The organism is Ruegeria sp. CDSB013 (assembly GCF_059611165.1).
Genome location: NZ_JBXWPA010000005.1, coordinates 113,098 through 170,045 on the forward strand (window position 1 = coordinate 113,098; position 56,948 = coordinate 170,045).

Genomic DNA, 56,948 nt, shown 5'->3' on the forward strand with positions numbered 1-56,948 from the left:
TCGCGTGCTCGGTTGTTCATTCCACTCAGATTGGCGGCTGTGTTGAACCTGGGGTTTAGATGGGGTTAACATTGGTTTAGCCAGGTGCCGCGCAATTCGATCAATCCGGTTTCCTGCGCCTTTGGAATGGCCTATGGTCCTGCCCACAACAGACAGGCGGAAGAGGGTTCATGTCGCGTTTTGATGGTTACTTCCTGCGGCAGCTGCTGATTCTGTTCGGCTTTTTTACCCTGGTTCTGGTGGGTGTGTTCTGGATTACCCGTTCCGTCAGCCTATTTGACCGGGTGATCAGCGGCGGCCAACCCGCGATGGTGTTTCTGGAATTCACCGCACTGACGTTGCCGACCCTTATCCGCACCGTGATGCCAATGGCGGTTTTTGCCGCCGCTGTCTATGCCACCAACCGCCTGAGCCGCGAAAGCGAGATGACGGTGATGCTGGCCACAGGGACCAGCCCTTGGAGATTGGCGCGCCCAGTGTTCGTATTCGGCATCCTGACCGGTCTGATGATGGCCGCGATCAGTGTCTTTCTGCGCCCTGCATCGGTGGAGCAGCTAGAGCAGCGCCAGGCCGAGGTTGCCGGAGACGTCACTGCCCAGCTTTTAAATGAGGGTGAATTTCTGCACCCCGCGCAAGGCGTTACGGTCTACATTGGGAAAATTGATTTGGATGGCACGCTGTCCGAGGTTTTCGTGTCGGATCGTCGGAATGAAGAGGACCCGGTAAGCTATTCCAGCAAGACGGCTTATCTGGTCAACAATGGCACTGGCATTCATCTGGTGATGGTGGACGGGATCGCATTGCGCCTGAATCCAGAAGGCAGGACGCTGTCTTCGACACTTTTTGCGGATGCCTCTTATGACATCTCGGAACTCACAAATTCAGACACCAACGCCATGCGCAGTCTTGAGGCGATCCCAACGCTCGAGTTGTTGCAGGGCCGGGAAAGTATTCTTGCGACCGAGCAGTTCTCGGAAGGGGAACTGATCGAAGAGCTGCATCAGCGTTTTTCATGGATCGCCATTTGTATCGCGGTGGCGATGGCTGGTTTTTCAACGCTGATGCTGGGCAGTTTTTCGCGCTTTGGGCTGTGGCCACAGATATTCGGAGCTTTCACGATTTTGGTCCTGTTGGAGGGTGTCCGGGGCTTTGTGGCGCCGGTTGTGATCGATGATCCGAACCTGTGGATATTGCTATACCTGCCAGCGATTATCGGCGTCCTTATTTCGTGCGTGTTCCTGTTGATCGCCGGGCGACCATTGCTGCGCACCCGATCGCGGGGGGCGAATGGAACCTTGTCGCAGGCTTAATTCGCCGCGCGCAGTTCAGTCAGGCAGGCCACCACGTAGTCAAACGCCTCGCTATCCCGTCTGGTCACCAAGTAAAGCGGCAACATCAGATCCATCGCTTCGGTAACCGATACCAAAGTGCCGTCGCTCAACTGATCTCGAATTACATATTCGGGAAAGTAACCCGTACCGCCGCGCCGTAAAACATAGCGCAGACCCATCATGCAATTGCCCAAAAAAAGTGTCTGACCTGCCGCTTTGCGCGCTGCTGACCGCACGTGGTCCTGATAGACTTCGCCCAATTCGAGATTGACGAAAACCGGGTCTTTGCCGGCGTCGGGGGTTTCGACCAACAACAAACGTTCAGGCGCCAGTTCGTGATATAGAACGCGCCGATCAGATGGTTTTTCGTGGGTCAGTGCCGCATCCAATACATGCGTCGCCACGGCCTCGACCATGTTGAGGTCATGATCGTAGTTCAGGGTTAGCAACAGCTGGCCATGGCGCTGTTCGTAACGAACGGCCAGATCGACCAGCAATGGATCCCAAACGCTGAGCTGTGCACCAAGGCGCAGGGCAATCCGGTGCGGTGTCTGCCCCGGTAGGTCACGAGAGGCAAAGGACCACAATGACAACATCTGCTCGGCATAGGGTCGAAACTGCCGTCCGAATTCTGTCAGGTTGGTGCCGCCTGCGCCCCGAGTGAACAAGGGCTTTCCGGTTTCCTCTTCGATCAGTTTGATACGGGCGCTGACCGCTGTCTGTGTGATGTTGAGGTGTCGTGCAGCGGCATGGAAGCCACCGGTGTCTGCAACGCACAGAAATGTCTCAAGGGCTTTGATTTGCATGCTGAAAGTATTTTTTGATCGAAGTGATAAAATCAATTCATTTTTTTCAGCTGCTGTCTTCGGATATGCTGGCCATAGCAGATCAGCCAGAGGAAATATCATGCTGGACAAAAGCCACAAACCCACCTGGACCAGTTTTGAGGAGGCGACCAAAGCCGATTGGGACGCCGTCATGGAGTATGAAGAGGCGTTCAACGCCGCCCTTCCAGACCGAATCCTGGACGCGATCCGTTCCCTGGACGAGGCGTGGACGCCATACCCGGTCAATCGTTACCAGCACAGCCTTCAGGCCGCGACGCGTGCCTATGAGGATGGTGCAGATGAAGAACTGGTGGTCGCGGCACTGATCCATGACACCGGAGATATTCTGTCACCGTATAACCACGGTGAGCTGTCGGCAGCGATGATGAAACCTTATGTCAGCGAGAAAACCCACTGGATATTAAAACACCACTGCGTATTCCAAGGCTATTACTACAATCACCACCTGGGAGGCGATCGTAACGCCCGCGACAAGTACCGCGACAGCCCCTATTGGGAGGACTGCCGTTACTTCTGCCATGAATACGATCAGAAGGCGTTTGATCCCGAGTATCCGACCAAACCGCTTGAGTTCTTTGAACCCATGCTGCGCCGCGTCCTGAACAAGGGCGAAGGCCATATGGAACTGAACGAAACGTCCGAGGGTTAACAGGCAGCCATCAGGCGATAAACGATCTGCGCAGCGGTGAAGTCCCAGGCGGCATTGCCGTTCGGGGCCAGTTCCACCACGTCGAAGCCTACGCATTTGCGGCCTTTCAGGGTGTGTTCTACCAGCCGTAGCGCCTGATAATATCCAAGGCCACCGGGCACCGGAGTTCCTGTGGCGGGCATGATCGCAGGGTCCAGCCCGTCGACATCGAAACTGACATAGACCAGCTCGGGAAAATCCTCTGGCAGGTCGACAGCGTGGATATTGCCTGTGACCAGATCTTCTGCATCCACGTGGAAGATGTGGTTTTTCAGGCGGCTCTGTGCCTCTTCAGTCGAAAAGGCACGGACACCGAACTGAGCCAATCGAACGCCTTCTTCGGCCAGCAGGTGCATGACCGAAGCATGGGAGTGTTTTTCCCCCTGATAGGCGTTGCGCAGGTCGGCATGGGCGTCGATCTGAACTATGCCGATGGGTTGACCTAGCGCGCGGGTCACGCCCATGACGGCGCCGTAACTGAGGGAATGCTCTCCGCCCAAAGTCACTGGAACCCTGCCAGCACGAACAGCGGCTTCGGTGCGCTGGGCAAGGCGCTCCATGATCTCGGACAGGGCGGCGTCGCAATCCACTGGTTCTTCTGTGAAAATCCCCTCGACGCATGGCTCGGCATGTCCGGTAATGCGTTCCAGCTCATTGCTGGCCTCGATGATGGCATCAGGGCCTTTGGCCGTGCCCGAGCCGTAAGAGACCGTGCGCTCCAGCGGCACCGGGATCACGCGAAAACGGGCATCTTCGGTGCGCTCAAACGCGGTCAGTTCACTGTCGAGGAAAATGCTCATGAGAGTCTGTCCTTAAAGTCGTCATAGCCGAACTGCTTGATGATCTTCAGCTCGTCCGTTTCGCTATTCCACAGGGCAATGGTGGGCAGCGGTACGCCATTGAATGTGTTGGTCTTGACCATCGAATAGTGGGCCTGATCCAGGAAGGCAAAGCGTTGGCCGAATTCCAGTGGCTGATCCCACGTATAATCCCCGATCACGTCACCGGCCAGACAGGAGGGGCCGCCCAGACGGTAAGTATGGCCTGCTTCGGCCTCATCCATCAGGGCGGGACGATAGGGGGCTTCGATCACGTCAGGCATGTGGCAGGTGGCCGAGATATCGGTGATTGCAAGGTTCATGTTATTGGTTGGCAGGTCGAGGATTTCGCCGACCAAGATACCTGCGTCCAGCGCGACCGCCTCACCGGGTTCGAGATAGACTTCGATGCCGTATGTCTCGCGGATGTCCCTGATGAACGCCACCAGCCCGTCGCGGTCATAGTCGTCGCGCGTGATATGATGGCCGCCTCCAAAGTTCAGCCATTTGAGTTGGCCGAGGAAGGGCTTGAGTCTTGGCAGGACGGCTTCCCAAGTGCGTTGCAATGGCGCGAACCCTTGTTCGCAGAGCGTGTGCATGTGCAGGCCATCAACCCCGGTCAGTTCGTCGGTCGTCAACTGACTGATTGGGGTGCCAAGGCGAGAGCAGGGCGCACAGGGGTCATATTTTGGGATCTCGCCTTCGGAATGCTCCGGGTTGATGCGCAGACCGACCTGAACGCCAGCGTTCCGAGCTTTGGCAAGAAACCGTTCTTTTTGCGCTGGTGAGTTGAATATGATGTGATCGGATAACGACAGAATTTCATCGACGTCCGCGTCCTTGTACCCGGCGCAGAAGGTCGCGACCTCGCCACCATATTCTTCGCGACCCAACCGTGCTTCGAAAATGCCGGACGCGCATGTGCCGCCTAGATGTTGGCGGACAAGTGGGGCGAGCGAGAACATCGAGAATGCCTTGAGCGCGCTCAGCACATGTGCGCCGGATCGGGTTCCAATATCGGCGAGAATGGTCAGGTTCCGCTCGACGGCTTTTTCATCAACCACGAAGCATGGGCTTGGCACGCGGCTCAGGTCAAAGCTGCGAAAGGCTCCGGCGTCTCCGGCCTGTGTGGTCATCATGTCGGACATGTCCGGCAACTCCCAATTGTGGAGAGGTCGGGGGCTCTGCCCCCGGACCCCCGGAGTATTTTGGAAACGATAAAATTAGAACTCGACCGGACCGTCGAGTTCGTGGACCTGCCACGGCAGGCCGTGCTCGTTCAGCATGTCCATGAAGTCATCCGGGTCGAGCTGTTCCATGTTCCACACGCCGGGCTCGGACCAGTTGCCTTTCAGCACCTGCGCCGCACCGATCATGGCGGGGACGCCGGTGGTGTAGCTGACGGCCTGGCTGCCAACTTCTGCATAGCATTCCTCGTGATCGCAGATGTTGTAGATGTAGTAGGTCTTCTCGCCTGAGCCGTCCTTGGCCTGACCCGTGGCGATATCGCCGATGCAGGCTTTGCCCTTGGTTTCGGCACCCAGATCGCCGGGGTCGGGCAGCAGGGTTTTCAGGAACTGGATCGGGATGATTTCCTTGCCGTCATGCATCACCGGGTCGATGCGAGTCATGCCGACATTTTCCAGCACCTTGGCATGGGTGATGTAGGCGTCGCCGAATGTCATCCAGAAGCGGGCACGCTCAATCTCGGGGAAGTGGGTTGTAAGCGACTCCAATTCCTCGTGATACATCTGGTACATGTTTTTTTGGCCGATGGCGGGGAAATCGTATTCGACCTTTGTGGTCATCGCCGGGCTGGTATGCCATGCGCCGTTTTCCCAGTGGCGCACTTCGGCCAGCACTTCGCGCAGGTTGATTTCCGGGTTGAAGTTGGTGGCGAATTCCTGATCGTTCGAACCGCCATTGGCATCCAGAACGTCGATCTGGCGAATGGTGTCCAGCTTGTGTTTCTTCAGCCATTTGGCGAACACGCTGGTTACACCCGGATCGAAGCCCGAGCCGAGGATGGCGGTCAGGCCTGCCTCTTTGAACCGGTCCTGATAAGCCCATTGCCAGTGGTATTCGAACTTGGCCACATCTTCGGGTTCATAGTTCGCAGTGTCGAGATAATGAATGCCCGCCTCAAGACACGCATCCATCAGCACCAGATCCTGATAGGGCAGGGCGAGGTTCACCAGCAGTTCGGCCCCGGTTTCCTTGATCAGCTTGACCGTGTCTTCGACCTTGTAGGCATCAAGTTCGGCGGTGGCGATGTCAACGCCCACGCGATCTTTCACTGCCTTCGCGATGGCATCGCATTTTGATCTCGTGCGGCTGGCCAGAGTGATTTCGGTGAAGATATCCGAATTCATTGCCATCTTGTGCACAGCCGCGTGCGATACGCCGCCTGCGCCGACAACCAGTGTTTTGCCACTCAAAGTTCCCATGGGGGTCATCTCCTCTCTGGAGTTATTCGTAATAGGTGTAGCCGTTGATGGAGTCGCGATAGGCGCTCATCAGGGTTTTGCGGTCCTTGGCCATCAGAGTACCGGTCGAGATCGCCTCGTCCACCATTTTGCGGAACGCGGCGACACAATCGTTGGGGTCGAACTCGACATACGACAGAACCTGGCTGATCGTGTCGCCCTCTTGCTCGTGCAGTAGGTCAAAGCCGCCGTCCGCGCGCAGGTCGATGGTAACGACGTTCGTGTCGCCGAACAGGTTGTGCAAATCGCCCAGCGTTTCCTGATAGGCACCGACAAAGAAAACACCCATAAGGTATTCCCGATCTTCGGGCAGGGAGTGCACAGGCAGGCTGGGCGAGACACCGTCGGCCAGTATGAACCGATCAATCTTGCCATCGCTGTCGCAAGTGATGTCGGACAGTACCGCGCGACGATCAGGCGTTTGGTTCAGGCCCTGCAGGGGCACAATTGGGTGTAGCTGGTCGATCGCCCAGACATCAGGCAGCGACTGGAACAGTGAGAAGTTGCAGTGGTAGATATCGGCCACTTTCTCAAGCTGATCATCCACATCCGTGTCCAGATCGTCGCTTGCGGCCAGCGCCTTGAGACGGGCCATCAGCGACAGGTAGATCCGTTCGGCGCGGGCCATCTGGCGCAGGTCCACATAGCCGCGGCGGAACAGCGCGCGCAGTTCGTTGCGGTAGAAATTCGCGTCGTTCCAGCATTCCTGCAGTCGGTCGCTGCTGAGATAGCCGTTGATCGCCGCAAGATCTGAGACCAGATGGTGATCGTCCGCTTCGACCTCTGGGCCGTTGGGCGCATCGTAAAGCGTGCTTTCCAGCACGTTGAACACCAGCATCGACGATGTTGCCACCACGGCGCGGCCGCTTTCGGTGACCAGTGTAGGGTGATCCACCTCGGCCTCGTCCATGGCATAGGCCACAGTTTCGACCACGTTGGCACAGTATTCCTCGACCGTGTAGTTGATCGAGTTCTCGGCAGCCTTCTTCTCACCCGTATAGTCCACGCCCATACCGCCGCCGAGGTCCAGATGGGTTAGCGGCACGCCTTCGCGTGTCAGTTCAGTGTAATACCGGCAGGCCTCGCCCACTGCGCGGCGCACATCATTGACGTCCTGCACCTGCGAGCCAAGGTGTGAGTGCTGTAGCTTCAGGCAATGCAGCAGGCCCGCCGCCTTCAGCTTGTCCACCGTGGCGACCAACTGATCGGTATTCATGCCAAAGGCTGATCGATCACCCGAGCTTTCTTCCCACTTGCCGCTGATCTGGTTGGTCAGTTTGACCCGCACGCCGATCAGGGGTTCGATGCCCAGCTCGTTGTAGACTTCGATCACCGTGTCAGCCTCTTTCGGGCTTTCCAACACAATGACCGTGTTGAATCCAATCTTGCGGCTGAGGATGGCCAACTGAATGAATTCGGCATCCTTGACGCCATTGCAGACAATCAACGCCTCGGGGGCTAGGCGGTGCGCCAGCGCCACCACCAGTTCGGGTTTGGATCCGGCCTCGAGCCCGTAGTTGTATTTCTTGCCGAACTCGACGATCCGGTCGACCACTTGCGCCTGCTGGTTCACCTTGATCGGGAACACGCCGCGATAGCTGCCCTTGTAACCGGTGCGCGCAATCGCATCGCAAAAGCTCTCGTTAATGTGGACAATCTCGTGTTCCAGATAGGAACTGACGCGCAGGATCATCGGCGCTTTGATGCCGCGTTCATCCAGATCACTGAGAATACCCGGTAGGCTGATTGCTTTAGCCTCGGGTGCCATGGGATTGCGCAGACCGATTTCGCCCTGCTCCGTCACCTCAATGAGATCTTTGCCCCATTTCTCAACTCCGTAGATGGAATGCGGTGCGTCGGGCGTGTGTTTCAATCAAGTCAGTCCTTGTAAGCCGGGGTGCCAGTTTCGCGCCCGCCAATACGGCAGCTATATGATTCTTCCAAGTGTAATCTATGGGGCGGAGTTTTCCGAATTTATGCGGTAGCACGAATTGGGATCAGATGATTGTCCCATTGGCATTCAGACCGGTTGGATATTTGGGCTTTGTTTGTGGACAATTGCCCGATCACACCAGTCCCGGTTGTGAACACAAACCCGTTTGATGCGGTGCCAAGGCCGCAAACATCCTCGTGCAGGAAGACGCCATCAAGCTGTCCATCCGTGACCCGAAAACGGTGCAGGGCATTGCCGCGGGGACAGGTGATAGCGACTGTTTCGCCTGCACCGGAAAAGGCGATGCTGCCCGCATATCCCTGCAACGTACTTTGGTCAGCGTCGGGCGCGCTGAGTAGTAGGGGTTTTTCGCCACGGCGATGCAAACCCAAGAGGGGAGGGTGTTGCGATGAGTCGCCCTGCCATTGCATCGCGAAACCGATCAAACCGTCAGGTCGCACCGCCAGATGGCGGATCGAGTTTTTGTGCAGCTTTTGTGGCAGTTCCACCTGCTCAAGAACCCCGCCATTTTGATCCAGATAGGTCAGGCGCGGTTGCATCACAGGCAGGTTGAGTTTGGTTCTTCCTGTTTCTGGATGGGTTTCGATCCCGCCATTTGCCACAACCAATGTGCGACCATCTGGCATCAGACGCATATCATGGGGACCGACACCGCCCGAAGCGAACTCCCCAATTCGTGTGTAGTCATCCATGTTCCAGACACCAATCACACCCTGACCGGTCTCAAAATCGTTTTCGGTGGTGAACAGCCGCGTTCCATCGGTTGAGAACACGCCATGCCCATAGAAATGGCGGCCTTTCGGGGCTTCTAACACAGCGGTCTGTGTGCCGGTCGCGCAGTCGATGATGATTGCAAATGTTCCCGGACGGCGTGCAAAGGCCACCGCCTGCGCGTGGTGGGGATGCGCCGCCGCCGCGTGCCCGCGCGCGGGCAACGGCAGAGAAAACAGGATGTCGCCGCCCGTATCCAACCCGGCCAGCCGAAAAGTCCCATCCGGGAACAGTGCGGCGGCCAGATAATCCGGTGCGCCGACAGCTGACCATCCACGCAAGGGCGCAAGGCTGGCAGCAGCCAACCCAGCAAGAAAACTTCGTCGGCTCGTCACGGTTCAATCCCCGTCCAATGAGTTGAACCCGGCATTGATGCCCAGCGTGGGGCTAAGCTCGGTCGAGGCAATGGCGCGGATATCGTTGATGGATTGTTGTAGCGCCTCAACGCGGAATCTTCCCTGTGGGGTTGCCACCCCGGCAAATGCCGGATCGTCCAGCGACTGCGCCCGATCGATGGCGGCGGCGAATGCGTCATCCAGATCGGCGGCGATTTCCGGGTGATCTGCCGACAGACGCGCGGCCAGGTCACGCAAAGCGATCAATGACAACTCCACATGGCGCAACGAACGTTCGGAACGCCGCGCCTCGGCGCGTTTGGGGCGGGGACGGTCGAAACTTCCCAATGGGCGACCAAGGCGGGTTTCGGCGGTGAATTCCAGACCGGTCGTCAGGGCCTTGTAAAGCTCTTGCATGGCTTCGTCTTCAGACCGGTACGGACTGTTCTCACCCGGGTTTGCCAATGCGCGTGCGTAGTCCGCCCAATCTGCATCAATTGCCCCGGCATTGCAGTTGATGTCTGCGGTTATGGCCTGCATCAGCACGCAGCGATACTCGGCTCTGCCCAGATCGGTGAAGCGCGGATCGTAGAGCATCAGTTCCAGCGCGAAAAAACCGCGGCCGGCCACGGAGGTTTCCGCAAAGGCATCCGGGGATTGAATGGCTGTATCCTCAGCAGAAATCAGGCTGGACAGTGCTTTAGGGGTGAATCCCTTGGTATCGGGCCAAAACGCTAATGCAAAGGCGCGGTCCTCGACTTCGGATGGGCCAAAGCGCAGATGACTAACCGAAATCCAATCGTCAAACGCGTCGTTGTATGCATTGCGAAGCTGGGTCGAGTTCGGGTCACAATCCGCCTGCGCAGCATCGGCCAAAGCGTTGGTGGATTCTGACAGGGCGGAATAGCCGGGTAGGATATGAGCCTCGATGGCGTCGGACAGGATCGGCCCGCGATCTTGTGCGTTGGCGCCCAGAGGCAATGTCAGGGAAAGAGCAAGTGCTAAGGCGCGCATGGGTCAAAGGCTTTCCAAAAAACGGATAAGGGCATCGCGGTCAGGCTTAGGCATCCCGACGACCGTGTCACGCGCTGTCTGCGCCTCACCGCCGTGCCACAGGATCGCCTCGAGCAACGATTGCGCCCGCCCATCATGCAGAAACTGCGTATGGCCCGATACCTGTTGGGTCAGTCCGATCCCCCAAAGTGGCGGTGTGCGCCATTCACGACCCGTGGCGCGGGCCTCGGGCCGGTTATCGGCAAGCGCTTCGCCCATATCGTGCAGCAGCAGGTCCGAATAGGGCCAGATCAGCTGAAAGCTATGCTCTGGACGGTCTTCCATACGATGCGTCACGAATGAGGGCGTGTGGCACGATGCACACCCGGTGTCGTGGAACACCTGCTTTCCGCGCAACACCTGAGGATCGTCCATATTCCGACGGGCCGGTACACCCAGATTGCGGCTATAGAAGGCGACCAGATCCATGCCAACCTGATCAATTTCAAAGGTCCGGTCGTCGCCATCACCATGCGGCGCGTTCACGCAATCGACCTGCGAAGTGGTGCAATCGCCGTGCGCTGCCGGATAGAGGGGGCTGGAAATACCGATATCACCGGCAAAGGCTGCAGCGGATTGCTCCATGATCGTGGGCATGCCCGCCTTATGACCAAACCGGCCCATCATCGGCGCGCCATATTCAATTGCCCATACGATGTTAGGCCGGCCGGATATTCCGTCGCCATCCTCATCTTCCGGGTCCGCATTCGCCAGCAGGTCTTCTACCGGGATCGCCTCGAGCAAGCCTAGGCCGATCATTTGCGGAGCCACGCGGGGGCTGATCATCGCGTCAGGGTGCAAAGGGCCATAACCCAGATCGGCAGCTTTGTAGGTAGGACGCCGCAAAGTGACGGTTTCCCCATCCGACAAAGTGACGGGAACGTCTTCGTAAGTGATATCAAGCCGGTACTCTGCCGGGTGGCCGGGAAGGGCCAGATCCTGCATTTGCCTGCCGTAATTCGGTTCGGGACGGGTGGCGAAGTAGTCTTCGATCTCTGCGTATCCGTCCTCGGGAGTTCCAGGGATAGACACGCGCAGGAACATCGAAATTGCGTTGTCATCGGGGCCGTTGGGAGTATGCCCACGCCCGTCTTTGATGTGACAGCGTTGACAGGATCGTGCGTTATATAGCGGCCCCAACCCATCTGAGGCCAACGTGGAAGACGGGGAAGACACCCAGATCTTCTTGAACAGGCCGTTGCCGACTTTGAAGTCCAGCTCCTGCTCGAAACTCAGGTTGCCTGAGGGCTGCGAGAACGCATCTGCGTCGATGCGCGCGCGGACAGTTGCGGCCCCACCTGGCAGCTCTTCAAAGCGCTGAGGCGCGCTGAATTCGACAGGCGCGGCGGTAACCCGCGCAATCCTTGCTTGTTCGTCTTCAGTTCTGGGAAGGTAGTTGAGGTGAAGATCCCGCAGCTCTGCCGACAGGGATTGGGTAGCCGCAAGCGCGGCCACCGGCAAAAGGGCAAGCTTACTCGCCTTCGTCCATTTTCGATGCGTTGAGTCGCACATAATTGGCTTCGCCAATCCTTTCGTACAGGTCCAGCTGCGTTTCGAGGAAATCGATATGGCCTTCCTCATCCGCCAGCAATCCTTCAAACAGAGACATAGTGACGTAGTCGCCAGCGCTCTGACAGTATTCGCGCGCTTCCTTGTACAAGGCCCGGGCGTCGACCTCTGCGGCCAGATCACATTCCAACGTCTCTTTTGGGGTCTGGCCGATGCGCAACGGGTCAAGTTGTTGCAAATTCGGGTGACCGCCCAGGAAAATAATTCGCTCGATCAGTTTGTCCGCGTGCTCCATTTCTTCGATGGATTCTTCGCGGCTTTTCTTGGCCATGTGACCGAGGCCCCAATCCTCTTGCAGGCGGTAATGCAGCCAATACTGGCTGACCGCCGTCAGTTCATGCCGCAGAGATTTGTTGAGATATTCTATGACCTTGGGGTCGCCCTTCATCTGCATTGTCCTGTGTTACCTCGCTGCGAAGTGCGCGAAGCTGCATCGGGACCTCCAACTTATCGCTGGAGCGCATCGAGTCTAGAAAAAGCGGCATGCACCCGCCACAATCTGCTGATTTTCCAAGGGCATGGTAGATTTTACCAGTTGTAATGACCGCGTAAGGATCAGACGTGCGCATCCAGTCGATAGCTGCGCGGATATCGTGATCCGAGATGTTTGTGCAGTGGCATACGATCATAGCAATCAGGGCTCTGAGTTGTATTTCTTACTGTATTAGTAAGTTAATTTAGAAACGTCCAGAGGCAACAGATCAAAGGTACCTCACAAGATTTGGAGGCGGTGTGAAACTGCCGCCTCCGTTTGGCGCGAACCTTGTATTTTACTGGAAGACCGCGTCTGGGTTGTCCAGGCTGTCCGAACCTTCGAACACGATCTGGTCAAGTTCCAACGTGGTCACAATGCGCTCGATCGTCTTTGTCTGATCGACCAGGCCGTTAACGCCGCCCATGATCAGCACTTCGCCGCCTTCGTTGCCGCGTTCCAGCATCTGGTCATAGGCAAATCCGGCTTCCGCGGTTGATTTCAGACGTCCCAGAGCCTGCATGGTGTTGGCCAGTTTCACCTTCATCTCCGCGTCCAGAGATGGGTCGCTGGCGATCACCAGATCCGACAGCGATGCGCCTGAAACCGGAGTGCCGTCGATGCGGGTGTAGCTGCCCAGATAGACGTTCTGAACGCCGAGACCATCGTAGTAATGGCTGTTATGTGTGTTGTCCGAGAAGCAATCATGTTCTTCCTCGGGGTCGTTCAGCATCAGGCCAAGGCGCATGCGTTCACCGGCCTGCTCACCATAAGACAGTGAACCCATGCCGGTCAGAATGGCGCTGACGCCTGCGATTTCGTCGGCAGTCAGGACTGCGCGTGCTTCGCCACCTTCGGCCCATTGCGCCGCCATCCATTCCAGATCGCTGACCAGCAGGTCAGTCGCAGCGCTCAGGTATTGTGCACGGCGGTCGCAATTGCTGTTTGTGCAGTCGTCACCCTGAACGTAATCGGTGTACGGACGGTCGCCTGCGCCCGCGCCATGGCCGTTCAGATCCTGGCCCCACAACAGGAACTCGATCGCGTGGTAGCCTGTGGCAACATTCGCTTCGATTCCGTCGGCTTCGTGCAGGGGCTCGCCCAGCAGTTCCGGGGTGATTTCGCTGGCGTCGATGGTTTTGCCTGACAGCTCGAACGTCGGGTTGGCGATGACGTTCAGTGCGGCGAATTCGTTCTCGTCAGTTGGACCACCATAGGCTGCGTCCACATAGTCGATTAGCCCTTCGTCCAGCGGCCATGCGTTTACCTTGCCTTCCCAGTCGTCGACGATCGCGTTGCCAAAACGGTAAACCTCGGTCTGCTGGTACGGAACACGTGCAGCAATCCATGCAGCGCGTGCTGCGTTTAGTGTGGCGTCTGACGGATCAGCGATCAGCGCGTTTACTGCGGCCTGCAGCGACTTTGCCGTGATCAGGCTGTCGTCATATTTGGCTTCGGCGATGTTCGCGTAGGTGGTCAGAACGTCGATCTTCGCGGGGGTTTCGGCAAATGCTGCTGTCGCGATCCCAAGGGTCAATACGCTGGTGGCGGCAAAAAATTTGGTCATGGAGGTGACACTTTCCTGTCAGAAAAAACTCACTAGCGCCGCTTCAGCGACGCGCACGCGCCAAAAACTGAGTGAATTAGTAAGGTAAGTCAACCTGAGTCTTATTGTCGGAAATATATGTCGCACCCTTTCCCCATAATTAGCGGGGTAGGTGAGCCGAAGCCGCGATTGCACGGGGTTTTAATCACATTAGAATGGACTGTGTGATTCCTTGTTGGGTGGTACTTTGTTTATGAAATGTGCAGCCATTGCTTTGATGCTGACACCGGCGATTGTTCTATCGCAAGTGCAAGGCCCTGCCCATAAACATGGTACGGGATATGTGAATATCGCCTTTTCTGATCAGGCATTTTCTTTATCCCTCAATGTGCCTTCTGCAGACATTATCGGTTTTGAAGGCCCGGCCGAAACCGATGACGATCGCGCGCAGGTGGCGGTTGCGGTATCAGACCTGTCCAAACCTTTGGGCTTGTTTGTGCTGCCGGAAGAGGCCGGATGCGTTACCGCGTCGGCCAATGTCACACTTACGGGTGAAGGATTGGGGCAGGACAATACCAACGAGTCTGCTGATCAAGATCAACATAGCGACTTTCTGGCCGACTACCTTATTCAGTGCCAGGATATTACAGCGCTGGCTAATATCCGGTTTGCGTATTTCGAACGGTTCGAAAATGCCCAGAAGTTGATCTTGCAGGTGACCCGATCCGGTCAAACCAGAACGTATGAGATAACTCGGAACCAACCGGATCTGGCAATGTGAAATACCAAAACGCGGGCCATACGGTCGGCCCGCGTCCATATACGATGCGAAGGGCGTAATCACACGGGCGCGACGAAAGCGCCATGGACAGCACCCATCGTGCCGTCAGTGTACGAAATGCAGTTCCGAAAAACTCTGCCGCCACTCTGCAACCTCGGCAGCGATATCCGCTCCTGCCAATCCAGAGGTGATCAATGCCGCCAACCGATCAGCGTCCTGAGACGTCATCCCCCATCTGACCAGTTCAGGCGTCCCGAACCGAAGGCCGTTCATGTCCCCTTTCACTTCGGGTGCAGGCAGCCCAATTCCGCAAGCAAGAAACCCAGCGCGGCGCAGCGTTTTGGACGCCGCTTGCCCGCCGCCAAAAGAGTCTGCCAACACAGCAAACTGGTGCGAGTTGGTAAATCCTTCCCGACCCGCAAAGACGGGAACGCCACGAGTGTCCAATCGTTCTGCGAGCGCTTGCGCCATCGAGATCATTTCGGCCGCGTATTGTTTGCCGAAGTCGCGCCAGTCCAGCATTGTTACGGCCAATGCTGCAGACTTGGCCGCGTCGAAGTTTGCCGTCATGCCCGGAAAGGCAATCGCGTCGAGCCTTTGCGCAATCTCCGCGTCATTTGAGACGATCAAACCTCCGGCGGGGCCGCCCAGGCTTTTGTAAGTGCTCATCGTCATGAAATGCGCGCCCTCGGCCAAAGGATTGCACCACGCTTTGCCTGCGATGATCCCGCATTGATGGGCGGCGTCGAACATGACCTTGGCCCCGATCTCGTCAGCGATCTGCCGGACCTCTTTTACGGGATGTTCGAACAGATTGAGGCTGCCCCCGATAGTGATCAGCTTGGGCCGTTCTTTCAGCGCCAACGCGCGTAGCTGATCCAGATCGACCGTATAGCCGTCACCATCCGTTGGCGCCTCAATCGTGCGCAGACCAAACAACCCAGCACACCCCCCAAGGTGATGAGTCACGTGCCCACCAATCGAGGCTGGCGGTGCAATGATTGTATCGCCCGGCTTGCAGGTCGCCATAAACCCATAGAGGTTGGCAATCGCGCCTGACGGCACCCTGATTTCGGCGAATTTGGCTTCAAAGATCTCGGCGCAAAGCTCGGCGGCAATCACTTCAATCTCTTCAATAGCTTCCAGCCCCATCTCGTACTTGTCGCCGGGATAGCCCAGCGATGGTCGGGACCCGATGCCGGATGACAACAGGGCCTCGGCCCTTGGATTCATCACATTTGTTGCCGGGTTAAGGTTGAAACACTCTTGCTCGTGGATATCGCGGTTCCGCGTCGCAAGATCGCCGATCCGTTTGATCAGCTCATCAGACGCGGCCTGAGACGCCTTGGCGGCGATTTGCTGAACACGGGTTTCGCACTGATCCGGGACCCAGTTTCGGTGTGTGATTGTCATGTCTGTGACCTCCTGCTTGTCACCAGATTGAACAAATGGGGCGACATCGCAAATCAGAATTGCTATTTCTTGGCGTAGAAAAACTGAGTCTAAGACAATGGCTGTTCTACCAAGACGCCCGAAAGGGCCACCTCTCAACGCACTCCGCGCTTTTGAAGCTGCAGCAAGGCTGGGCAGTTTCGTAGCTGCTGCCGAAGAGCTGAGCGTCACTCCCGGTGCGATTTCGCAACACATCAAAACGATTGAGGCTTGGGCGGACGTGACGCTGTTCCGGCGAAACGCGCAAGGGGTTGAGCTGACCGCGCCTGGGCGCCACTTGGCCAGTGATTTCACCCTGGCCTTCGATCAGCTTGCCGCCGCAACGCAGAACCTGCGGAACCTGAGCCCGAGCGTTGAGATCCACATCGCCGCCCTGCCTTCGGTCGCGCAACTTTGGCTGCCGGCGCGTTTGGGGCGCATCCGAAACACTTGGCCGGACATGAAGTTCTCGGTAACGGCCATGGAAACACCGCCTCGCCTATCGCGTGATCTGTTTGATCTTTCGGTCTTCATTGCCGATCCTGATGGGGCGGCTGATCAAATTGTAGTCGCGAAGGATGTCATTTTCCCGGTTTGCGCGCCAGAACTGGTCGAGCGTTTCGACTTTGAAACCACCCCGCTGCTGCACGATCAGACATGGCAGGACGATTGGCGGCGGTGGTCCGAGGAGACGGGGACAATTATCAGCGATCCTACCAAAGGGCCGAAATATTCGCTTTACGGTCTTGCAGTCGAAGAGGCCAAGTCCGGGGCCGGTGCCTTGATGGCGCATGGATGCTTGATCGAGCCTGCGCTGAAGGCCGGGCATTTGGTGCGTGTATCGGCGCAGGCCTGCGAAACAGGCCGGTCGCTGATGATAACCCTTCCGCATTCATCGAGGCGACGCGCGGAACTTGATGAAATAGTTGAGCTGTTGCGGGAAGATTAGTGGCAAGGGAACCAATGATCATTGCCCGCGAAGAGTAACAGAATTTTGCGAGGACTGGTTCGGACGCCCGATTTGGATGAGAACCTCACACAATAGACCTTATAATATATAAGCCCCAATACCCTCGAGGGTTAAACGGAACGGTCAGATTTACCTGCGGTATATTGGTTTGTGGACGGTGCAAGCCCACCGTGCTCGATGTTCCAATAATCAACAACCCGACACCAACGACCGGACACTGGAACATCTGGGACACTTACTCGCCGGACAACGAAGTATCTCTCGTCGCAACCTAATGGCACTGAGCGCGGCAAGCCGCGCCAGTAGCCTACCGTCAAGAGATTTGTACGTGATAGGCAAAACTGTTGCATTGCGGCGGGCCAACAGCACTCGTTCTCGAATTCTACGTACACTCAACTCGCGTCATATATTGTGTACTTTGCAACATGCTAAAACCCATTTGGAAGGGCAGCCGAAAGTTGTTCGTTGCATTCAGAACTTACGGCGGACAGTAGACATCCGCCGCATTTGCAAAGAAGCCATCAGAAAGTGGTGCCAAAAACTTCGGTTTATGCGTTTTTTCATTCTTCAAAACGATAAAAGCGTTTTGCGGTGATATGAAACACGTCGTCATGGTCCGATTTTGAGATGTTCTGTTGGTGACAGGAAACAAGATCTTTGAAAGTTGATGTTAGGCTATCAACTGGGAAATTCGATCCGAACATGCAGCGATCGCTGCCAAATTGAGACAAGCAATTTGAAACGATAGGCGCGACACTTTCTGCGCTCCAGTTGTGATCGAACATTCCAAGGCCGGAGAGTTTGCAATAGACCTGCGGAAGGCTTGACAATGCGGTCAATTCGTCAGCCCACTTTCGCAAACCTGGCGGAGTCCGGTCATACGGTGAACCTGCGTGGCACAACGCCGTCTGGGTTTCCGGAGCTTGCGCAAGGACATCTGCAGCTTGACCCATAAGTTCAGGCAGTAGTTGAAGGTCAAAGGAAAGACCGCGGCGGCCCAGTTGCTTCAGCCCAGCCAAAAACTCTGGGTTTTTTAGCAGCGAGTTCGTTCCAGTTGAGGCATCTTCGCCCGGAGCACGGCCGATAATCTGACGAACGCCACGTACTGACGGCAGGGTTTGAAGCCGGTCGAGTTGTTTGTCCAGATCATCAGCAGTCAGATCGCAGAAGGCCACTTGCACCAAGGGCCAGTCCGGGAACTGGTCGGCAACTGATTGCACCCATTGCGCTTCGGCCCAGGGGTCAGCCGCGCCCACCTGAATATGTACCGAAGCGCCGAAACCCTCGGCTTCGGCCTCTGCGCGAAATTCCGGCAGCAAGTAGTTTCGTTGAATGGGGGAGGGGTCGCCAAAGAAACGAGCGACGCCCTTTTCCATGAGCCAGGGGTAGGTCACTGCAGACAGGTCCCACAGGTGGTGATGCGCATCTATCCTCATGGCGTTTCGACCTCTGTGGTTCGGGCCAGAATGTCGACGCCTTGCCCATTCCAGAAGTGCAGCAAGTCGATGAAGACCCAGTTTTCCGCCAGTTTGTCACCCGCGCGGCGATAGATATCGATCACCCTGAATTCGCCGGGTTTACCAGTTGCGGGCATACCCATGAACCCGCCGGACGGAGTGGCCGTGAAGTTGGGCCAGCCAAAGAACCCGCCATAATGCCCCTCGGCCATGCGGCAGACATGATTGGTTTTTGATCGGTCCGAGAAGGCGGCGCGGAACGGGCCTGAGTGCTGCTTGGCATAGCGTTCTATCGTGTAGGTCGCGCCGATCCCTTCGGGTCCCCACCAGATCATGTCTTGGTGCCAAGTTTGGGCCAATTCATCCTCAAGCGACAACCCACTGTCCCATTGGCCGAGATCCGAGATCATCGCGTTGATGACCGCCAGGGTCTTTTCGCCTTCTTCAGCAGGTTGTGTGTTCTGCAGCAGGCCGTTATGGGGTCTTGGTCCGGGTTGCACCAAATGCGTCGCGGTTTGCGGAGGGAACGGGTTTTGCCCGGCTTGCACCATCAGGTGCGGTATGTCGAAATACATCGCTGTTTCGACAATCCTGTCACCGGCGACCTTGTAGAACGCGCAATAGCGCAGGAATGCCAGCTTGCCAGTTGGGCGAATGCCCAGCCACGGGCGATCGAACAGCCCCATCAAATGCCCCATGGACACGACCCAGGCGTCGGCCTCGTCCCGCAGCGAGTTTTGCCCCGCAAACAGGATATCTACACGGTTCTGCTGGCGGGTCAGGCTGCTCTTTAGTGGTTGCCAGAACTGCCCGGCAACCTGTTCGGCGCCATTGATTTCGTTGAATGGGTGAAAGCCGCGCCACTTCAGATCCGGGGCGCAGTATTGGCTCATTACCTTCGGGATTTCTTGTTCTGTCGCGGAATCCAACGCGGTGTGAAACGCAGAGACGAGTTTTTTTTCTGTCTGAAAGGTCACGGTATTTGCCATTGTGATCAAAGTTTTACGAGAGGCACGAAGCCGGGTTGAGTCGGGTATTTGCGTCAGTTTTGCATACGTATGCAAAAAAGTCTTGCCTGAATTGACGTATGCGAATTACAGTTTTGCAAACGTATGCAAAATGATTCCTTGCAGGGGGCACCATGGCGGAAATTCAATTGCGGAACGTCGGCAAGCGATGGGGCTCATTCGTTGGGGTTCACAATTTCGACCTGACCATTGCTGATCGCGAGTTTCTGGTATTGCTCGGCCCCTCGGGCTGCGGCAAGACAACGACGATGCGGATGATCGCAGGTCTTGAGGACGTGACCGAGGGCGAAATCCTGGTCGACGGCAATGTAATCAACGATCTGGAGCCGAAGGACCGCGACGTTGCGATGGTGTTCCAGAGCTATGCGCTTTACCCGAACATGAACGTATATGAAAACATCCGCTTTCCGCTGAAAGTGCGCGGCATCGACCCGTCGACCCATGACGAGAAAGTGCGCCGCGCCAGCGCGATGGTTGAGCTGGACGATTTTCTGCATCGTAAGCCTGCCGAATTGTCAGGTGGTCAAAGGCAGCGTGTGGCACTCGCCCGTGCCATTGTGCGCGAACCCAACGTGTTCCTGATGGACGAGCCTCTTTCAAATTTGGATGCTAAACTGCGGGTTTCCACCCGGGCGCAGATCAAAAATCTAAGTCATGAGCTGGCCGTCACCACCATCTATGTAACCCATGACCAGATTGAGGCCATGACCTTGGCCGACCGCGTTGTGGTGATGAAACAAGGCGTGGTTCAGCAAGTGGGTAGCCCCACGGAAATCTACGACATGCCGGCGAACACGTTTGTGGCCAGCTTCATTGGTTCACCCGCGATGAATTTAATGGATGGCAACGTATCAGGTGGAATGTTCCGTGCCGAACACGTCGAAATCCCAGTGGATGCCCCAGACGGTCCTATGACGCTGGGCTTCCGCGCCGAGGATGCCAGCCTTGCCGAAGGGCAGGGCCAGATCACAGCGCCGATCTACACGCTGGAATTGCTGGGCGACGCGACCATGATCTCGGTCCGGGTCGGCGGTGCTCTGGTATCGGTCAAAGCCGATAAAGCCTACCGCGCCGAGATTGGCGAGGCTGTCTCGTTCTCGGTGCCGAAAGAAATCTGTCACCTCTTTGAAGCTGAAAGCGGTGCTCGGATTGGGGACCACCCCCACAAACAGCCCAAACGGGCTTAACACCGGTCCGGACGTCGACGACGGACCGATCCTGACAGGGAGAAACGCATGAAACTCAAGACGATCCTTATGGCAGGTGCCATGTCCATCGCCGCCACCGGCGCATGGGCGGAATGCGCCTTCGAAAACGACGTGCCACTGAAGTCGCTGTCCGCCGGGTTTGAAGCCTGGAAAGCGGTCACCGATGCAATGGCGGAATGCGGCAACTTCAGCGCTTCGCTGGACCAGGAATTCCGCGAAAAGCAACCTGAGGCATTTGCGGCCGATCCAGCGCTTTATCAGATCGGCGGTGTTTCGAATGCAACTCTGGTGCCTTTGCTCAACGCCGGTACGATCCGTCCGCTGGACGATCTGGTCGAGAAGTACGGACAGGATTTGCTGCCCAACCAGTTGATCAAGGTGGACGGACAAACCATGGCGATCGCGATGATGGTGAACGCTCAGCACCTGATGTATCGCGACGATGTTCTGGCTGAACTGGGCATCGAAGAGCCCAAGACTTATGGCGATGTTCTTTCCGCAGCTGCCAAGATCAAGGAAGCCGGCGTCATGGACTATCCCATTGGTGGGACGTTCAAGACCGGTTGGAACCTTGGTCAGGAGTTCGTCAACATGTATTTGGGCGAGGGCGGTTCGTTCTTTGGTGACGGCAACATGCCTGCCATCAATAACGAGCAAGGCGTAGCAGCGCTTGAGACATTGAAGGCCATGACCGAGTATATGGACCCGGAATACCTGGTCTCTGACTCGACCTATGTGCAACAGCAGTTCCAGCAGGGCAAGATTGCAATGGCGAACCTGTGGGCCAGCCGTGCCGCTGCGATGAACGATGAGGCCGAAAGCCAGGTCGTTGGCAAGGTGACCATGGCCGCGGCTCCAATGGGATCGGCGGTTCCGGCGACCACAATCTGGTGGGACGGTATTGTTCTGGCTTCGAACATGAGCGACGAAGAAGCGGATGCTGCCTTCCGCGTCGCACTTGAGGGCATGGACACCGATACGGTCAGTGCGAACAACGATGTCGCCGTATGGCTGAGCACGGCCTATTCGGCAGGGCCTTTGGCTGCAGGTGCTGCAGCGTCCGCTGAAGGCGGTGCCAAGGCTTACCCGGCTTCCGGTCCTATGGGCATCATGCACACCTCGTTGGGTAACGGACTGGCCGACTACCTGACCGGTGCCAAAGACGCGCAGACGACTCTGGCCGATATCGAGGCAGACTACGTCACTGCCGCGAAAGAAGCGGGTCTGATCAGCAACTGATCCTCCCTTGGGAGGGCTCCGGCCCTCCCATCCCTTTCCCCCGAGAACCATTAGAAAGGCAGAGCCATGAACTTCCGGACATTTGCTGCTTTTGTCGGTCCCTCTGTCTTTATGATGCTTCTCTTCATCGCGTTCCCGCTGGTCAGCGTGTTTAAGCAGAGTTTCTATGTCACTCAGCCGATCTATGAGACGGTTGAAAAAGAAACCTGTACCCCCGGTTTCCTGACCCAGACCTGTGTGACTGAAAAGGTGTCGCAGCCAAAGCTGGATGAGCATGGTGAGATAATCACGCAAACCCAGTACGTGGGGTTGCAAAGCTATCGCAATGTTCTGGAACCTGACCGTGCATGGCGCGCCATAAGTGATGGCAGCTGGCATGTGCTGTCGACGATCAATTTCTGGAAGGCCCTGCGGTTCACTCTGACGTTTACTTTGATCACTCTGCCGTTGGTGGTCGGTTGCGGGCTTGGGATTGCCATTCTGATAAACAATGCCGCGCGTTCTATCCGTGGCCCGGTGATATTCGTCTCTCTGCTACCTTTTATCATCACTCCGGTGATCGGAGTTCTGTCAATCAATTGGCTGTTTCGCGGCGACGGTATCCTGACTGCGATGATGGAATGGTGGCTGAACCGTGACATAGCCCTGTTTGCCCAGGCTTGGACGATTGAAGTCCTGATGATGATCTACCGCGTCTGGCACGTGGCGCCCTTTGCGGCCATCATCTTTTACGCCGGTCTCCAAACGGTTAATCAAGACAGTTTGGAAAGCGCGGTTATTGACGGGGCAACCCGCTGGCAACGGTTGAAATATATCGTCATCCCGCATCTGATGCCGCTGATCATCTTTGTATCGATGATCCACCTGATGGACAGCTACCGTGTATTTGAAGAGATCGTCGGTTTCTCAAGCCAAGGCTACGTTATCTCACTGCAGTGGCTGACGTTTGACTACCTGACGCCGGATCAGGCGGGCAACCGGTCGATCAGCCGGGCCTCAGCCAACTCAATGCTGACCATGATTGGTGTTGTCATCCTGCTTATCCTTCCGCTGCGCCGCACATGGCGCGATCATAAAGGAGGCCACTGACATGTCCTCGCGCGCGCTTCGCCAACCGCTCAGCCTGCGGCTAACCTCGAACATCTTTCTGGCGCTGTGGTGCCTGATCGCGGCCTTCCCGATCTTCTGGATCGTGGTGATGAGCTTTAAGTCGCCAGTGGATGCCTTCGACAGCAACGCGTTGAACGTGATCTTCGGTCCTGCCACTCTGGGCGTTGGCAAAGGTCTTTCGCTGCTGGACATCATTTTGGGCATCGCGGTGATTTGGGCGACGATTGTGATCGCCACAAAAACACTCCCGTCGATGGTGAAGTCTTACACGAAACCCGAGCAAGAATGGTTTGGCTGGGTGATTGGTGTCCTTGTTGTTCTTGTTGGCTTTCTGCTTGCGTTCTTTGTCGTCCTGCCCGCCGTTCTAAACGTGCTGAACCCTTGGTTCGGACCCTTGGGTCGGGACGTGCTTGGCCTGACCACCGAACACTACAAGACCGTTTGGATTGACCGGGGCTTTTCGAACAACTTCAAGAATTCGCTGATTGTGACAACAGGCGTGGTGACTGTCTCGCTGACCGTAGGCACGCTGGCGGGCTATGGTCTGGCGCGCTCGGGTTCGACCCTGGCGTTCTGGATCCTGATTGTCGCCTTGGTGTTCCGGGCCCTGCCGCATTCGGTACTGGTTGCCGGTTATCTGCCGGTGTTCATCAACTCAGCTGAATGGCTGGCCCCGATCCTGGGTGAAAATGCACCGACACTTTACGGCAAGCCATTTGCGGTGATTGCTGTTCTGGTTGCAATCAATCAGCCATTCACGATCTGGATGCTGCGTTCGTTCTTCCAGAATATCCCGGCTGAACTGGATGAGGCCGCCCGTGTCGATGGGTGCAGCCATTTCCAAGCCTTCCGTCGTGTCATCATGCCGGTGATGTGGCCGGGGGTGATCACCACAGGCCTGTTCAGTTTCCTGCTGGCCTATAACGACTTTCTTGTCACCGCGTTGCTGCTGGACGCGCAGAACCAGACCATGGTTCCCGCCATTGTCGGCATGTTCAACCGCGAGACGACTACAACCGACCAAGTGGTCGCGGTTGCCGCGGCCGTGTCGATCACTGCGCCGCTGATCTTCCTTGTGCTGATCTTCCAGCGCCAGATCGTCAGCGGTCTGACAGCCGGCGCGGTCAAAGGCTGATGAGCAACCATGCACGCCATAACGCCATGTCGCGCCACCCGGCGCTGAACAGGATGCCGAGGGACTTTCTGAGTATTGGGGCTGCGATCCCCAAACTCTCACTCTGGCAACCTGAAAGGACATAGACATGAAAGGTTCCCGTCCCGAACAAGCGGTCCTGACCCGCGACACGGACATGAGCAAAACCGAAGACACGCGCCGCGTGATCGAAACCATGGTGGATGGTCTGAACGATCACCGCATTGATGACATCGGAGAATTCTTCACCCAAGGCTTCCGCTGGATGGGTAATCAAGGCTGCGGCACCAAAACCGGCCTGAAAGAGTTTCAGGAAAACTGGCAGCGCCCGTTTCAGGCGGCGTTTTCGGACAAGACCTGCATCGATGAGGCCCGTCTTTACATGGGCGAATGGGCGGCAGCCTTTGGTCGTCAGGAAGCAACCCATACGGGTGAGTTTCTGGGCATCGCCCCCACCGGCAAGCGGGTCGAGATCCGCTATATGGATTTCTGGAAAGTCGTTGACGGCAAGATCGTCGACAACTGGGTGAATGTCGATTTCGCACATGTCGCGGCGCAACTGGGCGTCGACCTGTTCAACGGCGAAGGCTGGGAAGCATTTGACCGGGGTGAGAAATGTCCACCCCGGCCCGAAAACTGAGGATTGGAAACATGGCAATCGAGTATCTTAAACGCGGCAAATCCGATGCGGACCGGGCTGAAGATGATGCCAAGACCCGCGCCGTGGTTGAGGCGACGCTGAAAGACATTGAAACCCGCGGTGATGCTGCGGTGCGTGAGTTGAGTGAGAAGTTCGACAACTACTCGCCAGCCTCGTTCCGCCTGAGCCAGAAGGAAATCGATGACTTGATCGGTCAACTGACCGATAGGGAACTGGCCGACATAAAATTCGCACAGGAACAGGTGCGCAACTTTGCGCAAGCTCAGCGGGATTCAATGCTGGACATTGAGGTCGAAACCCTGCCGGGCGTGATCCTTGGCCATAAGAATATTCCTGTGCAATCGGTCGGATGCTACGTCCCCGGTGGCAAGTTTCCAATGGTGGCTTCGGCCCACATGTCCGTGGCCACGGCTTCGGTTGCGGGTGTCCCTCGTATCATCGCCTGTACGCCTCCGTTCAAAGGCAAGCCGAACCCAGCAGTGATTGCGGCGATGCATTTGGGTGGCGCTCATGAGATCTACGTTATGGGTGGCATACAGGCCATTGGTGCGATGGCTTTGGGCACCGAGACGATTGATCCCGTTCACATGCTGGTTGGTCCCGGCAACGCCTTTGTTGCCGAAGCCAAGCGCCAGTTGTTCGGGCGCGTCGGCATTGATCTGTTTGCAGGTCCCACCGAAACCATGGTGATCGCGGACGAGACCGCGGCAGATGCCGAGCTATGCGCAACCGATCTGCTGGGACAGGCCGAACACGGATACAACAGCCCCTGCGTGTTGCTGACAAACTCTGAAAAGCTTGCCAATGAGACGCTCTCCGAGGTGGACCGCCTTTTGGGCATCCTGCCGACTGCAGACACCGCGAAAGTGTCCTGGGAGGAATATGGCGAGGTGATTGTCTGCGACACGTATGACGAGATGCTGCAGGTTGCCGATGATATCGCCTCGGAACATGTGCAGGTGATGACGGATCGTGACGACTGGTTCCTTGAGAATATGACCTGCTACGGCGCGTTGTTCCTTGGTCCGCGCACCAACGTGTCAAACGGGGACAAGGTGATTGGTACGAACCACACCCTGCCAACGAAGAAGGCCGGGCGCTACACCGGTGGGCTTTGGGTCGGGAAGTACCTGAAAACGCACAGTTATCAGAAAGTTCTGACCAACGAGGCGGCGACACTAATCGGCGAATACGGCTCGCGTCTGTGCATGTTGGAAGGTTTTGTAGGCCACGCAGAACAGTGCAACGTCCGCGTGCGTCGCTATGGTGGCATCAATGTGCCCTATGGCGAACCCGCGCCGTATCGGGATGCTGCTGAATGAGTGACAAGCATACACAGCATAAGGCCCTGATCGCTCCGCTCAGGGCCGCGATGTATGATTTTTCCGAGGCCGGTGTTCGCGCGGCACTGGCCGAGGTAACGGCCTCGGACGCCGTTTTCCACCTATGCCATCCCTTTGGCGACAGCATTGGCAGCGACGCTTTCTATGACCGCGCCTATAAAGACCTGTTGACGGCCTGGCCCGATCTGGAACGCCGCGACTACATTGTCATGGCCGGCCCGGATGAACATGGTTCGGACTGGGTAGGGTGCGGCGGCTACTACACGGGCACATTCACCGGCCCATGGCTGGACATCCCACCGACTGGTAATCAGATTACTATGCGGTTCCACGAATTTTACCGTTTCGAAAATGGCAAAATCACGGAAATACAAGCCCTTTGGGATATCCCCGAGGTGATGATGCAGGCAAATGCCTGGCCGATGGCACCCAGCCTTGGACGCGAATGGCATGTGCCGGGCCCGGCCACGCAGGACGGGTTCGTTCCCGGTCCGTATGATGAGGCAAAGGGCAAAGAGACCTGTCAGCACATCATCGATATGTTGGAACATCTCAAAAAGCATCCCAAACAGGGTGGCCCCGAGGTGATGGAGATGGAACGGTTCTGGCATCCGCGCATGAACTGGTACGGGCCGTCGGGCATTGGCACCGGGCGTGGCTATGCGGGCTTTCGCAATTGGCACCAGATCCCGTTCCTGAGCGGAATGCCGGATCGTGGGCAGTTCGTGGACGACATCACCTACCACTTCTTCGGCGATGGCGAATATGCGGCCGTGACCGGCTGGCCCAATATGATCCAGACTGTCACCCATGATGGATGGTTGGGCATCGCGCCCTCGGGCAAGAAGATCACCATGCGCAGCCTCGATTTTTGGCGGCTGGAAAACGGGCGCATTCGTGAAAACTGGGTGCTGGTCGATCTTTTGGATGCTTATCGCCAGCTAGGCGTTGACGTCTTTGCCCGTCTGCGGGAATTCAACAAGGCCCGAAACATGGGGCGCATTGATATACCGGATGGAATGAGCTGATGACTGAACTGCCGCGCACCCCCTCGTTTTCCCTGACTGGAAAGACCGCCCTGGTGACAGGTGCCTCTTCAGGCATCGGGCAGGGCTGTGCCGTAGCGCTGGCCGAGGCGGGCGCGCATGTCGTCTGTGCGGCCAGAGGCGAAGATCGGTTGAATGCAACTGTCGCTGCTCTGCAGGCAGAGGGATGGTCGGCCGAGGCGCTGGTTCTGGATCAGGGCGATCTGGATGCGCTAAAGCAGCTTTTTGAAACGCGCAGCTTTGATGTCGTGGTGAATTCGGCCGGGGTTGCACGGCACAGTGCTGCTATTGAGACGACGCCTGAGGATTTCGATGTTGTCACGGGCGTCAATCTGCGTTCGGCTTACTTCCTGTCGGCCTATGCCGCTCGTGCCTTGATCGAGGCAGACAGGCCAGGTTCGATCATCCACATCTCCAGCCAAATGGGGCATGTTGGAGGGGTCGAACGGGCGCTCTATTGTGCGACCAAGCACGGGCTTGAGGGGATGGTAAAATCAATGGCCATCGAGTGGGGCAAGCAGGGCATCCGGATCAACACGGTCTGCCCGACGTTCATTCGAACGCCTCTGACCCAATCCACCTTTGACAACCCAGAACGCGCCGCGTGGATCATGGACAAGATCAAGTTGGGTCGCGTGGGCGAGGTCGAGGATATCATGGGTGCGGTACGCTACCTCGCCTCGGATGCCTCAGCGCTGGTTACAGGCACCTCGATGTTGATTGACGGAGGTTGGACAGCAGATTGATGGCCGAGAAAGTAACATCACTCCAGGTCGCCCAGCTTGCCGGTGTCAGCCAATCCGCCGTCAGCCGCGTCTTCACGCCCGGTGCCTCGGTCAGCAAGAAGACGGAAGAGAAAGTGCGCAAAGCCGCGACCGAACTTGGCTATCGCCCCAATGTGTTGGCGCGCGCGATGGTGTCGGGCAAAAGCCGCATCATTGGTTTGGTCGTCGCCTATCTGGACAACTATTTCTATCCCGAAGCGCTTGAGAAGTTGTCGAACGAGTTGCAGGAGCAGGGGTATCATGTCCTGATCTTCATGGCCTCCAGAACCGCCGGAAACATTGACGACGTTATGGAGGAAATTCTTGATTATCAAGTTGATGGCGTGATCCTGGCCTCGGTCGCGATGTCGTCCGATATCGCAACACGGTGCCAACAAGCGGGTGTGCCGGTCGTACTGTTCAACCGTAGTCAGGATATCGACGGGATCACCTCGGTGACCTCTGACAATTATTCCGGCGGCCGCAAGGTCGCTGAATTCTTTATTGCCGCAGGCCACGGTCGCATCGCTTACATTGCCGGTTGGCAGGGTGCCTCAACCCAGCGAGACCGCGAGGCCGGGTTTCGCGCCGCTCTCGGTGATGCAGGTCAGGATCTGTACGCCTATGAAATAGGAGAGTTCCTGACCGAGAATGCGCGATTGGCCGCGCGCCGCATGTTTGATGTTGAACCGCAAAAACGACCCGATGCGGTGTTCGTCGCCAATGACCATATGGCGCTTGCCGTGATGGACGTCATTCGGTTTGAACTTGGAATGCGTATACCAGAAGATGTTTCTGTCGTTGGATACGATGATGTTCCGCAGGCCGGATGGCTTGCCTATAATCTCACCACCATTCGTCAGCGCGCCAACCTGATGGTGGCGGAAACCGTTGATGCCTTGTTGGACCATATTGAAAACCCGGCAGTTGCCGCAGCCCGCAAGGTCGCGATTGATGGGCCGTTGATCGTGCGTACTTCGGCACGGCTGCCCAAAGGCTGGACCCCGCAAAGGATGAAAACATGAAAGGCTTTGATCCCAAGTTCCGGGATTTTCCCGACTATATCATCGGAATTACCAAAGAGATCTGGGAAGACCGGGGCATCGCAACCCTGCACGAATATTACAGCGAAGATATCGTCGTTCGTTCACCCGGTTCGGTGGTTGTGGGAAATCAGAATGTGATCGGCGCCACGATGGCGACCCTGGCCGAGTTTCCGAATCGGCAGTTGATGGGTGAAGATGTGATCTGGTCGGGCACGCCGGAAGAGGGCATGCTCAGCTCTCACCGCATCCTGTCTACTGCCACGCATCTGGCCGAGGGGGTTTACGGCAAGCCTACCGGTACAAAACTATGCTATCGAATTCTGGCCGACTGCCACGCCATCGACAACCAGATCAACGACGAATGGTTGATCCGCGATCAGGGCGCGATTGTGCGGCAGATGGGCTGGGACCCAAAGGAATACGCCGCTGATCTGATTGCGCGCGAGGGCGGTAAGGACAGCTGCACCAAGCCTCTGACCCCCGAAATCGACCAGCCCGGCCCCTACAAGGGTCGCGGAAATGATAATGCGTGGGGGCAGCGATATGCTGATATCCTGACCCGGATCATGAGTGCCGATATGGGCACAATCGCGGCTGAATATGACCGTGCGGTGCAGTCTGAGTATGTGGGCGGCGTCACGGGGCATGGCTGGGATGCCGTCGACCGGTTCTGGATGGGGCTGCGGGCGAGTTTCCCGAATGCTGAATTCAAGATTGAACACCAGATCGGGCGCGACGACCCGGATATGCCGCCGCGATCAGCAATTCGCTGGAGCCTTTGGGGCAAGCATGACGGCTGGGGCATGTTCGGGGCGCCGTCAGGGGCACAGGTTTATGTCCTCGGGATCAGCCATGCCGAGTTTGGCGCACTGATTGCGGGGCAACCGCAGTTGCGCCGTGAATATACTCTGTTCGATGAAACCTCGGTCTGGAAGCAGATCCTGTTGCAGAGCGGAGAGGTCTGAGTGGCCCGTCCGGTCGTATATCGTATCCTTGCAGGTGGTCTGCGTGAAACCGGAGCCCGTCGACGTTTCCATATGTTCCGTCAAAGCCTGCGGGCGCGGCGACTGAATCTGCGCCCTCCAGGGGAGTGAGCGCCTGTGCCGCCAGAGCACACGAGCTTGCATTCCAGAAAACAAAAAATCGGATCATACGTCATGACCAAATCAGCCATCACTTCCCGCATTGTCCGCTACGGCGAGCTCCAACCCTGTAAAACCGCATTTATCGATGCCCATACGCCGGGCAGCGATCAGAAAGAGAATTTCACGATCATCGGCGGTGGCGTCTCGGAATCGCCAGATCAGCATGTGCACATCACCGACAAGATCGGCTTCAACATCGGTGCCGCAGGTCAGCCGCCGAAATGCCGGAACTCATTGCACAGCCACACAACGGCCGAGGTTTTCTTTGTTGCCAAAGGACGCTGGCGCTTTTTCTGGGGCCGTTATGGCACCGCTGGTGAGTTCATCGCCGAGGAGGGCGATATTTTCAACATCCCGACCGGCATCTTCCGTGGTTTCGAAAACGTTGGCCAGGACTACGGTATGATCATGGCAATCCTGGGCGGTGACGACGCGGGCGGAGGCGTCACTTGGGCTCCTCAGGTCATCGAAGATGCGCAGGCGCATGGTCTGATGCTGGGCGACAATGGCGTTCTGTACGACACCAAGAAAGGTCAGGAGCTGCCTCATAATGTGCACCCAATGCCCTTGCTGACCGAAGAGCAGTTGAAGGGCTACCCTGAGGTTCCGGTTGAGGATGTCGTCGGCAAATATGTTGCACGGTATTGGGATCTGATGGCGTTGTCGGCCAATAAGCCTGCGCAGGTGATTGGTGAGAGCGGGTTGATCAAGGATAAGCCGGGGTTTGCGGTAGACTTCCTTGGCCGGGGGTCCTCTGTGACCGAACCGATTGCGGCGGATAAACCTGTGGTTCTGATGCCAGCCAGCGGTCACTGGCATATCTCGATCGACGAGCACGAAACCACAATTTCGACAGGTGACACGGCTCTGGTTTTGCCCGGTGAATCCTATAGCGTTCAGCCATCAATGACCGGGCAGGCGGGCCTGTACCGGATCACTGCAACCGATGAACCGGCAGGAGCGACCTGGACAGGATGAGCGCAGACCCGAACGACACCCAAGCCATATATGAACGGCAAGCCACAGAGTATGACAAGCGCCGCTCAAAAGCCCTTTTCGAGGCGCGCTGGTTGGCGCGCTTCACGGCCAGCCTCAAACCGGGTGACCACGTACTGGATCTGGGCTGTGGCACAGGCGATCCCATTGCGCGCTGGTTTATGGCCGAAGGGTTCGACGTCACGGGTGTCGATTTTTCCGCAGCCATGCTGAACATCGCCAAAGAACGCTGGCCGGACGGGGATTGGCGGAAAGCTGACATGCGGGATTTTGAGCTGGATCAGCAATTCGATGGGATCATCGCCTGGAACAGCTTTTTTCACCTGACGGCAGATGAGCAGACGGGCTGCATCACCCGCATGGCACGCCATTTACATAACGGTGGAATGCTGATGCTGACCGTAGGTCCACGCGCCGGGGAAGTCAGCGGTACGGTGGGATCAGAGCTTGTCTACCACGCCTCGTTGTCCCCGGCCGGCTATGCAGCGTGCCTTGAAGAGAACGGGCTGCAATTGACCGGTTTTTTGGCCGAAGACCCCGAAACCCAAAGCCATACTGTGCTGATGGCACGAAAACTGTAAGGAGGTCTTTATGGCCGTAAAAACCACACATGTTGGGTCTTTGCCCCGAACACAGGACGTCGTGGATCTTATCTTTGTCAGGGAAAACGGCGAACCTTATGAAGCAGCCGCGTTTGACGCGTGCATGACCGCCGCAGTCTCTGAAACGGTGCGCAAACAGGTCGAAGCCGGCGTTGATATAGTCAGCGACGGTGAGACTTCGAAGATTTCTTACGCGACCTATGTCAAGGACCGCTACACCGGGTTTTCCGGTGACAGCCCTCGAAATGCGCCTGCTGATTTGAAGATGTTCCCCGGCTTTCTGCAGCGGCTGGCCAATGACGGCGGCACGCCGCAATACGCCCGACCAATGTGCACCGGCGAGGTGCGATCAAAAGGGCAGGGTGAGTTAGAGAAGGACATCGCCAACCTCAAGGCGGCTATGGCGCAGCATGGGGTCGAGCGCGGTTTCATGAATGCCGCGTCCCCGGGCGTGATCTCGCTGTTTTTGCAGAACGATTTCTACACCACGCGTGAGGCATATCTGGCGGCGCTGGCCGATGCCATGAAAGAGGAATACGAGACCATCGTGGCCGCTGGTCTGGATCTGCAACTGGATTGTCCCGATCTGGCCTTATCGCGCCATATGCTGTTCACTGACCTTTCGGACGACGCGTTCGTCAAAATTGCCGATATGCATGTCGAGGCGCTGAACCACGCGCTTCAGAACGTCCCGCAGGATCGCGTGCGGGTGCATATCTGCTGGGGCAACTATGAGGGTCCGCATTGCTGCGACATTGCGATGGACAAGGTGTTCAACACCCTGATGGCGACCAAATCGCGCTATGTCCTCTTTGAGACCTCGAACCCGCGTCACGCCCACGAGTGGACCGTGTTCCGTGACCGAAAATCTGAGATACCAGATGACAAGGTTCTGGTCCCCGGGGTGGTCGACACCACCACCAATTTCGTCGAGCATCCCGAGCTTGTGGCCCAACGGATCGAACGTTTTACGGGAATCGTCGGCGCGGACCGGGTGATAGCAGGCAGCGATTGCGGCTTTGGCACCTTTGCGGGCTTCGGCGCGGTTGACCCTCAGATCGCCTACGCCAAGTTGGCCGCGCTATCTGAGGGGGCCAAGCTGGCCTCGGCATGATACCCGTGATTTTCTTGCCGGGCATGATGTGTGACGCCCGCCTTTTCGGCCCGCAAATCGACGCACTGTCAGGCAAGATGCCGGTGATGACATTCCCTTTGTCGCGACACGACAGCGTGCAAGCCATGGCAGATGATATTCTGAAAAATGCGCCGGCTGAATTCGCGCTGGCTGGCTTGTCGATGGGCGGTATCGTGGCAATGGAAGTATTGCGTCAGGCCCCGGAACGTGTTTCGCGCCTGGCATTGCTCGACACAAATCCACTGGCCGAAAAGCCAGAGGTCAAAGCCCGCCGCGCGCCCCAGATTGCAGCCGTTCGCGACGGCAATCTGAGGTCGGTAATGCGGGACGAGATGAAGCCCAGTTACCTGTCCGACGGGCCTAACCGGGGGGCTATCCTGGATCTGTGCATGGCAATGGCCACCGACTTGGGCCCTGACGTGTTCTTGCGCCAATCGCAGGCGCTGATGGATCGCCCGGACCAAAGCGCGACGCTGACAGCTTACACGGGAAAGGCTTTGGTCCTGTGTGGGCAAGAAGATCGGCTGTGCCCCATTGAACGCCACCAGTTGATGCACGATCTATTGCCAGACAGCGCGCTGGAGATCATCGAAGGCGCCGGGCATCTGCCGACATTGGAACAACCCCAAAAAACCACAGCGGCCTTGATCCGCTGGTTGGAGGACACATGACGCCATCCCTTTTGTCCCTGCTTCGCAAGGTCGACACCCCCACGGTCTGCAATGCCATCGAAGTGGCACAGGGCAAGCGCGGGTTCGACGATTTTACGCGCGGTACCATGCTGTGTTCAGCGCCCGAAGAGCCCGCGATCGTCGGCTATGCCCGTACGGCCAAGATCGCGGCGGTCAATCCGCCGACTGAGCCGCCTGAAGTCATCAAGGCCCGGCGCATGGCTTATTACAAATACATGGCCGAAGCCCCCAACCCGTGCGTCGCTGTGATCGAGGATATGGATTTTCCGGATTGCATCGGAGCCTATTGGGGTGAAATCAATACATCCGTCCACAAGGGTTTTGGTATGTCCGGAGTCGTAACCAATGGCGTCATGAGGGATCTGGGCGACTTACCCAAGGGGTTCCCGGTCGTGGCAGGTTCCGTCGGGCCAAGCCACGGTTTCGTCCACGTCCGCGAGATCGATACACCGGTTTCCGTTTTTGGCCTGACGGTTAATCCTGGCGAATTGGTGCACGCCGACCGTCATGGCGCGTTGGTCGTACCCGGTGATGTCGTTGATCAGCTAGAAGCCGCAATCCAAAAACTATTGGTGACAGAACGCATCGTCTTGGATGCAGCCCGCCAACCGGAGTTTGATTTTGATGCTTTTGAGACCGCTTGGGCGGCTTTCGAAAAAGCCAGGGTCTGATTGTATGAGACTGAGATTATGAATGCCGATGGGGTGGATCCGATGATTTACACCTAGGGGCAGGATGCATTGATTTTTGCTGCGCTGGATGATTCACGGTTCGGAAAACTGAGCGGTAACATGAGCTACCTTTATTGACTGACCGACGAGCAGATGGCCAAGCTCCCGCCTTTTTCCCAAAGCCGCACGGCAAGCCTCGGTTATATGACAAGCGGGTGTTGAGCGGGATTATCTTCGTCAGACGCAATGGGTTGCGCTGGCGAGACGCCTCGGAAGCCTACCGACCGCTCGGCTATTTCGTTATGGACACGTCAGTTATAGTTTGCCTGGAAAATCCCACCAAATTGTCTGAAAGCTGCCGCCGCGCTACACATAGTGCCAAATTTTTTCCGGAGTTTGGAAGGGAATTTCCGCACAAAGTATGGAACAATGATGCTAGCTAGCATCGGCTATCAAAAAAATATTTTTTTATTCAGATGGTTATTTGGGGGATTTGATAGCGGAGGAGGGACTTGAACCCCCGACACGCGGATTATGATTCCGCTTCATGCCTGTTTTCTGCTGCTTTCAGGTATGCCTGTTAAGTGCTTGGAAATATGGGGTGTGCGCAGCTATCATGCTGCTCTTTAAAGAGTTTTTAACAACGGCACTCCGTTTTTCTGTGATGTTCACCACAGAAACCAACGACCGTCTGGGACCACGTCAACATTTTTGAGGATGGTACAGAAATGGTACAGAATTTGAGGCGAACAACATGCCGACAGAAGTATGCGAAATTGATAGGCGAATTTTGGCGGATGCTGTGAGAATGGCTGAGGAGGGCGCCACCCAACTCCATACGTTCAAAGACGCTGGCGGACGAGGATTGCACCTGCGGGTTCGAGGGAAGCGCGCCGTCTGGTTGGTTAAGTTCCAACAAAAAACAAAGACAATCGGACAGCTTTATCCAGATCCTTCGGATATGTCTTTGAGAAGCATTCGGGACGCAAGGCAACTGGCAGCGGACGTTCGATCCGTAATGAAAGCTCAGCCGGAGCAGGTAGACAAATACGTAAAGTTTAGACACCAGAACTTTAGTCATTCGGACGCTCTTGAGCGTTTAGTCGAACCGAAGAAAAGCTGGACTTTGGCTGAGTGCTACGAAGTCGCTATTGACGAAAAAAGCTCATCGCATGCCAAAAGGCCTATTGCTGCGACGACCAGGAAAGACATGGAGTACATCTTTTCGTTGGATGCGTGGGGCAAGTTTATCAGGATGCCGGTAACAGAATTGGAGCAAGGTGATGTCGAATCCGTCCGTGATGTCGTGAGAAAAAACAATGGCCTTTCTACGTCCAACAAGGTTATTGCGTATACAAGATCAGTGCTGAATTGGTGCGCCAAACATCATTCAGGAGCCAGTGGCCTCTCAGGGCAAAACCTTTGGTGGCGCCTGCTGTCGACGCCAGCAATTGTAAAGCCAAAGGTGAGAAGCCCATACATCAGGGATATTGTGAGAACCTTGGTTTTGGCGGAGGAGTATTTGGACTAACCTCTTCCTGGTCGAAGTATCCGTGCCAAAGGTGTCGACTCGCTCACACTAGGTGGTCTTTGGTGGGTGGTTCTAACTTGTCAAAGGTCGGGCGCGGCACTGTCTTTGTCAAAAGATGACTTGCTAAGGGAACCTGAACCAGATGGGAGCGGGCGCGATTGGCTACTGGCATCTTGGGATGACAACCAGGTCAAAGGTAAGAAGCGCTTTGTACTACCTGTTCCGAACAAAGCTTGGGCACCGGCGACCAAAGCACGGGGCGCCGTCTCGTTACGTGGGTGATCCCAGCCTTTCCAAGCTTTTCCATGGAAAGCCAAAGCTTGTATTCCCCAGTTTTCCAAGACCCTGGCGTGCCTCGAAATGGCATCTTCCCTAGAAAGCACCGGTGCCGGATAGAATGGCTCCTTGACCAATGCGGGAGCAACCGAGCTGAAGGCAAGCTTTGTGCTGGTTGACGTCGAGGGTTCAAACGATGCGAGCCTGATCGACGCCGTGTTGGTATCAGATTTCGTGGTTGTTCCTTGCCGCGCAAGCCGGATGGACGCGCTGGGTGCGGTGCAGGTTCTCAAGCAAGTGCGTCAGAAAAGCCAAGTCCTCCGGCGCAATATTCCCGCAAGCGTTCTGCTCAATCAAACGGAGCCAGGCGCGGTTGAGTTCAGAATTACTGGGGCCGTCAAAACAATTCTTGAGGAAGCTGGCGCGCCGATCCTGAAAACACAGCTGGCGGCACGACCAATTTTCCAGGCAATGATGAGCTTGGGAGGGGACTACCTCAATCTGCCCCGCGAGTTTCAAGGGTCATCTCCGAAGACCGCACAAGCCAACGCATCGGCTTTGACGAATGAATTGCTTCTGACAGCGTTCACCAAAAATCACGAAGCGGCATGAGGGGACGCAAATGACAAATGAAGCAAAAATTCCGGCTGTAGGTAGCATTCTGGAAGATGCAACTCCGGACATGCAGTTTGAGCGTAAAACACCGGTGTCGCCGTCGCAGCTAAAGCTGGCACAGATGAGTCCCAGCCGGCGGAGGGCTGCGCTCAGGACAAAAACGTTCACAGCAGATGTGAACCCGGAGCTCTATGCGGCTTGGGATGACCTGCGCGAGGCCAAGGAGCTTACGGTCGTCCGGGCTCTGGAACTGTCCTTGATTGCGTTCTTGAAAGCGTATGGAAAAGAGTTCGAACTGTGAAATGATCCTCTGGCGCATTCCCGCGCCGGAGGAAACAGCCTTGTCTTGATTTCTCTTGGAGGCCAATTTTCTCTGCCAAGCCGACGAACAAACTCACTTCACGGTAAAGCAATCAGAATGACACCAGAGCAGAAGGTCATCTACAGCAAAATCCTCGGGCATCTGAGCAGGAATGACTATTCGGATGCCCGTCTATTTGAAGGCGCGAGTCGGATCTCACATTCTTGTACCGCAGCTGATTTCGCTGATCTGTTGATGTTCACCGCGAACAGGATGCTTGGGGATCGGTCGCCTGCCGAGGTGGCTCTTGAGCGCGGAGGAGTGTTTGTCTTGAACCGAGTTCGGCCGTGGGAGTGACTGCTAACGGTCATCGGCCGCAAGATGTGCGAAAATTCGGTGCTCCATCCAGGCGCGCTAAAACCCAGTACGGAAGCGTTCAAGAAAAAAGACAAAAAATGCTTTGATGTGAGAGTCACACAACCAGAAAGGATTCCGGTGGTCTAATCCGACATCCAAGTCGGCCCGCCGGAACGCAACAACAAACTTCTGGATCTCACAATGAATAGAACCTCGAAACAAGTCCCAGCAAAAGCCAAAATGACGAGCGCAGCCGCCGCGAGAATTCAGTCGGCAACAGCCAAGTCGCGCGACGGGACAGTGCCAGCCAAGAGTTTTGCTGCTCGCGCTCAGCGCGCATCCAGCAAACCCATCAAGACTATGAAACCGTGACAGTACTGGGCGGGCCTTTAATAGGCCCGCTTGTTCACCCGAAAAGAAGCCCAAACTGATGACACTCTACAGCAAAGACAAGATGATCAACGCCCTCGCCAGAGATCTTCGGCGATTGGGATGGCGTTACAGAAGAGGAAAGAAGCATGGTGTACTGACTGCCCCCAATGGGCGGAGGGTAACCGTGTCGACAACTCCAAGTGACTTTCGATCTTACCAGAACTTTCGGCGAGATATTCGCCTGGCCTGTTCGGAAAGGGTTCAATATGCATCCCCTTCTGTGCAGAACGCCGGTAAGTGCAGCAGTGATGAGAAATGAACATGAAAAATGACAATCCAACTGCCAGCTCGATTCGTGCCCGCGTCATTCAATCGCTGACAAATGTCGGTCTTTGGCCTGAGGACGACGCGACAAGAAAGTCATTCATTGAATCGGTCAGAAGTCCAGTAGACAAGAACAAGGACCTTTTTCCGAACCGTGTACCGATGAATGTTTTTGAAAACATCGCGATCCTTAAAATTGCCTTTGGCTTCAATAATACGGGCGTTAAAGACGTTGCCTCCGGAAACACGTCGGTAGTTGAAGGGAAATTGAAAGCGCGGGAGGCAGAAATCACATTTCTGGCCAACGCGTATCAACACGCCAAGTCTCAGTTCCCCAAACTAAGGCAAGCGCTGCAATCCGGTAAGGCTTTTCATGAGATGAGCCTGAAACAAATGATGTCATCGCCGCATACCCGGCAGGCGTCAAATACAAGCGCACCTGCGGCCCCACTTCATATCGTTCGGGCACTCGAAAAGGTTCGATGGAGCGAGGAGTACCAAGAAGGGAACCCCGATGCCATTTGTCTTGCGGCCGAGCACTACCTGGCGGCTGGTGCGATGGAAATTGCTGAACCTTTAATCCAGGAAGTCTTGGACGTGCATTCCGAACATCCAGGTGGCTGGTTTCAGAAGAGCCGGCTCCTACTTGAGAAATCCAAGCAGGCCGCACGAAAAGCGACGCGCTACAAGGTTATGAGCGAAGATGCGGATGTCCTTAGCGCAGCAGAACGGCATTACGAAGAATTGGCCTATGATGAAGCCGATGCTTCAAGGAGTCTGGAGGATCAGGCATTTGAAACCTGTATCAGGGCTTACAAGCTGTTGCCAGACAACAAGACTTATGAACAATCGGCCATCAAATGGTCGCGAGACTATGGAACGCTTCGTGAACTCCGCCACAGGATGTTGCTCTTTATCGTATCCATGGCAGCAAAAAGATGTGATCCCAATGCGTATAGCAGTCCGGTTTTTGAACGCGTCCGGGCTCGGTTAGGGCGTCTTAAAAAATACGATCCCAAAACTGGAGAATTCACACCCGACTTGGACAAAATTGCAGAATTGTCTGCATTGGCGCTGTTTTCTGCGGACACGGATGCACTTGTACTTTCTGCCTACGACGAACTCATGAACAAGTCGCATTGGGGGCATTTTGATAGGACCGCCCTTCGGCTGAACTCGCTGAACTTCTTCCGCCTCTTGGCACCAAAGCCGGTCTATCACGATGAAGTTGAGCAATTTGTCGAGGATATAAAGCGTGGAATACCGGCGAATTCATGCCGATATTTCGGGTATTTTTCTGACCCCGATTGGATAACCGGTTGGAGAAACACTCTGCATGAACATCTTGACGCCGTGATGAGCCGGCATGAACAACGGGAACTCGTGCGGGAACTCCATACGGCATGGATTGCTGATATTGAGAAAGACCGCGACGATGCATTGTTAGCTATCTACGATGACCAACTTCGAATGAAATTTGAGGCCAACGACCCCTTGGGCGCATTCGATGTGGCTGTTCAAGGGGAAAGTGAAGGCATCTACAAGCGTGGCGATGGGCATGGGGCTCTGGTTCTTAGAAGAACCGCGCAGCATGCAGAGCGCGCGGCTGACATAAAAAACAGTTCAAACGCTACAATTCGATATTTGCTACAGGATCAAAGCCTGCAATCTGTTGCAGAGGAGTATTACGATCAGCGTTTGGCAGAATCTGATCCTTTAGATGGCCCAGATCCTTTCCCTGAGTATTTGTTTGAAGTCAATTCGGACTAGGATTTTGAATGGCCACACCAAGTAAGCTCCATCTCTTTTGAGTTAGCAAATGTGTGTGGCCAAAATCTCTGATCCGGGCAATTCGGGGCGAGTGTTCTGATTTCCCTTGCTCTCGAAAGTTGGTTGCTCGGGTCGCGATGGAAATCTGCGTCCGCTCGAAACAGTTGCATGTAAACTTACCTTAAGTCAAAGCACCCCCCGCCGTGGGCTGGGCTAAAATCTGCCGCAAAATGAACAAGTTCCGAAGTGAGACACGGGCTGAGTTAGCTAGGTGATGGCATGTCCCAAGATCTTTCCATGCGTGAGATTTCGATTTTGGTTTGTTTATTGCCTACCGAGCACGTGGCGGTTTGCCGTGTCGAGCAAGCAATGCAAGTCGGACCTGGATTCGGGCGTGCGTGGTATGCCAACCAGAAAGAACATTGGATCGGTTGGCTGGCAGACTACGAAGGGCCCGGAGCTTATGTAAAAGCACCCAAGGTAAATGTTGCCGTTGAAAACGTATATCGTCGGATAGTTTGTACACCGGCACTGTTTTGGTTGGTCGTTCAGTCTGCGTCTATCGAGCGAACTGCTGCGCAAGCTCTTGTCAAATCCATACTGGCAGATCCGAATGCCGCGATGGCGAGCCATAGCGCATTGATACGGCGTACAGTGCCTTGGGATGCCGTTCGAACGGCGCTACTCAATCGTGGGCCGATTTCACGGGGGGAATGGAGCGGCGCTAGCGCTACGCTTCTCGAAACTCGTGAGAAGTTACGCAGCCATTGTTATTCACAAAAGGCTTGGGCAGCGGCACGGGAATTCGAACAGAAAGTAGACGAGGTCGAAATGGACATAGAAAAGATCATCCATAGTTTGCCCCAGAAAAGTATTGCCCAGCGGCAAATCATGCGCCGAAATGCCGAGAAGCTCATGATTGACGGTGCCGATGAACAACGCAATGCGGCAACGCAACTGATCTCTGCGTTGGATGAGCTGGAGGAGCAGGAGCGCGAAACCTTGAATCAAAAACTATCAGGAATGAAGCCGGCCGAAAGGGTAATCCATGCGTTCACCTGCGTACCGCCTAGCGAAACCGAAATTGGACTAATCCGTGTTTTGATGGACCGCCCCGGATCCACATCAACTGAGCTCAGCCGCGCTCTTGGTTGGGACGCACAAACCTGGCATTTGCACTTTGGTACTATGTGTAAACGGCGGGAAGCAGATTTGTGGCCGGCGGACGCTTCGAATATTCGTGATGCAAGCTTCTACAGCGGCATTCTCGCAAACTTTGACAACCAAAACGCTACTTGGGAGCTCAAACCTGAAGTTGAGGCGGCATTTCGAAATCTGGGTATCTAGTTGGTTGAAGATTGTTCAACGCCGATGGGCAGACAGGGGTTGGTGCATCGCTTGTTGCCATGAAACTGTGCTTTTCTAGTAGTTGACCAGCCCTGCCATTCCTTCGTCATGTCAAAACGAAACTCGGACCTGAATGCAGCAAGTAGAGAAAAGATCCTGCTCTACCAGAAGCCAAGTGGAGAACGCCAATTGAAAAACAACTACATTTTGATCGATTTCGAGAATCTTCAGCCAGTGAACCTTGGAGCCCTCAATGGTCACGACTTCAGATTGATCGTCTTTGTCGGCGCCAACCAGAAAAATGTTCCCTATGACTTCGCGCGAGCGCTGCAAAACCTGGGCGAAAAGGCCACCTATCAGAAGATCTCGGGCAATGGCGTTAACGCGCTGGATTTCCACATCGCCTTCTACATTGGTGAACTCTCGGCCAGGGACGAGAACGCCTAATTCCATATCATCTCACGTGGCAAGGGCTTCGATCCGCTCATCGCTCACTTGCGTGAACGCAGGATTTACGCGCTCCGCCACAAGGACCTGTCAGAAATCCCCTTTGTCAGGATATCGAACGCCAAATCACCCGACGAAAAAATCGATGCAATTGTTGCCAGCCTGAGATCTCGCGGTTCTTCGCGCCCAAGAAAAATCAAAACCTTGGCAAGCACGATCAACGCCCTGTTCATGAAGACTCTGGATGAGGCTGAACAGGACACTTTGGTAACGGAGTTGCAACGGCGTGGGCACGTAATAGTCAACAGTCAATCTGTTAGCTACGGCGCTTCGATTGTTGGCCACTAGCCCAGTACAGCACGACTATTCTGCGGCCTCCCAAGGTATCGTTGTGTCAACTGGGTGGATTAGGATGGGTCCTCACAATAGGGCGCAGCGCGAGCACGAACCTCAACCATCGGCCTAATACAGCTCGAAAATGGTGCCAGCGTTGGTAGCGGGGTGGCGGCATCGAGCGATCACATCAGCCACTTGCCAGGAAAAGCAGGAGCGCCCAAAGAAGAAAAATGTATCATATTATTCCCGACATTCATGGTGATGCCGACAAGCTGGATGGTTTGCTCGCATATCTTGGGTTGCAGCATATGCCTTCGGGGTGGCCGGGGGCCAACACCGGAGCAGCGGATCATGTTTCTCGGAGACTTCGTTGATCGTGGTCCCGAGAGTGCCCGCGTATTGGACACCGTCAGATCCCTTGTCGGCAGCAGCAAGGCTGATGCGGTGATGGGGAACCACGAGTTCAATACCATCCACTATCATACGGCGGTAAGAGGAAATGCTCGCCGTGTCGCCACCCGCGACGACAAGACCGCCGAAAGTTTTCTGGGCTCCATCGACATAACATCGATCCGCCTCTGGCTCGGCCATTTGTAAACATGACTGAAGGACGTCCAAGTAATTCAGTGTTCAGCCTAATGTGTCTTCAGGAACATTTTCCACCTCTCTGAAAATAACAAAGATGGTGGCCCGCCGGCGGGAATCGCCACTTTTTCTTTGTGCAAATCCGCATAGTCGGCACGCGCTCGCTCGGAAAAACGGGCTGTCATTGTGCTTGGTTCGATAGCCATTTCCCCCGCGTCGAATAGATTGTGTAGATCGGAGCGGAGTAGGATGCCATTCGCGAGAGTATTGCGTCCCTTTCGGGCAAACTCAACTACGTGGGCCGCCTCCAAAGCGGGCTGCACAGATGTACCGCTAACCGCGCATGCTTTGTATGCACAGAGAAGTGCGGCGCGGAACTGAGTTTGTTCAGGTCGGGTCAGCGCGCTATGATAGCTTTCCAAACGTCTTTTCTCGTCGTCGGTGTCCTCTGAAGCTTTTTCCAGTCGGACTTCCAAACCACCTAGTCTTCGAAGCGGAGCGGCCGCCTGATTTACATTCATATCGTTTGATTTTCTAGACGTGTTTCCTGCTATTTGAGCAACTAGAAATCCAAAGGCTTTCGTCGGATAGCGAATTCCATCAAACACAATATATCTATGATCTGGCTCTTCCCTTCCGGTGCGCTCGAACAACCATTCAAAGCCATCGCTGCTATTCTTCTGCACTAAATGGATAGCTTCATCGATATGCTCGCGTTTAATGAGCTTTCGTGCTTCCTTGAGATCCATTTGAGCTCCATGCAATTGGTCATGCCTAATTCAACTATTACTCGACGCAAGGCGGTCGCAACGCAACGCTTAGGCGATTTAGGTCGCGTTGACAAATGGTGCAACCAGAGGCGTATCTGCGTGATGTTGATAACGCCGAGAGAGCTCTCCTCCGTCTTATCGTACCGGATGGTGGCACTGAGAGCATTCTTCAGCTTTTTGAAGCGGCTTTCGACCAGGTTGCGCATGGTTTCAGCATAGTGCGTTGCTGATCTGTCCCGGATCGCGGTCGGTGCCGGAGAGATCGCCTTAGGGTCAGGACGCATTGATTTTCAACGCGCTGCGTGGTTCACGGCTTCTAAAATGGAGTGGTGACATGAGCGACCTTTACTGGCTGACCGACGAGCAGATGGCCAATCTTTCCCCTTTCTTCCCGAAGTCGCACGGCAAGCCACGGGTCGATGACAAGAGAGTGCTGAGCGGGATTATCTTCATCAATCGCAACGGGTTGCGCTGGCGCGACGCTCCCAAGGAATACGGACCGCGTAAAACGCTGTACAGCCGGTGGAAACAATGGAGTGAGAAAGGCGTCTTACCCCATACGGACCTATGCTACGGCCCCTGTTACAGGTATGCCAAGAGCGGTGTAACGGTTGAGAACGGCGATGCGGATTTGGATCTCTGCGACCTGCCGGTCAAAGTCGCGTGCCATGAGGCTCTAGCCCATCAGTTTCACACAATGCATCTTACTTTCAACGCGGCTCCGGCGGTGGTATCCTGTCAGCCGCCGCCACAACGCCTTGCCCAGGTATTGTGACGTTCGCACTGCTTCGTTTTGAGCGGTGGCTCCCGCGCTCGTAGGCTTCCAAGGTTTGGCGTTCTTACGAGGTGGTATGACGGCATGGGCATCGCGGGCGGCAATTGCGTCATGGCACTTCCGGGTGTCATAGGCGCCATCAGCTGTGACGTTGCTGATGTCCTGATCTGGTGGGATTTGGTTCAGTAACTCGGGCAGCATGGGAGCATCGCCGACATTACTTGTCGTGACTTCCACCGCCCGTACTTCCAGCGTTTCCTCGTCGACCCCAATATGTATCTTACGCCATATCCGGCGTTTCGGGCCGCCATGTTTGCGAGCATTCCACTCGCCTTCGCCCTCCGCCTTGATGCCCGTGCTGTCGATAAGGAGGTTCAATGGTCCGCCGCCGCCACGATATGGCAAGCTCACGTTCAGTGTCTTCTGGCGGCGGCAAAGAGTGCTGAAGTCCGGCACCGCCCAATCCAGTCCTGCCAGACGTAACAAACTTTCGACGAACCCGGTCGTTTGTCGAAGTGGCAAACCAAACAATACCTTTATCGTCAGACAGGTCTGGATCGCGGCATCGCTGAAACGCTGCTGCCGACCCCGTTTGCCGTTTGGCCGAGGCCTCCAGTCCATATCCGGGTCAAACCAGACGGACAGCGACCCGCGCTGCTTCAATGCGGTGTTGTAGGATGACCAGTTCCTGGTCTCATACTTCGTTCGTGCCCAACTACTCATGCACCCCAGCTATCATGCTGGATTCAAACAGTGAATCCCTCATGCCATTTGTGCAACAAAGCCGTTGTTCACCGCCAAGGCCCATAAAATTCAAGTTTTTCCATCAATCCCCCAAAAGACACAGTGATACCGCGAGTTCCTTGATCAGTCTCCTTTTGGAGAGAAAGTGACCTGAACCGTACCTGATATCTCTTGGCCGAAGACAGAGCCTTTTAATTGCACATCCATACGGACTTGAGTGAGCTGGTAGTCTGGTGGAATCAGTTTTTCAAGTTTCCGCGAAATTACCTTGGGCGTTATTTCCTGAATGATTGCACTGGGTGGCTTATCGGCAGGATCGCTCTTTCCGCCTAGGATCAGAATGCCGGGCGCACTTTCCTCCGCAACTTCTTCGAAATCTGATTCGACCAACGTGATTTCAAACTTGCTCATTTGACTGCCCCCAGCTTCACTTCGCAGTTTCCGAAGATGCTGAACCACAAAGCGTAACAGCGCTCCGCAGTAATCTGATCCGGTTTGTGCATCTCACCGGCAAAAGGCCTTTTTAGAACTGCCCAAAGCTCGTGCAAGTATTCGCATTCTTCACGCTGGACCAGATTGACCAGCCGTTTAGCAAAATCCACACCAGCACGGGCGGCGATGATAGAGGATGGCGACACGACCGTACAGTCGCTCGATTCAACAATTGATGCGCTCATGCCCACATCTCCATTTACCGAGCGACCGCCAGCACAGGAAATGATAAACAGCAAGGAACCCGCCGGGAACCGGTGGTTGAAGCAATCATCAAGCGAAAAATGCACATCGGAACAAAGACGCAAACCCTTTGTCGTTTCGTGCTCACAAATCCAGCTAATAATTCTTTTGTTTGAGACGGCGCTGGTCAAATCGCTCACCAAATCAGTGAAATAAACCTCTTCTCCCATGCCTTTGAAGATTTCCGACACTTTCTTTTTTTCAATACGCTCAAAGTCACTGTCCAAGACAGGATCAACGCAGACAATGCGTCCTTCAGGTTCGGGCGCTTTTTCAAGATTGTCGACATTTGTCTTGGTCGGAATGCGCGAAATGACACAATTGTCGGACAGAAACTCTCCCTCCCCTGAGTCAGGATTGTAAAGCGCTTCCCATGGTATCCAGTGCAGATTCGTCCAGATTAGAAACATGTCCGATTGCGCAGCATGCATCCAAAGATCATTGCGCTCTTCATCCGAGAATAACTTACGCGAAATTACTCCGCCTCTCGTTTTCAGATCATCAAAAAAAATCTTCCGGTCCCGGTCGGTTCCGTCATCAACGGTACCCTTCTGGATGTTCTGATCGACATACTCCCAATAGGAGACAATTTCCTTCCTTATTCCCTCCATTTCCTCGAACGACACAGATCTGTCCATGATCGGATACTGAGCTGCGGGGTTTACGCCCCCGCTTACCTCTATGCGAAGCTTTTGCGTGTCTTCTTCATACTGCGCGCGACAATAGGCAACGATCTTTCGCTTCATGACTAAATCTTCCTCGTAAACAACGGACGGCTGTCGGCAAAAACGGTCAGGGACGCTTCAGGGAAGGGCCTTTTGAAGGTCACGTCCTCGAACACCACTTCACCCAAGTAGAAGTCCCGGTCCGGGGCTTTCTCTAACGGCCATACTCGTTCAACTTCGTCAATGCCGCCCTCAGGTTTGATCCACGCCATCAAAACGTCAGGCTCTTCATCAAACTGAAGATCAAGCTTAGCCTGAAAATAATTCTCTCCCGCAGGCTCCAACGTTTCTGGGAACCTAACGGAGAACTCACCAAATTGGCCAAGCTGCCAAGACTTCTCCTGTTCCTCGACGGTGCCGCCGGAAATATATGACTTGTCAATCAACACATCGCGCAGCTTTTGCTCCAGCGCGAATACTTGACCTACGATTTTGTCCAACTCAGCATTCAGACTCCTGGCCACCGCTTCGACATGCTCACTTTTTGCATAAAGGCCAATTCTTGCCGTCTCCTTCGCTGCTTCGACAACGTGCCTGCTCAGCAGACCAGCGTGCAGCACAATCCCACTGATTTGTGCGACGTTCCGTGATTGCTCGATCCGGTCGATTTCAGCTTTTTCCTGCCGCAGCACCCGGCCCAGATATTCCACAATAGATCGCACGCGCGACTCAAACTCGCGGGTCGTTTCCGGCTCCCATCCAATGTGACTGAGTGGAATGTCAAAAATTAGCTCGTATAGATACGTCCGGTCGTTCACAAGCTGTTCGCAGTAGTACTTGCCCGATTCAGTTATTGATAGATGGGATACGAAACGCACATCGGTTTCATGTTCTGGCGAGGTCAGAAGTCGGGCTTTCAACATGGTGCCGATGGCATGATCGACCAGCGCACGATCATATCCGACACTGGCAAGCCAAGTCTGGACTTGCCGGCGTTCTGTCAACCCGCGAGAAAAATAAAATGCCGATAGGACTCTGTAAATCACGCAGTAGTCTATCGTATGCTCTACGGAATCGAAGAAATACAGGTTGAAAATCGGCGAATTCACTCGCGACTCAAAGTACCGTTTCCCACCGGTGAGCAACCCTTTCAAAAAGTGCTCGTTCCAATCGTGCTGCCGCCTTTCCACCGCCTGTTCTCTATTGTCTGTTACTACGACATCAAAGAGCGACCGGTAGTCCAGTTCGGAGAACCTCAGAAAGCGATAAAAGGCGGCGAGCGCCTTGCGCACGTTATTGCAGGCAATCCCTCGGATAAGTAGGTCTTGGTTCCACTCTGTCAGAACGTTTCGATTCAGATTTTCCAACGCGCGCATCGTGTTGGGAATTTGCAACCGAAAACCCGAATTCGGGTCATGTATCGTGAACGAACGGCCGCGCCCCCGCATGACCCGCCGCAAACGGTTGTTAATGACCTCACGGATGTTGGGCGAGGGCAGCGCAATCTGGAAAGTGTAGAACGCACCCTTGTTTGCATCCACTTCTATATGCGTGGCAAAGGTCGGCGGGCGCATGCACAGGATCATGGTTGTGCGGGTTTTTAGGTAAATCCCTCGCGAGAGATGCGAAATCTTTGCAACCGCTGAGGACGCCATTTGATCGAGATTGTCGAAAATGACGACCGGCTCCACGTATTCGGGCAGAATATCTCTTAGAAGCGCGAAGTACTCGACAATGGTGGTTGAACTTGGTTGGATACCACGTTCCGAGTATTGCTCTCTCTCATAGTAGGCCTCGATCTGGGCGAGGATTCCGGATGGTGGCTTCTCGTCCAGATTGTTGTTGAGTGCCTCATAGCAGTCCGTATGCAATCTCTGAAACAGTTCTGAGTAGACCGGATCATCGTCCCCGATGTGCAAGCCATTAATGATGATCGGCATAAACTTCTGAAGCGATGGGCATTTGTCTCTTAACTCGCCAAAGACAAACTGCATGAACGTGGATTTTCCAATCCCAACTGGACCGATTATGGAGAGTACCCGGTTTGATCTGGAATTGATTAGAAAGTTAATCAGATCAATCTCATAGAAGGCTGGTCGTAGATCGTCACCGACCACAAAGTCTCGCAAAACGTCCACCACGTCTTTCGGCAGATTGGCAGTCAGCGCGCTGATTACCGATTGGTCCGCCGACGTTACGCGGTTACACACGTAGTGCGATCCGCTTTGGTCAATCAATGGGCGGTCATCACCAACTAGAGCATCGGATATTTCGTTTTCCAGGGCAGCAAAAAACGCATTATCGAGAGAAGCGTTTCCGCGACGAGACACTCTGAATACATTGGGGCTCAAAGAGAGTTCGCTCATATCCCAGCCTCTCAACTAATGTCTGAAAATAACTTAGAGTACGAATAAAAGCTTAGCGCGGAACCTTGGCGCTACCAAGGACAAATGCTCCTTGGGAAGAATAGTACCTCGAACGAATTCGTACTTGAGTACATGGCGTGACTCTGTTGCGCAAATCGGTTGAGGGTCGCAGTTCCCCTTTCCCTGGGCGGACTTATCCTACAACCTCGGTAACTGGAATGCCAAGTGCGGTATAGCGGTTGAGGACGGCGACGCGGACATGGAGTCCCGCGACCTGGCGGTCGAAGTCCCGTGCCATGAGGCTTTGGCCCAGCAGTTTCACACAGTGCATCTTTGTTTCGACGCGGCTCCGGCGGTGGTATCCGGCCCATCGTCGCCAGAGTGCGCGGCCCAAGTATTTTGAAGCCCGGAGTGCCTCGTTGCGCGCCACAGCACCAGCGCTGCTGGGCTTCCAGAGCTTAGCGTTTCTGCGCGGTGGGATGACAGCGGTAGCCCCTCGATCCGCGATGGCTTCGTGGCACTTGCGGGTATCATAGGCTCCGTCCGCGGTCACTGAGCCGATCTCTTGGTCAGGCGGTATCTGCCTGAGCAGTTCGGGCAGCATGGGTGCGTCACCAATGCTGCTGCCGGTGATCTCGATAGCCCGAACTTCCAACGTTTGCTCATCGATCCCGAGGTGTATCTTGCGCCACAGGCGGCGTTTGGGGCCACCGTGCTTGCGCGATGCTACTCGCCTTCACCTTCGGCCTTGATACCTGTGCTGTCGATCAGGAGATGCAGCGGGCCTTGTGATCCGCGATATGGGATGTTCACAACCAACGTCTTTTGTCGCCGGCACAAGGTGCTGAAATCCAATACCGTCCAATCCAGACCGATCAGCCGAAGCAAACTTTCAACGAACCCGGTCGTCTGCCGCAGCGCCATCCCGAACAACACATTCATCGTCAGGCAGGCTTGGATCGCAGCATCGCTGTAGGTTTGCTGTCGACCTCGTTTGCCGGACGGTTCCGCCGCCCAATTCATCTCGGGATCGAACCAGATTGTCAGGGAGCCACGCTGCTTGAGTGCTGCGTTGTAGTCCGGCCAGTTCTTGGTCTTATAGGTTTGTGGTATTGGTCTGCTCATGGACACCAGCTACCATACTGGGTTCATGATATGAATCCCGCCAGGTGATTTACGCAACAGAGCCCCAGTTCACTGGTATCAATGTCATAGTCCTAGTGCGCCCATAGTTAATTGGCCAACCTCGCCATCTGCCACTAAGCCGCTTGCAATTTGAAACGCCCTTACAGCGGCTTCTGTGTGCGGTCCAAAAATACCATCGACATCGCCTGGGTCGTAACCTTGCATTTTCAAAGCTGATTGAATCTGCCGCACCTTTTCGCCACGCATAGGTGGATAGGTCAGTCTGAAGATCAATGACGCAGGAGGAGAATAAACTGATCCTGAATCTTCAATTTCATACTCCAAAAGCGGAACTAGCATAGCCAGATCCCACCGACGACCGTCGATCTTGTCCACAGTCACCCCTCTTGCTTTGGAGTGCGCTTCAATAGTAGAGCCGTCACCACGCGACAATGCCACATGACCAATTCCTGACTTCGCTGGGCGTCTAATCAACACAGCACCCGGAACGGATTTCGCTTTTCCGATGCTAACTCTTCGCGGGCTTGACTTAGCATCTCTTGCCCAGGCCCCGGAATACGCGTCTGCATAGGATGGATTATCCGAATTGTCGGTGCACCCAACAACTAAACCCGCCATCTGGAAAGCCAGCCAAGAAGCGAATTCAGCACAATCCCAGGGGCCGCTCCAATTTTGATTGTCTTTAGGAACCTTCACACCCAGCATATAGCTTTCTCCACGATGTGACTCCGCGAGACTCACAAGATCTTGTCCACTATTCATCAAAATTCTCCCTCAAACTACAATGAAAGATTTAGCGATGATCGAAACGCTGAATACAGAGATTCAAAGAAAGAATTTATAGCCGCTTGAACGGTGGCTTGAACAATTGCAGAAAGCGCTGCGGCCTCTGACCGAAGAGCCCTCTCGTTTTCCGTTAGTAGAAACTCAGCAGTTTCCCGAGAAATTTCCCCACTCGCCACACCTATTGCTATAGTGCGAAGCGTTTCCTCATTTGCTTTGAAACTCTCTTTTACCCAAGACTTTGCAGACTTTCCGCCTTTCTTGGCGATTTTCACTGCGCCATCCAATGCATCTTGGAAACTTTCGTCAAAGTCAAAACTCATTTCAGCCCTCCATTTGGAAAGATAGAAAAACAACTACAACCCAATCGCCTTCGCATTTTCCGCAGTTAAAGCTGATTTCAAATGTCTCTCCAAAATTTGACGCTGTGCGGTCAGAGATGCGTCTGAGAGATCAGAAGCAGAGCCGGTACGGTTTCGGCTATGGAAATTTTCCCATGATGTTAGCAGGTTTTGCGCTGCTTCAATGCTATCACTGTTTTTGGGCCGCGCCTGCTCCGAGAGTAGATGGACTCTCATGTTTGCGGTGATTTCGTCGTAGTCGGACGATAGGGATGAGATTTTTTGCTTGCGCTGGGAGGCAGGTGTGGAACTGAGCGCTTGATAGTAAGAAATGACTTCTTTGGAAATCGCCGTAATTCTCTCAACGGATTTCTCATTGTATCCCGTAATGTATGAGACACATCCAACTAGTAATACGAAAGTTAAACTTGCTCCATAGGCACGCAAAACACCGAATGTAATCAAATCAACGCCCCCGCAAAAAATATTCCAAACACCACACATCACTTTTTTAATGCAAAGTGGTGAATCAAAAGAAGCCTTAGAATCTAAAGATCAACCTTGCCATGTTTTGTAAAAAAATCAATATTTCCATTTTGAGATGAATTGTAACGAGAAATGTTTTAGCTAGAAGTGGTCTTCATCGGTCACATCATCAACGTTTGGAGATTGTGACAGAATATGCTACGCTATTGCCAATTTTTTTGAATCTTGAGTGTTCTTAGAATGACTTTTAAACTCGGAATTGTGGTAGGCCATACCGACGCAGCCGGTGGTGCAGTAGGCATCAATCTTCCAAGGGAATATGATTTTCATAAAGCAATGGCGACGGACATGCTCGCGTTTGCACAATCCGAATTCGATCATAGCGCGCTTGAGGCGAGAGCATTTTTTCGAGACGGTATTGGAGTGTCGGGGGCTTATGGCCAAGTAAACGACTGGGTAGGAGCAAATGCGTCGCGTGCAGCAACCGTTGAATTGCACTACAACGCCGCGTCCCCTTCGGCTTCTGGTACGGAAACACTGAGTTCCGGTTCCGCTGGCAGCATGGCTCTTTCGGAACGGGTGCAGGGTGGGCTCTGCCTCCTTCTTGAGCGGCCGGGCCTGTCACGCGGAATCAAGATTCGCAATAGAACGAACAAGGAGCGGGGCTGGCTTAGCCTTGTGTCGGGTACACCGCCCGCCATCATCACTGAACCAGCATTTGGAAGCAATTCAAACGACGCTGGTCTTTTAAAGGACAAACAATTTTTGATTGGCCGCGAAATCGTACGCCGCGCTATGCGGTATTTCGAAGAAGTTGTTGGAGATTGAGATGACAGGCGTCAAGGACGAAGCTGGAACTGAGCTGCTGCCGCCAAACAAACTTGAGATATTGAGAAATCTTTCGAAGCTAAGCCTTATTGGACTCGCAGTGCCGTTTGTCGCCATCATGACGCCAGGGATCGCTACTACTCTCGGCGCCCCGGAACACGTCCTGAACGCACTAATCAACCTTAGCTGGGTTCTCGTGATCTTTGGTGGCTTTGCATTTCTGGTCGTGTCATTGTTTTCAGCAGCGGTGTTGTTTCGCGTATTCAACATGCACGACAAACAGCAATCTTTAGGATTGCCTCGCAATTCTATTCGCAGCCTCCTTACATTCCTCGTATTTCTAATCCTTATGGCTTTTATTTTTTACTCGACACAGGTCGTTTCAAGCCAAAGCTCTGAGGGAATCGCAATAATTCCATTTGTTCAGGCAGATGAATTGCAAAAGACAATTTCGGCCCTTGGAATAGTGGGGCAAGTTACCGGCTATGAGGTGATAGGCGAGCCAGGCCAACAACAGACGCAGGTTACCTTCCTGGTCGAAGGTAAAAGCACGGCGATGGAGTATTTTGACCGCATTTTGGTCGCATTGCTGGGAATTTCCAGCACCATCATCGGTTTCTACTTTGGTTCCCGCACGCGAGAGGCGGCTGACGAAACTTCCGACAACAAGGAAGAACCCGAGGGCCAAGAGGAAAAACAAAGCGATTCAATGGGCGACGTAGCCGTTGATGAAACCGACAGTCTTGAATGGTCGGTCAAATCACAAGTTCTCAATCTCAAACCTTTACAAGATGGTGGATTTACTGGTGTGGTCATGGTTAACCCCTCTGACCCCTTTGGAGATCGTGAGTTTGGTGCTCGGTTGGTACCGCCCGAAAACCATGACCCCAAGATAGATGCAGCAATCGTCGAGGTGACCCGAACAGCTGACAAACTGCAACTAAAGATTACTGGTGTCGAACTCGAAAAACTCCGCGAATACGACCTCGAAATGTCAATCTTTTATCGCGATGAAGAGGAACAGGCCAAGTCTATTCCAATCGATTTCACACTGATGGAATAGGTGGCTAGGTTCTGGACCCATTAAATTTGTTGCTGCTGTCTCGGTTGCATGATTCAAGCCCCTGAGTTTCAGAGGTGTATCATGAGCAATCTATTCTGGCTGACTGACGAACAGATGGAGCGCCTTCAGCCCTATTTTCCGAAGAGCCATGGCAAGCCGAGGGTTGACGACCGGCGTGTTCTAAGTGGGATTATTTTCATCAATCGCAGTGGGTTGCGGTGGTCTGATGCGCCTCGTGAATATGGGCCACCAAAGACGCTGTACAATCGCTGGAAACGATGGAGCGATATGGGCGTGTTCGCTCGGATCATGAACGGACTGGCTGCTGAAGGCACGGATCACAAGACGATCATGATTGACGCAACATATCTCAAAGCGCACCGCACGGCCTCCAGCCTGCGGTTGAAAAAAGGGGGCGCGGCAGGCTGATCGGGCGCACCAAGGGTGGCATGAATACGAAACTGCACGCTGTTACCGACAGCCTCGGACGCCCCATCCGCTTCTTCATTTCCGCAGGCCAAGTCAGCGACTACACGGGGCAAAGGCTCTGGTGAACAATCTGCCATCAGCTGACTGGCTACTGGGAGATCGAGGCTATGACGCAGACTGGTTTCGCGAAGCCCTTAGTGACAGGGGAATTAAGCCCTGCATCCCAGGTCGAAAATCACGCGACAAGCCTGTCCGTTACGATAAACGCCGCTACAGCCGCAGAAACCGCATCGAGATCATGTTCGGACGCCTGAAAGACTGGCGGCGCGTTGCAACCCGATACGACAGATGCCCGAAGGTCTTCCTATCAGCCATCGCGCTCGCGGCTACCGTTCTATTCTGGCTGTAAATCAATGAGTCTGGAGCCTAGATGCCAGCTTGAACCATGCCAGTTCTCCGATATGATTCTCGGCCGTCGACATTGCAATAGATTCTGAACGTAATCGGTTTCGGCTCTGACGATACAATTGTGAATGTGAGATTAAATGGTACAGATATGGTACGGACGGCTGTCTAGAGAATGTGCGCGAACCAACGACATCATCAATAACCATATTTTCAAGGATTTAGTGGTAGCGGAGGAGGGACTTGAACCCCCGACACGCGGATTATGATTCCGCTGCTCTAACCAACTGAGCTACTCCGCCATGAGTGAGAGGCGATTTAAGCGAGGGGCCGGAAAGGGTCAAGGGGGAAACACCGACTTACGGAGATTATTTTTGCCCCGATCAATCTGCTTTGGTTGCCTGTGGTGCGGCGACCCCAGCAGTATCAGCAATTCTACGAATGAAGGCCGCGCAGGCGTCGGGTGCGGTGATCGGGATCATATGGCCCAACCCTTCGATCTTTTCGTCGCTCAGCCCGAACCGGGTCATGGGGGCACCGTTGGCGGTGGGTGAAAGTATGGTGTCTTGTGCGCCGTACAGAATGCCGCCGGGTACGGACAAGTCGGTATAGCGGTCTACCTGGGCTCCGATACTTTCATCCACCCCTACAACATCCTGCGACGCGGTAATGAAGGCCGAAGGGCGCAACCCCAGCGCACCGCCGGCGCGGTCCAGAAAGTCATCTGGCGCGGGTTCCGGATAGAAAACGGCTCCCAATGTATGCGGGGCGGTCTTAGCCGAAATGGGGACGGCGATCGTGTTGCCGATAAAGTTGCGCAACCACTCGGTACGTATTTCCAGCGGTTTGAAAACTTGCGGCGTGTTCGACAGCTTTTGCGTCAACGGGGCGAGCAAAGCGAGCGCTTTGGTTTTCTCCGGGTGTTCCAACGCCATGGCCAGCGATACGGCCCCGCCCAATGAGTGTCCGACCAGAACGGCGTTGGAAATGCCTTTGGTGTCCAGAAACTCTTGAATCATGCGGGCCTGTTCGGGCAGGCGCCCAAGATCGGCGCTATCGCGGGTTGAGTATCCGCAGCCAGGGCGGTCGACTGCGATGACGTGATAGTCATCCGCCAACAGGTCCATCAGAGAATAGGTGAAATGCTGCAACTGCCCCGCAAGCCCGTGGATCATGATGACTGTCTGTTTAGTGGGGTCGCCCTTTTCCACGTAATGAATGCTGCCGCCGCGCACCGGGACAATCTGTCCAAGTTGCGGGACGCGCTGCAACCCCTGCCGGGTCAGTCGCCGGGTCCACAGGTTCATGCCGACAAAGAAGCCGCCGACCAGAAGGGCGATAACTAGAATTGTGGTCATCTCATCACTTTCCGCCTGAGGAAGGGGCAGGTTGGTATTGTTCCAGCCCCGATTGCGCCATGCGCTTTTCATACTCTGAAACGGTCCCGGGCCAAAGCGTCGTGTTCCGGCCCTGTGCATCCTGATACCATGAGGCGCAGCCACCCACCTGCCATACGCTGCCTTCGTGCCGTTCGCGCATTTCCTGTTCGAAGGCTTCCTGGTAGTCCGGGCGGGGTGTTATGATTAGTAGTCCGTCGCGGTTCATCTGGTCCAGCACTCGGCCGATGTGGCGAACCTGTGCTTCGATCATCAGCACAACCGAGTTGTGACCGAGGCCGGTATGTGGGCCGAGTAAGATGAAGAAATTGGGGAAACCTGCGATGGCAGTACCCAGATGCGCTTTCATTCCGTCCGACCATGCCTGGCGCAATGTCAGTCCATCGGATCCAGTTATGTCGAGGCGCTCGACCACATCTGTGACATGAAACCCGGTGCCCCAGATCAGAACGTCGGCCTTTGTACGGCTTCCGTCAGATGAATTGATCTGATCGCCCTCAATTGATGCCACACCGTACGGGAGCAACGTCACGTTTTCACGCGCCAGTGTCGGGTACCAATCGTTTGAGCTGAGGATGCGTTTGCAGCCGATACGATAGTCCGGCGTCAGCTGTTTGCGCAGACCCGGGTCTGCGATCGCGCTTGCCAACGATTTGCGCCACATCTTCATGGCAAAATTTACCATCCGTTTTTCGCCGCGGAACACGCGATGGCGATACTCGAAGACCATGTAAACCAGTTTCCGGCGTGCCCAAGGTAACACCGGGATGCTGCGATAAAGGCGGCGTAACCAGGGCGCGATTGGGCCATCCGGGCGGGGCAGGACATAGGGCGCGCTGCGTTGAAAGATTGTAACGTGTGCAGCAGTTTTCGCAATCTCTGGAACAAACTGGACAGCGGAAGCGCCGGTTCCGACAACTGCGACGCGTTTTTCCTCAAGCGGCGTGTCGTGATCCCACTCGGCTGAGTGAAAACAAGGCCCGGGAAAACTGTCCGCACCGGGTAAATCGGGGATGCTGGGCAGATGCAGCGCCCCTATGGCCGAGACCAGAAACCGCGCCGACCAGCGCTGCCCACTTTCGGTTTCCACTTGCCAGCGCATGCCGTCCCAGCGGGCAGATTTCAGCTGTTGATCGAAATGGCACAGCTCGTAAATCCCCTCATCAAGGCAGACCTTTTTCAAGTAGGCCTGAATTTCAGCACCGCCCGCATAAGCCCGGCTCCAGTCCGGGTTCAGATGCGTTGCCATGGAATAGAGGTGCGATGGGATATCACATGCGACACCGGGATAGGTGTTCTCACGCCACGTCCCGCCAATCTCATTCGCTTTTTCAAGGATCGCAATATCCTTGATGCCGCGTTTGCGGGCCTCAATCGCCATCGTAAGGCCGGAAAACCCGGCGCC

51 protein-coding genes, 2 tRNA genes and 8 pseudogenes (1 of these 61 running past the window's edge) are annotated in these 56,948 nt (G+C 55.1%); 33 read left to right on the forward strand and 28 right to left on the reverse strand.

Going from position 1 to position 56,948, the window contains the following annotated elements; genetic code table 11:
• The first annotated feature begins 170 nt into the window (after positions 1 to 170).
• Positions 171 to 1,310: an LPS export ABC transporter permease LptF gene (gene lptF / locus AC2FJF_RS10825; protein WP_496725391.1), complete on the forward strand. Its 1,140-nt coding sequence runs from the start codon at positions 171 to 173 to the stop codon at positions 1,308 to 1,310.
• On the opposite strand, the gene AC2FJF_RS10830 is transcribed toward lptF, so the two are convergent.
• Positions 1,307 to 2,137: a LysR family transcriptional regulator gene (locus AC2FJF_RS10830; RefSeq protein ID WP_496725393.1), complete on the reverse strand. Its 831-nt coding sequence runs from the start codon at positions 2,135 to 2,137 to the stop codon at positions 1,307 to 1,309. The genes lptF and AC2FJF_RS10830 overlap by 4 nt on opposite strands.
• 100 nt (positions 2,138 to 2,237) lie before the next feature.
• Between AC2FJF_RS10830 and AC2FJF_RS10835 the strand changes: the two genes are divergently transcribed.
• Entirely contained in the window at positions 2,238 to 2,828 is a 591-nt protein-coding gene (locus AC2FJF_RS10835) for an HD domain-containing protein (RefSeq protein ID WP_058278402.1), read from the forward strand.
• Here the strand turns inward: AC2FJF_RS10835 and speB are convergent.
• The 10 genes from speB to AC2FJF_RS10885 all read right to left on the reverse strand — a co-directional run bounded on the left by speB (position 2,825) and on the right by AC2FJF_RS10885 (position 13,892).
• On the reverse strand, positions 2,825 to 3,667 hold the full coding sequence (speB, locus tag AC2FJF_RS10840) for an agmatinase (protein ID WP_496725395.1): 843 nt from the start codon (positions 3,665 to 3,667) through the stop codon (positions 2,825 to 2,827). The two genes, AC2FJF_RS10835 and speB, sit on opposite strands and share 4 nt — an antisense overlap.
• Positions 3,664 to 4,833 carry a carboxynorspermidine decarboxylase gene (nspC, locus tag AC2FJF_RS10845; RefSeq protein ID WP_496725397.1) on the reverse strand — a complete coding sequence of 390 codons (1,170 nt, stop codon included), beginning with the start codon at positions 4,831 to 4,833 and terminating at the stop codon, positions 3,664 to 3,666. The genes speB and nspC overlap by 4 nt, the downstream gene beginning before the upstream one ends.
• A 75-nt stretch (positions 4,834 to 4,908) precedes the next feature.
• Positions 4,909 to 6,132, reverse strand: a complete 1,224-nt coding sequence (locus AC2FJF_RS10850) for a saccharopine dehydrogenase family protein (protein WP_496725399.1) — start codon at positions 6,130 to 6,132, stop codon at positions 4,909 to 4,911.
• Positions 6,133 to 6,154: 22 nt separating this feature from the next.
• Positions 6,155 to 8,044, reverse strand: coding sequence for a biosynthetic arginine decarboxylase (gene speA / locus AC2FJF_RS10855; protein ID WP_496725401.1), 1,890 nt, complete (start codon positions 8,042 to 8,044; stop codon positions 6,155 to 6,157).
• A 101-nt stretch (positions 8,045 to 8,145) separates the two neighbouring features.
• A complete protein-coding gene (locus AC2FJF_RS10860) occupies positions 8,146 to 9,231 on the reverse strand; it encodes a DUF1513 domain-containing protein (protein WP_496725403.1) in 1,086 nt (361 codons plus the stop codon).
• Positions 9,232 to 9,234: 3 nt separating this feature from the next.
• Positions 9,235 to 10,245 (reverse strand): imelysin family protein, encoded by a 1,011-nt coding sequence (locus tag AC2FJF_RS10865; protein WP_496725405.1) that lies wholly within the window; start codon positions 10,243 to 10,245, stop codon positions 9,235 to 9,237.
• Positions 10,246 to 10,248: 3 nt separating this feature from the next.
• Positions 10,249 to 11,796: a di-heme oxidoreductase family protein gene (locus AC2FJF_RS10870; protein WP_496725406.1), complete on the reverse strand. Its 1,548-nt coding sequence runs from the start codon at positions 11,794 to 11,796 to the stop codon at positions 10,249 to 10,251.
• Positions 11,756 to 12,241, reverse strand: coding sequence for a bacterioferritin (bfr, locus tag AC2FJF_RS10875; RefSeq protein WP_496725408.1), 486 nt, complete (start codon positions 12,239 to 12,241; stop codon positions 11,756 to 11,758). Before bfr ends, AC2FJF_RS10870 begins: the two co-directional genes overlap by 41 nt.
• Positions 12,189 to 12,482 (reverse strand): (2Fe-2S)-binding protein, encoded by a 294-nt coding sequence (locus tag AC2FJF_RS10880; RefSeq protein WP_496725410.1) that lies wholly within the window; start codon positions 12,480 to 12,482, stop codon positions 12,189 to 12,191. Before AC2FJF_RS10880 ends, bfr begins: the two co-directional genes overlap by 53 nt.
• 141 nt (positions 12,483 to 12,623) lie before the next feature.
• Positions 12,624 to 13,892 (reverse strand): imelysin family protein, encoded by a 1,269-nt coding sequence (locus AC2FJF_RS10885; RefSeq protein WP_496725412.1) that lies wholly within the window; start codon positions 13,890 to 13,892, stop codon positions 12,624 to 12,626.
• Between the two features lie 232 nt (positions 13,893 to 14,124).
• Here AC2FJF_RS10885 and AC2FJF_RS10890 point away from each other — a divergent pair, with 232 nt between their 5' ends.
• Positions 14,125 to 14,652: a ZrgA family zinc uptake protein gene (locus AC2FJF_RS10890; protein ID WP_496725421.1), complete on the forward strand. Its 528-nt coding sequence runs from the start codon at positions 14,125 to 14,127 to the stop codon at positions 14,650 to 14,652.
• A 105-nt stretch (positions 14,653 to 14,757) separates the two neighbouring features.
• Here the strand turns inward: AC2FJF_RS10890 and glyA are convergent, their stop codons facing one another.
• On the reverse strand, positions 14,758 to 16,065 hold the full coding sequence (gene glyA, locus AC2FJF_RS10895; RefSeq protein WP_496725423.1) for a serine hydroxymethyltransferase: 1,308 nt from the start codon (positions 16,063 to 16,065) through the stop codon (positions 14,758 to 14,760).
• A 97-nt stretch (positions 16,066 to 16,162) separates the two neighbouring features.
• Here glyA and AC2FJF_RS10900 point away from each other — a divergent pair, with 97 nt between their 5' ends.
• On the forward strand, positions 16,163 to 17,032 hold the full coding sequence (locus AC2FJF_RS10900; RefSeq protein WP_496725425.1) for a LysR family transcriptional regulator: 870 nt from the start codon (positions 16,163 to 16,165) through the stop codon (positions 17,030 to 17,032).
• Between the two features lie 581 nt (positions 17,033 to 17,613).
• Here AC2FJF_RS10900 and AC2FJF_RS10905 read toward each other — a convergent pair.
• Positions 17,614 to 18,489, reverse strand: coding sequence for an amidohydrolase family protein (locus tag AC2FJF_RS10905; RefSeq protein ID WP_496725427.1), 876 nt, complete (start codon positions 18,487 to 18,489; stop codon positions 17,614 to 17,616).
• Positions 18,486 to 19,499, reverse strand: a complete 1,014-nt coding sequence (locus tag AC2FJF_RS10910; RefSeq protein WP_496725429.1) for a nuclear transport factor 2 family protein — start codon at positions 19,497 to 19,499, stop codon at positions 18,486 to 18,488. The genes AC2FJF_RS10905 and AC2FJF_RS10910 overlap by 4 nt, the downstream gene beginning before the upstream one ends.
• Positions 19,500 to 19,651: 152 nt before the next feature.
• Between AC2FJF_RS10910 and AC2FJF_RS10915 the strand changes: the two genes are divergently transcribed.
• From AC2FJF_RS10915 to AC2FJF_RS10990, 16 genes and pseudogenes are all read left to right on the forward strand, one after another.
• Positions 19,652 to 20,725, forward strand: a complete 1,074-nt coding sequence (locus AC2FJF_RS10915) for an ABC transporter ATP-binding protein (RefSeq protein ID WP_496725431.1) — start codon at positions 19,652 to 19,654, stop codon at positions 20,723 to 20,725.
• A gap of 48 nt (positions 20,726 to 20,773) precedes the next feature.
• On the forward strand, positions 20,774 to 21,985 hold the full coding sequence (locus AC2FJF_RS10920; RefSeq protein WP_108859138.1) for an ABC transporter substrate-binding protein: 1,212 nt from the start codon (positions 20,774 to 20,776) through the stop codon (positions 21,983 to 21,985).
• A gap of 66 nt (positions 21,986 to 22,051) precedes the next feature.
• Positions 22,052 to 23,074: a carbohydrate ABC transporter permease gene (locus AC2FJF_RS10925; RefSeq protein ID WP_496725433.1), complete on the forward strand. Its 1,023-nt coding sequence runs from the start codon at positions 22,052 to 22,054 to the stop codon at positions 23,072 to 23,074.
• Position 23,075: 1 nt separating this feature from the next.
• On the forward strand, positions 23,076 to 24,230 hold the full coding sequence (locus AC2FJF_RS10930; RefSeq protein ID WP_496725435.1) for a carbohydrate ABC transporter permease: 1,155 nt from the start codon (positions 23,076 to 23,078) through the stop codon (positions 24,228 to 24,230).
• A 127-nt stretch (positions 24,231 to 24,357) separates the two neighbouring features.
• The gene (locus tag AC2FJF_RS10935) at positions 24,358 to 24,888 is read left to right on the forward strand and encodes an ester cyclase (RefSeq protein WP_108859141.1); all 531 of its coding nucleotides are present in this window, start codon (positions 24,358 to 24,360) and stop codon (positions 24,886 to 24,888) included.
• 11 nt (positions 24,889 to 24,899) lie between these two features.
• Positions 24,900 to 26,231: a histidinol dehydrogenase gene (gene hisD, locus AC2FJF_RS10940; RefSeq protein ID WP_496725437.1), complete on the forward strand. Its 1,332-nt coding sequence runs from the start codon at positions 24,900 to 24,902 to the stop codon at positions 26,229 to 26,231.
• A complete protein-coding gene (locus tag AC2FJF_RS10945) occupies positions 26,228 to 27,280 on the forward strand; it encodes an ester cyclase (protein WP_496725439.1) in 1,053 nt (350 codons plus the stop codon). The genes hisD and AC2FJF_RS10945 overlap by 4 nt, the downstream gene beginning before the upstream one ends.
• Positions 27,280 to 28,044, forward strand: a complete 765-nt coding sequence (locus AC2FJF_RS10950; protein WP_109312352.1) for an SDR family NAD(P)-dependent oxidoreductase — start codon at positions 27,280 to 27,282, stop codon at positions 28,042 to 28,044. Before AC2FJF_RS10945 ends, AC2FJF_RS10950 begins: the two co-directional genes overlap by 1 nt.
• Positions 28,044 to 29,087 (forward strand): LacI family DNA-binding transcriptional regulator, encoded by a 1,044-nt coding sequence (locus tag AC2FJF_RS10955; RefSeq protein WP_496725441.1) that lies wholly within the window; start codon positions 28,044 to 28,046, stop codon positions 29,085 to 29,087. The genes AC2FJF_RS10950 and AC2FJF_RS10955 overlap by 1 nt, the downstream gene beginning before the upstream one ends.
• Positions 29,084 to 30,073, forward strand: a complete 990-nt coding sequence (locus AC2FJF_RS10960) for a nuclear transport factor 2 family protein (RefSeq protein WP_496725443.1) — start codon at positions 29,084 to 29,086, stop codon at positions 30,071 to 30,073. Before AC2FJF_RS10955 ends, AC2FJF_RS10960 begins: the two co-directional genes overlap by 4 nt.
• A 192-nt stretch (positions 30,074 to 30,265) precedes the next feature.
• On the forward strand, positions 30,266 to 31,231 hold the full coding sequence (locus tag AC2FJF_RS10965; protein ID WP_109312354.1) for a cupin domain-containing protein: 966 nt from the start codon (positions 30,266 to 30,268) through the stop codon (positions 31,229 to 31,231).
• Positions 31,228 to 31,830, forward strand: a complete 603-nt coding sequence (locus tag AC2FJF_RS10970) for a class I SAM-dependent DNA methyltransferase (protein ID WP_496725445.1) — start codon at positions 31,228 to 31,230, stop codon at positions 31,828 to 31,830. Before AC2FJF_RS10965 ends, AC2FJF_RS10970 begins: the two co-directional genes overlap by 4 nt.
• 10 nt (positions 31,831 to 31,840) lie before the next feature.
• Positions 31,841 to 32,965, forward strand: a complete 1,125-nt coding sequence (locus tag AC2FJF_RS10975; protein WP_496725447.1) for a cobalamin-independent methionine synthase II family protein — start codon at positions 31,841 to 31,843, stop codon at positions 32,963 to 32,965.
• Positions 32,962 to 33,657, forward strand: coding sequence for an alpha/beta fold hydrolase (locus tag AC2FJF_RS10980; RefSeq protein WP_496725448.1), 696 nt, complete (start codon positions 32,962 to 32,964; stop codon positions 33,655 to 33,657). The genes AC2FJF_RS10975 and AC2FJF_RS10980 overlap by 4 nt, the downstream gene beginning before the upstream one ends.
• Positions 33,654 to 34,349: an RraA family protein gene (locus AC2FJF_RS10985; protein ID WP_496725449.1), complete on the forward strand. Its 696-nt coding sequence runs from the start codon at positions 33,654 to 33,656 to the stop codon at positions 34,347 to 34,349. The genes AC2FJF_RS10980 and AC2FJF_RS10985 overlap by 4 nt, the downstream gene beginning before the upstream one ends.
• A 153-nt stretch (positions 34,350 to 34,502) precedes the next feature.
• A pseudogene (locus tag AC2FJF_RS10990) lies at positions 34,503 to 34,636 on the forward strand (IS5/IS1182 family transposase); the annotation flags it as partial.
• 210 nt (positions 34,637 to 34,846) lie between these two features.
• Here AC2FJF_RS10990 and AC2FJF_RS10995 read toward each other — a convergent pair.
• A tRNA-Leu gene (locus AC2FJF_RS10995) sits at positions 34,847 to 34,912 on the reverse strand.
• 191 nt (positions 34,913 to 35,103) lie between these two features.
• Here AC2FJF_RS10995 and AC2FJF_RS11000 point away from each other — a divergent pair.
• The 9 genes and pseudogenes from AC2FJF_RS11000 to AC2FJF_RS11040 form a co-directional block, all read left to right on the forward strand.
• Positions 35,104 to 35,880, forward strand: coding sequence for a hypothetical protein (locus tag AC2FJF_RS11000; RefSeq protein WP_496725450.1), 777 nt, complete (start codon positions 35,104 to 35,106; stop codon positions 35,878 to 35,880).
• 405 nt (positions 35,881 to 36,285) lie between these two features.
• Entirely contained in the window at positions 36,286 to 36,768 is a 483-nt protein-coding gene (locus tag AC2FJF_RS11005) for a P-loop NTPase family protein (RefSeq protein WP_496725451.1), read from the forward strand.
• Positions 36,769 to 36,778: 10 nt separating this feature from the next.
• A complete protein-coding gene (locus AC2FJF_RS11010; RefSeq protein WP_496725452.1) occupies positions 36,779 to 37,072 on the forward strand; it encodes a hypothetical protein in 294 nt (97 codons plus the stop codon).
• Positions 37,073 to 38,122: 1,050 nt separating this feature from the next.
• A complete protein-coding gene (locus AC2FJF_RS11015) occupies positions 38,123 to 39,895 on the forward strand; it encodes a hypothetical protein (protein ID WP_496725453.1) in 1,773 nt (590 codons plus the stop codon).
• Between the two features lie 279 nt (positions 39,896 to 40,174).
• Entirely contained in the window at positions 40,175 to 41,242 is a 1,068-nt protein-coding gene (locus tag AC2FJF_RS11020) for a hypothetical protein (protein WP_496725454.1), read from the forward strand.
• 207 nt (positions 41,243 to 41,449) lie between these two features.
• Positions 41,450 to 41,689: a PIN domain-containing protein gene (locus AC2FJF_RS11025; RefSeq protein WP_496725455.1), complete on the forward strand. Its 240-nt coding sequence runs from the start codon at positions 41,450 to 41,452 to the stop codon at positions 41,687 to 41,689.
• 566 nt (positions 41,690 to 42,255) lie between these two features.
• Positions 42,256 to 42,399 (forward strand): hypothetical protein, encoded by a 144-nt coding sequence (locus tag AC2FJF_RS11030; protein WP_496725456.1) that lies wholly within the window; start codon positions 42,256 to 42,258, stop codon positions 42,397 to 42,399.
• Positions 42,377 to 42,448, forward strand: a pseudogene (locus AC2FJF_RS11035) (hypothetical protein); the annotation flags it as partial. The gene AC2FJF_RS11030 and the pseudogene AC2FJF_RS11035, both read left to right, overlap by 23 nt.
• Positions 42,449 to 42,523: 75 nt before the next feature.
• Positions 42,524 to 42,622, forward strand: a pseudogene (locus AC2FJF_RS11040) (IS5/IS1182 family transposase); the annotation flags it as partial.
• Positions 42,623 to 42,660: 38 nt separating this feature from the next.
• Here the strand turns inward: AC2FJF_RS11040 and AC2FJF_RS11045 are convergent.
• Both AC2FJF_RS11045 and AC2FJF_RS11050 read right to left on the reverse strand, forming a co-directional pair.
• Positions 42,661 to 43,359, reverse strand: coding sequence for an HNH endonuclease (locus AC2FJF_RS11045; RefSeq protein WP_496725457.1), 699 nt, complete (start codon positions 43,357 to 43,359; stop codon positions 42,661 to 42,663).
• 86 nt (positions 43,360 to 43,445) lie between these two features.
• Positions 43,446 to 43,586 (reverse strand): annotated as a pseudogene (locus AC2FJF_RS11050) (IS5/IS1182 family transposase); the annotation flags it as partial.
• Positions 43,587 to 43,714: 128 nt separating this feature from the next.
• Here AC2FJF_RS11050 and AC2FJF_RS11055 point away from each other — a divergent pair.
• Positions 43,715 to 43,930, forward strand: a pseudogene (locus AC2FJF_RS11055) (transposase); the annotation flags it as partial.
• Between the two features lie 15 nt (positions 43,931 to 43,945).
• Here AC2FJF_RS11055 and AC2FJF_RS11060 read toward each other — a convergent pair.
• The 8 genes and pseudogenes from AC2FJF_RS11060 to AC2FJF_RS11095 all read right to left on the reverse strand — a co-directional run bounded on the left by AC2FJF_RS11060 (position 43,946) and on the right by AC2FJF_RS11095 (position 51,439).
• A pseudogene (locus AC2FJF_RS11060) lies at positions 43,946 to 44,878 on the reverse strand (IS5 family transposase).
• A 144-nt stretch (positions 44,879 to 45,022) separates the two neighbouring features.
• On the reverse strand, positions 45,023 to 45,310 hold the full coding sequence (locus AC2FJF_RS11065; protein WP_496725458.1) for a hypothetical protein: 288 nt from the start codon (positions 45,308 to 45,310) through the stop codon (positions 45,023 to 45,025).
• A complete protein-coding gene (locus AC2FJF_RS11070; protein ID WP_496725459.1) occupies positions 45,307 to 46,380 on the reverse strand; it encodes a hypothetical protein in 1,074 nt (357 codons plus the stop codon). Before AC2FJF_RS11070 ends, AC2FJF_RS11065 begins: the two co-directional genes overlap by 4 nt.
• Positions 46,381 to 46,382: 2 nt before the next feature.
• Positions 46,383 to 48,665 (reverse strand): hypothetical protein, encoded by a 2,283-nt coding sequence (locus AC2FJF_RS11075; protein WP_496725460.1) that lies wholly within the window; start codon positions 48,663 to 48,665, stop codon positions 46,383 to 46,385.
• Positions 48,666 to 48,858: 193 nt separating this feature from the next.
• Positions 48,859 to 49,790, reverse strand: a pseudogene (locus AC2FJF_RS11080) (IS5 family transposase).
• Positions 49,791 to 49,874: 84 nt separating this feature from the next.
• Complete coding sequence (locus tag AC2FJF_RS11085; RefSeq protein WP_496725461.1) at positions 49,875 to 50,516, reverse strand: C40 family peptidase; 642 nt, start codon at positions 50,514 to 50,516, stop codon at positions 49,875 to 49,877.
• A 74-nt stretch (positions 50,517 to 50,590) separates the two neighbouring features.
• Positions 50,591 to 50,917, reverse strand: coding sequence for a hypothetical protein (locus AC2FJF_RS11090; RefSeq protein ID WP_496725462.1), 327 nt, complete (start codon positions 50,915 to 50,917; stop codon positions 50,591 to 50,593).
• Between the two features lie 33 nt (positions 50,918 to 50,950).
• Complete coding sequence (locus AC2FJF_RS11095; protein WP_496725463.1) at positions 50,951 to 51,439, reverse strand: hypothetical protein; 489 nt, start codon at positions 51,437 to 51,439, stop codon at positions 50,951 to 50,953.
• Between the two features lie 222 nt (positions 51,440 to 51,661).
• On the opposite strand from AC2FJF_RS11095, the gene AC2FJF_RS11100 reads away from it, so the two are divergent.
• From AC2FJF_RS11100 to AC2FJF_RS11110, 3 genes and pseudogenes are all read left to right on the forward strand, one after another.
• Positions 51,662 to 52,249: an N-acetylmuramoyl-L-alanine amidase gene (locus tag AC2FJF_RS11100; RefSeq protein WP_496725464.1), complete on the forward strand. Its 588-nt coding sequence runs from the start codon at positions 51,662 to 51,664 to the stop codon at positions 52,247 to 52,249.
• A gap of 1 nt (position 52,250) precedes the next feature.
• Positions 52,251 to 53,312 (forward strand): hypothetical protein, encoded by a 1,062-nt coding sequence (locus AC2FJF_RS11105; protein WP_496725465.1) that lies wholly within the window; start codon positions 52,251 to 52,253, stop codon positions 53,310 to 53,312.
• Between the two features lie 81 nt (positions 53,313 to 53,393).
• Positions 53,394 to 54,150 (forward strand): annotated as a pseudogene (locus AC2FJF_RS11110) (IS5 family transposase).
• Between the two features lie 221 nt (positions 54,151 to 54,371).
• On the opposite strand, the gene AC2FJF_RS11115 reads toward AC2FJF_RS11110, so the two are convergent.
• The 3 genes from AC2FJF_RS11115 to AC2FJF_RS11125 form a co-directional block, all read right to left on the reverse strand.
• A tRNA-Met gene (locus AC2FJF_RS11115) sits at positions 54,372 to 54,448 on the reverse strand.
• Positions 54,449 to 54,529: 81 nt separating this feature from the next.
• Complete coding sequence (locus AC2FJF_RS11120; protein ID WP_496725466.1) at positions 54,530 to 55,504, reverse strand: alpha/beta fold hydrolase; 975 nt, start codon at positions 55,502 to 55,504, stop codon at positions 54,530 to 54,532.
• Positions 55,505 to 55,508: 4 nt separating this feature from the next.
• A protein-coding gene (locus AC2FJF_RS11125) for a flavin-containing monooxygenase (protein ID WP_496725467.1) crosses the window boundary here: on the reverse strand, positions 55,509 to 56,948 show its 3' portion. 30 nt of this gene lie beyond the right edge of the window; the window shows 1,440 of its 1,470 coding nt (coding positions 31-1,470); its start codon lies beyond the right edge, outside the window; its stop codon occupies positions 55,509 to 55,511.

Bases quoted from the DNA above. Each gene is read 5' to 3' on its own strand.
- lptF (WP_496725391.1), top strand. From the start codon at position 171: ATGTCGCGTTTTGATGGTTACTTCCTGCGGCAGCTGCTGATTCTGTTC.
- AC2FJF_RS10830 (WP_496725393.1), bottom strand. From the start codon at position 2,137: ATGCAAATCAAAGCCCTTGAGACATTTCTGTGCGTTGCAGACACCGGT.
- AC2FJF_RS10835 (WP_058278402.1), top strand. From the start codon at position 2,238: ATGCTGGACAAAAGCCACAAACCCACCTGGACCAGTTTTGAGGAGGCG.
- speB (WP_496725395.1), bottom strand. From the start codon at position 3,667: ATGAGCATTTTCCTCGACAGTGAACTGACCGCGTTTGAGCGCACCGAA.
- nspC (WP_496725397.1), bottom strand. From the start codon at position 4,833: ATGTCCGACATGATGACCACACAGGCCGGAGACGCCGGAGCCTTTCGC.
- AC2FJF_RS10850 (WP_496725399.1), bottom strand. From the start codon at position 6,132: ATGGGAACTTTGAGTGGCAAAACACTGGTTGTCGGCGCAGGCGGCGTA.
- AC2FJF_RS10865 (WP_496725405.1), bottom strand. From the start codon at position 10,245: ATGCGCGCCTTAGCACTTGCTCTTTCCCTGACATTGCCTCTGGGCGCC.
- AC2FJF_RS10870 (WP_496725406.1), bottom strand. From the start codon at position 11,796: ATGTGCGACTCAACGCATCGAAAATGGACGAAGGCGAGTAAGCTTGCC.
- bfr (WP_496725408.1), bottom strand. From the start codon at position 12,241: ATGAAGGGCGACCCCAAGGTCATAGAATATCTCAACAAATCTCTGCGG.
- AC2FJF_RS10880 (WP_496725410.1), bottom strand. From the start codon at position 12,482: ATGATCGTATGCCACTGCACAAACATCTCGGATCACGATATCCGCGCA.
- AC2FJF_RS10885 (WP_496725412.1), bottom strand. From the start codon at position 13,892: ATGACCAAATTTTTTGCCGCCACCAGCGTATTGACCCTTGGGATCGCG.
- AC2FJF_RS10890 (WP_496725421.1), top strand. From the start codon at position 14,125: ATGAAATGTGCAGCCATTGCTTTGATGCTGACACCGGCGATTGTTCTA.
- glyA (WP_496725423.1), bottom strand. From the start codon at position 16,065: ATGACAATCACACACCGAAACTGGGTCCCGGATCAGTGCGAAACCCGT.
- AC2FJF_RS10900 (WP_496725425.1), top strand. From the start codon at position 16,163: ATGGCTGTTCTACCAAGACGCCCGAAAGGGCCACCTCTCAACGCACTC.
- AC2FJF_RS10905 (WP_496725427.1), bottom strand. From the start codon at position 18,489: ATGAGGATAGATGCGCATCACCACCTGTGGGACCTGTCTGCAGTGACC.
- AC2FJF_RS10910 (WP_496725429.1), bottom strand. From the start codon at position 19,499: ATGGCAAATACCGTGACCTTTCAGACAGAAAAAAAACTCGTCTCTGCG.
- AC2FJF_RS10915 (WP_496725431.1), top strand. From the start codon at position 19,652: ATGGCGGAAATTCAATTGCGGAACGTCGGCAAGCGATGGGGCTCATTC.
- AC2FJF_RS10920 (WP_108859138.1), top strand. From the start codon at position 20,774: ATGAAACTCAAGACGATCCTTATGGCAGGTGCCATGTCCATCGCCGCC.
- AC2FJF_RS10925 (WP_496725433.1), top strand. From the start codon at position 22,052: ATGAACTTCCGGACATTTGCTGCTTTTGTCGGTCCCTCTGTCTTTATG.
- AC2FJF_RS10930 (WP_496725435.1), top strand. From the start codon at position 23,076: ATGTCCTCGCGCGCGCTTCGCCAACCGCTCAGCCTGCGGCTAACCTCG.
- AC2FJF_RS10935 (WP_108859141.1), top strand. From the start codon at position 24,358: ATGAAAGGTTCCCGTCCCGAACAAGCGGTCCTGACCCGCGACACGGAC.
- hisD (WP_496725437.1), top strand. From the start codon at position 24,900: ATGGCAATCGAGTATCTTAAACGCGGCAAATCCGATGCGGACCGGGCT.
- AC2FJF_RS10945 (WP_496725439.1), top strand. From the start codon at position 26,228: ATGAGTGACAAGCATACACAGCATAAGGCCCTGATCGCTCCGCTCAGG.
- AC2FJF_RS10950 (WP_109312352.1), top strand. From the start codon at position 27,280: ATGACTGAACTGCCGCGCACCCCCTCGTTTTCCCTGACTGGAAAGACC.
- AC2FJF_RS10955 (WP_496725441.1), top strand. From the start codon at position 28,044: ATGGCCGAGAAAGTAACATCACTCCAGGTCGCCCAGCTTGCCGGTGTC.
- AC2FJF_RS10960 (WP_496725443.1), top strand. From the start codon at position 29,084: ATGAAAGGCTTTGATCCCAAGTTCCGGGATTTTCCCGACTATATCATC.
- AC2FJF_RS10965 (WP_109312354.1), top strand. From the start codon at position 30,266: ATGACCAAATCAGCCATCACTTCCCGCATTGTCCGCTACGGCGAGCTC.
- AC2FJF_RS10970 (WP_496725445.1), top strand. From the start codon at position 31,228: ATGAGCGCAGACCCGAACGACACCCAAGCCATATATGAACGGCAAGCC.
- AC2FJF_RS10975 (WP_496725447.1), top strand. From the start codon at position 31,841: ATGGCCGTAAAAACCACACATGTTGGGTCTTTGCCCCGAACACAGGAC.
- AC2FJF_RS10980 (WP_496725448.1), top strand. From the start codon at position 32,962: ATGATACCCGTGATTTTCTTGCCGGGCATGATGTGTGACGCCCGCCTT.
- AC2FJF_RS10985 (WP_496725449.1), top strand. From the start codon at position 33,654: ATGACGCCATCCCTTTTGTCCCTGCTTCGCAAGGTCGACACCCCCACG.
- AC2FJF_RS11000 (WP_496725450.1), top strand. From the start codon at position 35,104: ATGCCGACAGAAGTATGCGAAATTGATAGGCGAATTTTGGCGGATGCT.
- AC2FJF_RS11010 (WP_496725452.1), top strand. From the start codon at position 36,779: ATGACAAATGAAGCAAAAATTCCGGCTGTAGGTAGCATTCTGGAAGAT.
- AC2FJF_RS11015 (WP_496725453.1), top strand. From the start codon at position 38,123: ATGAAAAATGACAATCCAACTGCCAGCTCGATTCGTGCCCGCGTCATT.
- AC2FJF_RS11020 (WP_496725454.1), top strand. From the start codon at position 40,175: ATGTCCCAAGATCTTTCCATGCGTGAGATTTCGATTTTGGTTTGTTTA.
- AC2FJF_RS11030 (WP_496725456.1), top strand. From the start codon at position 42,256: ATGTATCATATTATTCCCGACATTCATGGTGATGCCGACAAGCTGGAT.
- AC2FJF_RS11045 (WP_496725457.1), bottom strand. From the start codon at position 43,359: ATGGATCTCAAGGAAGCACGAAAGCTCATTAAACGCGAGCATATCGAT.
- AC2FJF_RS11065 (WP_496725458.1), bottom strand. From the start codon at position 45,310: ATGAGCAAGTTTGAAATCACGTTGGTCGAATCAGATTTCGAAGAAGTT.
- AC2FJF_RS11070 (WP_496725459.1), bottom strand. From the start codon at position 46,380: ATGAAGCGAAAGATCGTTGCCTATTGTCGCGCGCAGTATGAAGAAGAC.
- AC2FJF_RS11075 (WP_496725460.1), bottom strand. From the start codon at position 48,665: ATGAGCGAACTCTCTTTGAGCCCCAATGTATTCAGAGTGTCTCGTCGC.
- AC2FJF_RS11085 (WP_496725461.1), bottom strand. From the start codon at position 50,516: ATGCTGGGTGTGAAGGTTCCTAAAGACAATCAAAATTGGAGCGGCCCC.
- AC2FJF_RS11090 (WP_496725462.1), bottom strand. From the start codon at position 50,917: ATGAGTTTTGACTTTGACGAAAGTTTCCAAGATGCATTGGATGGCGCA.
- AC2FJF_RS11095 (WP_496725463.1), bottom strand. From the start codon at position 51,439: ATGTGTGGTGTTTGGAATATTTTTTGCGGGGGCGTTGATTTGATTACA.
- AC2FJF_RS11100 (WP_496725464.1), top strand. From the start codon at position 51,662: ATGACTTTTAAACTCGGAATTGTGGTAGGCCATACCGACGCAGCCGGT.
- AC2FJF_RS11105 (WP_496725465.1), top strand. From the start codon at position 52,251: ATGACAGGCGTCAAGGACGAAGCTGGAACTGAGCTGCTGCCGCCAAAC.
- AC2FJF_RS11120 (WP_496725466.1), bottom strand. From the start codon at position 55,504: ATGACCACAATTCTAGTTATCGCCCTTCTGGTCGGCGGCTTCTTTGTC.